Genomic DNA, 53,425 nt, shown 5'->3' with positions numbered 1-53,425 from the left:
ACGCGCCGTCCACCCGATGGGTGGACGGCGCTTCGGGAGCGTTCGGCGCGCAGCCTCAGTGAAGCACGGTCGGGGCGTGCTCGGTGGTGTTGAGGCCCTCCTCCTTCTTCTTGGGGAAGAAGAAGACGGCGATGAGGAACGTGACCGAGATGATGACGATGGCGACCCAATAGCTGGTGTGGAACGCCTTCGCCATGTCGGAGAGCACGGACGGCTGGAACGCGTCGCCGAGCTTCGCCGCCAGCTCGGTGGCCCAGGTCGGCGGCTGCTCGCCGGCGGCCTTGGCGTCCGCCAGGGCCGTCGCTGCCTTCACGGGCTCCGAGCCGTTGAGCTTGTTGGTGAGGACGACCGAGATCACCGCGACGCCGGCCGAGCTGGCGATCTGCTGGATCACGTTGATGAGCGTGGAGCCACGGGCGACGGCGTGCGCGGTCAGGGTGCGCAGCGCGGAGGTGAAGGTCGGCATCATCGTGCCGCCCATTCCGAGACCCATGACGAAGAGCCACGCGCAGATGTGCCAGACGGGCGTGTCGGGGGAGGTGCTGCTGGCGAGCCCCACCATGCCGATGATGATCCCGAGCATGCCGAAGGGCACGATCCGGCCGACGGGCAGCTTGTCGGCCAGGACACCGGCGATCGGCATCACGAGCATGGCGCCGAGACCCTGCGGGGCGACGAGCAGACCGGCCTTGAGCGTGGACTCTCCGCGCACCTGCTGGAAGTAGGTGGGCACCAGCAGCAGCGCGCCGAAGAACGCGCCCGCGAAGAGGAACATGACGATGACCGACACGGTGAACTGGCGGTCGCGGAAGAGCCGCAGGTCGAGCAGCGGGTGCTTCGGCTTGAACGACCAGAAGACGAAGCAGGCGATCAGCGCCGCGCCGATGATGCCGGGCACGAGCACCTTCGTGGCGGCGACGGTGCCGGTCGACGGGATCGAGGAGACGCCGTACAGGAAGAGCGCCAGACCCGGCGACATCAGCAGGATGCCGACGATGTCGAAGGACTCGCTCGGGTTCACGTCGTCCTTCGGCAGCGCGAGAGTGGCGTAGACGATCGTGATGATCCCCAGCGGCAGGTTGATCAGGAAGACCCAGTGCCACGAGGCAGCGTCGATCAGCCAGCCACCCAGGATCGGGCCGAGGATCGGGCCGAGCAGCATCGGCACCCCGAGGATGGCCATCAGCTTGCCCATCCGGTGCGGGCCGGCCGCCTTGGTCATGATCGTCATGCCCAGCGGCATCAGCATGCCGCCGCCCAGACCCTGGAGAACGCGGAAGCCGATGAGGCTCTCGATGTTCCAGGCGAAGGCGCAGAGCGCGGAGCCGAGGGTGAAGAGGGTGACCGCGGTCATGAACAGCTTCTTGGTGCCGAACCGGTCCGCCGCCCATCCGGCGAGCGGGATCACCGCGGCGAGCGCGAGGGTGTAGCCGGTGACGGTCCAGGCCACCGTCGAGTAGGCGATCTCCTCGCCGTTCCCCGCCAGTTCCTTCTGGAAGGTCGGCAGCGCGACATTCACGACGGTGATGTCGAGGATCGACATGATCATGCCGAGGACGACGACCCCGGCGACGACGAGGATGTCGCGAGTGATCCGGTCGTCGTCGGCTTGCTGCGGGGACTCGTCAATCAACTCGCTGGTCACCGGCCAAGCCTAAGCGGAGTGTCTGACCGTTTCCCAATCTTTTCGGTGAATGCCCGGTGACCTTCGCGGCCGGACGTGCGCCGGACGTGCGCGCGCCGGCGCTGCGATCAGCGGTCGCACGCGTCCGCGGTCTCGTCGAGCAGGTCGCGCGCTGCCGCGAGGGTGGCGCTGAGCTCCGCCGCCGTGGTGCCTGGGCCCCCGCACAACCGCTGGGCCCGTCCGGCGAAATCCTCCGGCGCGGTCGGGAGGAGACCGGCCGACGCGACGGCACCCTTCTCGTTGACGACCCAGCGCCCGGCCGCGGCGTGGAGGGCATGGGCGCACAGCAGGACGACCCGGAACAGGCAGCCGGCCACGTAGGCGCAGTCGGTGCGCTCCACCGCCTTTCCGGCGCTCGTCAGCAGGAACGATCCCTCCCGCAGTCGCCTGACGACGGCGTCCTGCAGCGCCGGTGGGTAGTGGCGCGCCTCCGCCTGGAGCGACGTCAACCGGCCCGAGGGATCGGCCAGGATGCGCGCGAGGGCGACTTCACCGGCGTACGCGAAATCCGGCACGCCCAAGGGATGACCGACCTGGGCATGGAAGCCGAAGCGCCCCTGCTGGGCGTCGTCCCAGCTGGCGCGGACGCGGTCGAGGTCGCGATAGATCCAGTCCACGGCCGTGCCGTCGATGGTCAGCCATGCGCCACCGTCGACCCACGGGCCCCACTCCCCGGGCGGCGTGACCCGGGCGTCGTGGCCGGCAACCTCGCGGGCCAGGGCGCCCAGCGCCTCGAGGTCGAGCGGAGGGCGGTAGTAGAGCCCGAGGTCCACGTCCGACTCCGGGGTGTGATCGCCCCGGGCGCGGCTGCCGCCCAGCGTCACCGCGACGATGCCGGGGACCACGACGAGCCGGTCGGCGAGCATGTGCAGCGCCTCGTCCTCGATCACGTGTTCATCGTCACGCCGGCGAGTGGCGCCCGTCCACGCGTTATCGGTACGCCGTGGGACGCGCCGCGGCCGCCCTCGGCCTCCACGATGGGTGGAGCCGAGGGCGGCGCTGTCGGTGGTGAGAGCTAGGTTGCCCGATATGAGCTTCGTCCCCGTCACCGGCCCGGCCGTGTTCCACGCGGCCGTCCCGCCGCGCGAGGGGACGATCGAGTTCGCCGACGCGCGTCGTACGGTCAGCCTGCCCGTCCGCGCGGCCATCCCGGTGCTGTCCAAGGCTTGGTCGCGTGACGATCTCCATCCCTCGGTCGCGCTGCTCGCGGCTGCGGTCCATCTCGCGCTCCGGCTGGTCGCGGCCGGCCGGCTCGAGCCGGCGGCCGATGCGGCGTCCTGGCAGGTCGCGCTCGGCGAGGGCGACGCGGACCGCGTCCGACTGCTCGCCGAGGCCCGGGCGTACGACGCCCTCGACGCCGCCGCCGCGGAGCGACTGGTGCGCGAGGTGCTGGACGCCGTGGCCGACGCGATGCCGCGGAGCTCGCCCTCGCCGGCCCGGCGGTCCACGGCGGCGTCCTCGGTGCGGCCGGCGGCCGACGCGACCGCCGACCCGGGGCGGGACGCGGCGCGAGCCGCCGCCTTCCGCGAGCGCCTCCAGGCTCGGCTGGCGCGCCACGTCACCGAGTCGCTGCCGGCGAGCGCCGAGCTGCCGTCGCTGGTCTCGGTCTCGCTGCGCGTCGAGGCCGACGAGGAGGAGCTGACCGCGGGCACGGTGCGGGTGGTCCCGCAGGTCCACGACGACGCGGACCCGCTCCACGTGGTCGACGCGGCGCGGCTGTGGACCGAGGACGACAGCGACCACGGCTTCGGTCCCCGCGCACGGACCCACGCGCTGGTCGCGTTGCGCGGAGCGGCCGAGGCCTGGCCGGTGCTCGACCGGCTGCTCGACCTCCCCGTCCCGACCGACGTCACCCTCGACGGTGCCGAGATCACGGATCTTCTGGAGGACGGCGTCGCAGACCTGAAGGAGCGCGGGGTCGACGTGCTGTGGCCGCGATCCCTGGGACGCGAGCTGACCGCCTCGGCGGTTCTGGAGGGCCGGTCGTCGTCCGCAGGCGCGCGCGAGGACCTCCTCCACGACGGTCTCTTCGCGAGCCAGGACCTCTGCGCGTTCCGGTGGCAGGTGGCGCTCGGGGGCGAGCCGCTGACGGAGGAGGAGATGGATCGGCTGGCGTCGGCGGCGGCGCCGGTGCTCAAGCTCCGCGGCGCATGGACCGTCGTCCATCCCAGCATCGCCAAGAAGGCCCGCAAGCGCCTTCTCGCGCGTCTCTCGGGTGGTGAGGCGCTCGCGGTCGCGCTCACGGGCCGGGCGCCGGCGCAGGTCGAGGAGCAGGCCGACCAGGTCGTGGTCGGCGCCTCGATCGGTCGGCTGCGCGACGCGGTGACGACCGCCGCGGAGCGGGAGGTCCCCGTGCCGACCCGGCTGAAGGCCACGTTGCGCGACTACCAACGCACGGGCCTGTCCTGGCTCGCCGGGATCACCGGCCTGGGGCTGGGCTGCTGTCTCGCCGACGACATGGGGCTCGGCAAGACCGTCACGCTCATCGCGCTCCATCTCCATCGCGAGGAGCACGGCCCGGGCGGTCCGACGCTCGTCGTCTGCCCGACCAGCCTGCTCGGCAACTGGGAGGACGAGCTGGCGCGGTTCGCCCCCGACGTCCGCGTCACGCGCTTTCACGGCGCGTCCCGCGAGCTCGGCGGCGACGACGGCGTTGTGCTGACCACCTACGCGACGATGCGCCGCAGTGCCGAGACGCTCGCCGAGGTGCGCTGGGGGCTCGTCGTCGCCGACGAGGCCCAGCACGTCAAGAACGCCGCCTCCGCGACGGCCCGCGCCCTGCGGCGCCTGCCGGCCGGTGCGCGGGTGGCGCTCACCGGCACCCCGGTGGAGAACGACCTCACCGAGCTCTGGTCGATCCTCGACTGGTGCGTCCCCGGCCTGCTCGGCAGCCGGCTGGCGTTCCGCCGCGCGTGGGCGAGCCAGATCGAGGCGGGCGTCGACCGCGGGAAGGCGCGCCAGTTCGCCGACCTGGTCTCGCCCTTCCTGCTCCGCCGGCGCAAGTCCGACCCCGGGATCGCCCCCGAACTGCCGGCCAAGACCGAGACCGACCATCCGCTCACGCTGACGCGCGAGCAGACGGTGCTCTACGAGGCCTACGTCCGCGACACCATGGAGCGCATCGAGCGGCTCGACGGCGACGACCCCGCGCGCCGGGGACTCGTGCTCATGCTCCTCACCGGGCTCAAGCAGATCTGCAACCACCCCGCCCAGTTCCTCAAGCAGTCCACCGGTCGCATCACCGGCCGCTCGGAGAAGATCGAGCTCCTCGACGAGCTGCTCGAGACGGTGATCTCCGAGGACGGCGCGGTCCTCGTCTTCACGCAGTACGTCGCCATGGCGCGTCTCCTCGAGAGCCACTGGACACGCACGGGCGTGCCCCACCAGTTCCTGCACGGCGCCACCCCGGTCCGCGAGCGGGAGAGAATGGTGGCGGCGTTCCAGGGCGCCCCGGGCCAGCAGAGCGTGCCGGTCTTCCTGCTGTCCCTCAAGGCGGGCGGCACGGGACTTAACCTCACCCGCGCGGACCACGTCGTCCATGTCGACCGTTGGTGGAACCCCGCGGTCGAGGACCAGGCCACCGACCGCGCCTACCGGATCGGCCAGACCAAGCCGGTCCAGGTCCACCGGCTCGTCACCCGCGGCACCATCGAGGAGCGGGTCGCCGAGCTCCTGACGCGCAAACGGGCGCTCGCCGACGCCGTCCTCAGTCGCGGCGAGGCGGCGCTCACCGAGCTCGACAACCAGGAGCTCCGTGCGCTCGTGACGCTGACCGCGTCAGGCTCATCAGGCTCGGCGCGGCGGCGCTGATGACCGCGGTCACCCACCAGCGCCAGCCGGTCCGTCGCAGCGCGCCCCGGCCGGAGTCCTGGTGGGGACGCGCATTCCTGCGGGCGATCGAGGAGGCGGCGTACGACGACGGCCAGCTCGCCGCCGCGCGGGCGCTGGCCCGCTCGGGCCGGATCGCCGGGCTCGTCGTCGACGCGGGGAGCGTCGCTGCGGCGGTCGACGCCGACGGCGGCCTGTGGACCGTCACCGTGGCCCTGCCGGTCCTCGACGACGCGTCGGCGGCGGCGTTCCTCGAGGTGCTCTCGACCGACCACCACCGCCTCGACGCCGTCCTGGCCGGCGGGCTGCCGCACGACCTCGTCGAGCATGCCGAGGAGGCCGGCGTCGAGTTGGTTCCCTATGGCGGCGAGCTCGGCGCTGCCTGCACATGCCGCCACTGGCACGACGTCTGCGTCCACGCGTTGGCCGTCCTCCACCAGCTGGCCTGGCTCGTCGACCGCGACGCCCAGGTCCTCCTCCACCTCCGCGGCGTGCCGCGCGACGAGCTGTTGGCTCGCCTCCGCCGGGTCGCCGTCCCCGCCGCCGACCTGCTCGGCTCCTACCCCGACTCTCGCGACGCCGCCGCAGGCAGCGAGGTCGACGAGGTCGAGATCGCCTTCGACGCCGCCCTGCGCGCCCGACGCCTCCTCGCGGACGGTTGAGTCCCGGGCTCTGGCGCGACTCGACGCGCCCGAGGCCACGAGTCGACCCGCCACAGGGCGGGACTCAACGGGCGAGCGCGGCGAGGGCCATCGAGGTGAGCACGGCGCGGGTCTCGCGGTCGGGGAGGACGCGGTTGTGTGGCGTGGAGTTGATCAGCCCGAAGGCGGCATGGGCCATGGCGCGGGCGGTGGGGCGGGAGAGGCCCGGGTGACGGAGGCGGAGCTGGTCGGCCCAGAGGTCGACGTACTCGCGCTGCAGGACCCGCACGCGGTCGCGCGCCTCCGCGGGGAGGGACTGCCAGTCGCGGTCCTGGACGACGATGAGGGCGCGGTCGCGCAGCGCGAAGTCGACGTGCCAGTCGACCAGGGCGGCGATCGCGGCGTCGGTCGAGTCGGCCGCGTCGACCCGGTGGCGACCCTCACTGAGCAGCGTCTCCGAGATGGAGACCAGCATCTCGGCGAGAATCGCCTCCTTGGAGGAGAAGTGCTTGTAGAGCGCCGGCCCGGAGATGCCGCAGGCAGCGCCCAGCTCCGCGACCGAGACGCCGTGGAAGCCGCGCGCCGCGAACAGCTCGGCGGCCGTGGCCAGGATCTGCTCGCGACGGGTGGGTGCCGGCGCGGTGGTCATAGCAGGAGGTTAACGGCCGCTCACCGCGCCGTGTGCGGCGACGGGTGGAAGAACATCTGGCCGGGGCAGGGATGGATCCGCGGTGCCGCGGTGTTGGGGCAGGTCGTGACCCACCCCGCGAGCGACCCCGCGACCGATCCGCGCACCGGCCCCGCCGCCCGCTCGGCCGCGTCGACGCGGACCCTGGCACTGGTCATGGCGGTGGCGTGCGGACTGACCGTCGCCAACCTCTACTACGGCCAGCCGCTGCTCGACCTGGTCGCCGACGCGTTCGACGTCGGCCAGGGGACGGCATCGCTCGTGGTGACCCTCACGCAGGTCGGGTACGCCGCCGGCCTGCTGTTCCTCGTCCCGCTCGGTGACCTGCTCGAGAACCGCCGCCTCGTCACCCGCCTGCTGCTCGGCACCGCGGTCTCGCTCGCGGTCGCGGCCGCGTCCCCGGTCTTCCCGCTCTTCCTGGCGCTCTCCGTGCTCATCGGGATCACCTCGGTGATCGTCCAGATCCTCGTCCCGATGGCGGCCCATCTCGCGCCGGAGGGACGCCAGGGCGAGTACGTCGGCACGGTCATGAGCGGCCTGCTGCTCGGCATCCTCCTCGCCCGGACGGTCTCGTCGGCGCTCGCCGAGGTGCTCGGGTGGCGGGCGATCTATGTGGTCTCGGCAGTGCTGATGGTGGTGCTCAGCCTCGTCCTGCGGCGGATGCTCCCGGTCTGGCGGCCCGATCATTCGTCGTCGTACGCCGGGATGCTCGCCTCCGTCTGGCGGCTGGTGCGCACGGAGCCGGTCTTGCGGCAGCGGGCGTTCGCGCAGGCGATGATGTTCGGCGCGTTCACGGCGTACTGGACGGCGATCGCCTACGAGCTCATCGACGAGCACGGCTTCAGCCAGGGCGAGATCGCGCTCTTCGCGCTCGTGGGTGCCGGTGGCGCCGCGGCCGCGCCGCTCGCCGGCCGGATCGCCGACCGCGGGCACGGCGACTGGGCGAGCGGTCTCGCCCTCGTGGTGGCCTCCGCGACGTTCGTCCTCTCCCTGGTCGGGCAGGGCAGCTGGGTGCTGCTCGGCGTGGCCGCGGTGGTCCTCGACTTCGCGGTGCAGTCGCACCAGGTCATGGGGCAGCACGTCATCTACTCGCTGCGCCCCGAGGCCCGCGCGCGGATCAACACCGCCTACATGACCACCATCTTCGTCGGTGGCTCGATCGCGTCGCTGTTCACCGGCTGGCTGCACGGCCACGGCGGCTGGCCGTCGGTCTGCGTGCTCGGCATCGTGCTACCGCTCCTCGGCCTCGCCTCCTGGCTGGCGCTGCGGGTCCGGACCCGCGCCCGGGCCGTCGAGGGGATGTGACGTCCTCGGCGACGACGCGCCTGCGACGTCGAGCACCATGACCAGCACGTCCGGTCCCTCGTCGCCGGCGACCTCGGTGAGCCAGCCCGGCCGTTGACGCAGGACGGGCCGCCAGCCCGACGACTCATAGAGCGACAGCGCCGCCGGGTGCACCGCCAGGACCTCCAGGCACGGATGCAGCCCGTGGGCGGCGATGTCGGCGACCACGGTGTCGAGCAACCGGCGCCCGAGGCCGTGGCCGCGGGCGTCCTGGCCCACGAAGAGCGTCGACACCCAGGAGAGTTCCGCGACGGCGCAGCCATGCGCCTCGGCGCAGGCCGCGTTCATCTCCTCCGCGCCCGGGAAGCCCGACAGCGGCCCGGTGCGGCAGACGTGGCCGACCGGAGCGCCGTCGAGCTCGGCGACCCAGGCCGCCTGCGCGTCCTCGGCGTGCAGGAACGCATCGACGGGGATCGGGAGCGGGTCCCGGAACGGGTACCTGCTCGTCGCCTGCTGCGCGAGGAGCACGTCGGCCAGCGCCGGCAGGTCGGTCCTACGCCGCGGCCGGATCGTCGTCGTCACGACCGGATCCTCGCAGAGCCCGGCCGCTTGCCAGCGAGGTTAACGATCGTTAACCTCGCAGCATGCCCACTCTCCGTGAGCTCACCGACGAGCTGCGCGACCGACTCGCCCGGGTCCGCCAAGGCGGGAACGAGCGCTCCCGCCAACGTCACACCGAGCGCGGCAAGCTCCTCGTCCGCGACCGCGTCGACGGCCTCCTGGACCCCGGCAGTCCGTTCCTGGAGCTGAGCCCGCTGGCGGCGTACGGCATGTACGGCGACGGCGCCGACCCCTGGACCGTCCCGTCCGCGGGCATCGTGACCGGCATCGGCCGGATCAGCGGCCGCCCGTGCATGGTCGTCGCCAACGACGCGACGGTGAAGGGTGGGACCTACTATCCGATCACCGTCAAGAAGCACCTCCGCGCGCAGGCGATCGCGGCGGAGAACCGGCTGCCGTGCGTCTATCTCGTCGACTCCGGCGGCGCGTTCCTGCCGATGCAGGACGAGGTCTTCCCCGACCGGGACCACTTCGGCCGGATCTTCTTCAACCAGGCCAACCTCTCGCGCGCGGGCATCCCTCAGATCGCCAGCGTCATGGGCTCCTGCACCGCGGGTGGCGCCTACGTCCCCGCGATGTCGGACGAGACCGTCATCGTGCGCAACGAGGGGACGATCTTCCTCGGCGGACCGCCGCTGGTGAAGGCCGCGACCGGTGAGCTCGTCACCGCGGAGGAGCTCGGCGGCGGCGACGTGCACGCCCGCCGGTCCGGCGTCGTCGACCACCTCGCCGACGACGACAAGCACGCGCTCGAGATCGTGCGCGGGATCGTCGCCACCACGACAGTCCGGGACTCGACGCGCCACCACCCGGGGCTCGACGACTGGGAGGAGCCGCTCGAGGACCCCGCGACCCTGGTGGACGTGGTCCCGAGCGACAGCCGGACGCCGTACGACGTGCGCGAGGTGATCCGCCGGATCGTCGACGGGTCCCGGCTGCAGGAGTTCAAGCAGCTCTACGGCGAGACGCTGGTCTGCGGGTTCGCCCACATCGAGGGTCATCCGGTCGGGATCGTGGCCAACAACGGCATCCTGTTCAGCGAGTCCGCGCTCAAGGGCGCCCACTTCGTCGAGCTCTGCAACCAGCGCGGCATCCCGCTGCTGTTCCTGCAGAACATCTCCGGCTTCATGGTCGGCAAGGAGTACGAGAACCGCGGCATCGCCCGCGACGGGGCGAAGCTCGTCACGGCCGTCGCCTGCTCGGTCGTCCCGAAGCTCACCCTCGTCATCGGCGGCAGCTTCGGTGCCGGCAACTACGGCATGTGCGGCCGGGCCTACGACCCGCGGTTCCTGTGGATGTGGCCCAACGCGAAGATCTCGGTGATGGGCGGCGAGCAGGCGGCCTCCGTCCTCGCGACGGTCCGCAGCGACCTCGAGACGCCCGAGCAGGAGGAGGCGTTCAAGGCGCCGATCCGGGAGCAGTACGACACCCAGGGCAACGCCTACTACGCCACGGCGCGGCTGTGGGACGACGGTCTCATCGACCCCGCCGACACCCGCCGCGTGCTCGCGATGGCCCTCGCCGTCACCACCACCGAGCCGACCCGCCGACCGACCCAGTCGCCGTCGTACGGCGTCTTCAGGATGTGAGACCCCGCCACGGCCCGAAAGGACCTGAATGCGTTCCCTCTTGATCGCCAACCGTGGCGAGATCGCCCTCCGCGTCATCCGCACCGCGCGCCGGATGGGGTTGCGCACGGTGGCGCTCCACACCGACCTGGACGTGTCCGCCCCCCACGCCCGGGCGGCCGACGCCGCCGTACGTGTCCCGTCCTACCTCGACATCGACGCGGTCGTCGCCGCCGCGCTGGAGAGCGGCGCCGAGGCGATCCATCCCGGCTACGGCTTCCTCTCGGAACGGGCGGCGTTCGCCCGCGCGGTCGAGAAGGCGGGCCTCACGCTCGTCGGCCCGTCCGCCGACGTCATGGACCTGATGGGCCGCAAGGACGCCGCCCGCGAGGTCGCGGTCGCCGCGGGCGTGCCGGTGGTGCCGTCCTTCGACGCAGACTCGGTCGGTCCTGACTCGACCGACGACCTCTTCCCGGTCCTGGTCAAGGCCGCCGCCGGCGGTGGCGGCAAGGGCATGCGCGTGGTGCGTGATCCGGCCGACCTGGAGGAGGCGAAGGCCGCGGCGGCGCGGGAGGCGCGCAGCGCGTTCGGCGACGACACGCTCCTGATCGAGAAGTACGTCGAGCGCGGTCGCCACATCGAGGTGCAGGTGCTCGGCGACGCCCACGGCCACGTGGTCCACCTCTTCGAGCGGGACTGCTCGACCCAGCGCCGCCACCAGAAGGTCCTCGAGGAGGCGCCGGCGCCGACCATCACGCCCGAGGTCCGCGAGCTCGTGACGAGCTCGGCGGTGGCGCTGGCCCGGCACGTCGGCTACGAGAACGCCGGCACCGTCGAGTTCCTCCTCGACGACCGGACCGGCGAGGCCTACTTCCTCGAGATGAACACCCGCCTCCAGGTCGAGCACCCCGTCACCGAGGCGGTCGTGCGGGTCGAGGGGGCGGAGCTCGACCTCGTCGAGCTGCAGCTCCGGGTGGCTGCCGGGGAGCGGCTGCCCTTCGACCAGGCCGATGTGACGGTGTCGGGCCACGCGATCGAAGCGCGGGTCTACGCCGAGGACTCCTTCCACGGCTTCCTGCCCCAGGCCGGCACCGCGACGCAGGTGCGGTGGCCGAGCGCGGACGCGTTTGTGCGGGTGGACCACGCGCTGGAGAGCGGCCAGGTGGTGAGCACGGCGTACGACCCGATGCTCGGCAAGGTGATCGCCCGCGGTGCCGACCGGGAGAGCGCGCGCCGGTCGCTCGTCCGCGCGCTCGACGCGACCGTGATCGTGGGGCTGACCACCAACACCGGCTTCCTGCGCGCCCTCGCCGCCTCCGACGAGTTCCGCGACGCCGCGATCGACACCGCCTGGCTCGACCGCCACGAGGTTCCGGCACCCGACCCGGAGCTCCCGCGTCGCATCGCCGCCTGGGCGGTCGCCGAGCGGAACAGGTACGCCGACGGCGGCCCGTTCCGGGCCGACGGCTTCCGCCTCGGGGGACCGCCGGCGCCCGTGGTCGTCGAGCTCGACGAGCCGGTGACCGTGACGCCGCTCCCGCCCGGGGTGGCCGAGCGGGCGACCGTGGTGATCCACCCGAGCCCCGGCCAGGAGAGCGTCGAGGTCGTCCATGAGGGCCAGCGGTTCGTCTTCACGCCGCCCGACCGGGTCGCCGGAGCGCACGCGCACGAGGGTGACGGCACGGTCCTCGCGCCGATGCCGGGCACGGTCCTCGAGGTGCGCGTCGCCGACGGCGACGATGTCACCGAGGGACAGGTGCTCGGCGTCATGGAGGCGATGAAGATGGAGGTGGCGCTCACCGCGCCGTTCGCCGGCCGGGTCGTGCTCGGCGCGGCCGCCGCCGGAGCGCAGGTCGCGCTGGGCGCCGAGCTGTTCCGGGTCGACCGGCCCGAGGAAGGAGACGCGTGATGGGACCCCTGCCCGCCGTCGTACCTGTGGAGGGGCTGCCGTCCCGGGTCACGATCTATGAGGTCGGACCGCGCGACGGCCTGCAGAACGAGAAGACCGCGATCCCGACCGCGACGAAGGCCGAGCTGATCGCCCGGCTGCTCGACGCGGGGCTCTCGCCGGTCGAGGCGACCAGCTTCGTCCATCCCCGCTGGGTGCCCCAGCTCGCCGACGCGGCCGACCTGGAGACGCTGCTCGCCGAGCGGCTCGGCGACGTGGCCCGTGACCTACCGGTGCTGGTGCCCAACGAGCGCGGACTCGACCGCGCGCTCGACCTCGGCCTGGCCCACGTCGCGGTCTTCGGCAGCGCCACCGAGACCTTCGCCCAGCGCAACCTCAACCGCAGCTATGACGAGCAGTTCGCGATGTTCGAGCCCGTCGTGACGCGGGCGAAGGACGCCGGCGCGACCGTCCGGGCCTATGTCTCGATGTGCTTCGGCGATCCGTGGGAGGGGCGGGTGCCGATCGAGCAGGTCGTGACCGCCGGCCGCCGCCTGCTCGACCTCGGCGCCGACCAGCTCAGCCTCGGCGACACCATCGGCGTCGGCACGGCCGGTCACGTCACCGCGCTCGTCGCCGCCTTCGTCGAGGCCGGGGTCGACGTGGACCGCTTGGCGCTGCACTTCCACGACACCTACGGCCAGGCGCTCGCCAACACCCTCGCGGGGCTGCACGCCGGCGTGACGACGTACGACGCCAGCGCCGGCGGGCTCGGCGGCTGTCCGTACGCGCAGAGCGCGACCGGCAACCTCGCGACCGAGGACCTTCTCTGGATGCTCGACGGTCTCGGCATCGAGCACGGCGTCGACCTGGCCAAGGTCGTCGCGACCAGCGTCTGGCTGAGCGGTGAGATCGGGAAGGAGAGCCCGAGCGCCGTCGTCCGCGCGCTCGGGGCGGGCACGGCCGCAGCGGGGGCGTGAGGTGGCCCCGACCGTGACTGAGTCACAATCTGGTGCATGAGTCGCAGGGTCTACGTCCACGTCGGCGCCCCGAAGACCGGCACCACCTATCTGCAGGACAGGCTGTTCCTCAACCGGGTGTCGCTGGCCGGGCACGGCATCGCCTACCCGACGGGGCTCAAGGGCGACATGTTCGAGCCCGCCCTCGACCTCATCGACCGGCCGTGGGGTGGGATGCGCGACGAGGTGCACGGCGAGTGGGACGCCCTCGTCCGGCGGGTCAAGCGCAGCAGCGGCACGGTCCTCGTGAGCCACGAGATCCTGGCCGGCGCCCGCCCGCAGCAGGTCCAGCGCGCGATGCGCGACCTGCGCGACTTCGAGGTCCACGTCATCTACACCGCCCGTGACATCGCCCGCCAGCTGCCCGCGGAGTGGCAGGAGCAGGTGAAGCACAACGGGCGCAACGGCTTCCGGCGCTATCTCCGTCAGGTCCGCAAGGCGCAGCAGAACCATCCCAACCGGTGGTTCTGGCGGGTCCAGGGGCTCCCCGACGTGCTGACCCGGTGGGGCTGCAACCTCCCGCCGGAGCGGGTGCACCTCATCACCGTGCCGCAGCCCGGTGCGCCGAAGGAGACGCTCTGGCTGCGCTTCTGCGAGGTGGTCGGCATCGACCCGGCGTGGGCGCCCGAGGAGGCCGAGCGTCACAACCCGTCGCTCGGGGGCGCCGAGACCACGCTGCTGCGGCGGCTCAACGCCGTGCTCCTCGACGAGGACTTCGGCGGCGACGACTACCGCACCATCGTTCGGGAGGTCATCGCCCATCGGACCCTCGCGCAGCGCACGGACATGACGCGGGTGACCCTGCCGCCGGGCGAGTACGACTGGGTCGAGCAGGTCGCCGAGAGCTGGATCGAGTGGGCCCAGGGCGCCAAGGTCCACGTCGTCGGCGACCTCGACGAGCTCCGGCCGCGCCGTCCCGCGGCCGACGAGCCGTGGGTCAACCCCGACAAGCCGCGCCCGCGCGACGTCGCCGATGCCGCGCTCGATGCCCTCGTCGCCGTCGTCCTGGAGGCGGGCCGCCGGCCCAACCCCGACGACCAGCTGCGTGCGAAGGTCGCCAAGGCCGTCCGCCGCGCCCGGGGCGGCCGGTGACAGGCCCGACGGCCGGCGCCTCGAGCAGCCTCACGAGCACCCGCGGCCATGGCTGGGCGGCCCACCTCCGCGAGGGCGGGACCACGCCCTGGGCGGCGTGGACCGGCGAGGCGTACGCCGACGGCCCGCTCCCCGGAGCGGAGCAGCTCGAGCTGCTCCGTCGGCTCAACGAGACCGGCGAGGTCGGTCCCGACCTGGCCGACCGGGTCCAGACGACCAGCGCACCGGGCCGCGGTCGTCGGGGCCTCCCGCTGCGCGGCGACGGTCCGCCGCCGGCGTACGGCGTCGCGCCGGTCGACCCCGCCGACCTCCCCGCCGAGGAGCTGATGCGCACGGCCGGGCTCCTGCTGGCCGAGGACCTCGTCGCGGGGCTGTGCGACCCCGAGCCGCGCTACCGCTGGCGTCGCCGCCTGCGCACCCGCTATCGCCTCGTCGGCGACCGGTGGATCACCGGTCCGCTCCGTGACGAGCTGGTCCGGAAGGGCCGGCCACAGGGCGGCCGCGGCATGACGGTGTACGTCGTCGGCGCGCCGCTCGACGAGCTGCTCACCCACGTGTGGACCGCCCGCTGCTTCGGCCAGGGGGCGATCGCCTTCGCGCCGTGGCTCGCGCGCGCCCGCCGGGAGGATGAGCTCGGCCCGCGCGGCGACCTGCGGCGCATCGCCGGCTGGTGGGCCGACCGGGTCGGGCGCGAGCGGGTGGAGATCGTGCTCGACCCCAGCGAGCTGCCGACGCTGCTCGGCGTCGGGGGCCGCATGCCCGGACCGCCGCGCCTGGCCGCCGACGCCGTCGAGGTGGCGCGCCGGGTCGGGCCGCTGCTCGGCCTGCTCGTGGAGCCCGAGGAGAAGGCCCGGCTGCTCCGGCGCGCGCTGCTGCCGCGGCTGCGCCGGGCCGCCGCTCCGGGCGCCGCCGGCCCCGCGCTCGCCGTCCCCGCCGACGACCTCGACTGGGTCACCGAGCGGGCGCTGACCCTCCGCGACGGCCTGCTGGCCGATGGCTACGCTGTCCACGGCGACCCCGACCTGCTGCTGCCGCGGGAGCGGTCCGGGGCCGCTCCGGCAGCGACTCCCGATCCCGGCGGGGCGTTGGCGCTGATGCTGCGGCTGCTGGTGGACGGACCGAGGAGGAGCCTGTCGTGACCAAGCGGGTGCTGCTGCACGTGGGCACGCCGAAGACCGGGACCACCTATCTCCAAGACGTCCTCTTCCGCAACCGCGAGCGGCTCGTGGGCCACGGCATCTGTTATCCGGCCGACCGGTTCGACGCGCACTTCCTCGCCGCGCTCGACCTGATGAAGCTGCCGTGGGGCGGTCTCGAGGCCGAGTCGCTCGGCGCCTGGGAGCGGCTCGCCGCCGCCGTACGCGACGCGCCGGACGGCAGCACCGTCATCGTGAGCCACGAGATCCTCGCCCATGCGTCCCGGCAGCAGGCCGACGCGGCGCTGGCCTCGTTCGGCGAGGGCTGCGAGGTCCACCTGCTGCTCTCCGTGCGCGACCTGGCGCGGCAGATCCCGGCCGAGTGGCAGGAGAACGTCAAGCACCGCAGCACCCTCACCTACGCCCGCTTCCTGGCGCGGATCCAGGACCCGGCGCGCGACTCCCAGGTGGGCTCGTGGTTCTGGGCCGTGCAGGAGTTGCCGGACATCCTGGACCGGTGGGGTCACCGGCTCCCGCCGGAGCAGATCCACCTCATCACCGTGCCGCCCGCCGGCAGCGACCGCACGCTGCTGTGGAAGCGGTTCAGCAACGCCTTCGGCCTCGACGGTCTCGAGCTCGACCTGCGGGGCGAGCGGGCCAACCCGTCGCTCGGCGTCCCGGAGACCGCGCTGCTGCGCCGGATCAACCTCAAGGCGAACGGCGTCGTCGCGCCGGCGGACTACCGCCCCCTGGTCCGCGAGCTGCTCGCCCACCGGGTGCTCTCCCAACGGCGGGGGTCGCCGCGCCTGGCGCTGCCGCCCGACGTCGCGCCGTGGGTCGAGCAGCTGTCCCGCCGGTGGGTCGAGGAGCTCCGCTCCCGCAGGTACGACGTCGTCGGCTCGCTCGACGAGCTCGTCGGCGTCACGGGCGACCCGACGGCGTACGCCGACCCCGACCGCCCGCGACCGCGACAGGTCGCCGCGGCGTCGGTCGACGTCATCGAGGCGCTGCTGGTCGAGAACGCCCGGGCGCGCCACGAGGAGCGCCGGCTGCACGGCGAACTGGCCGAGCTCCGGGACGCCTACCACCGGCTGGAGGAGAGCCGCCTGCAGCGGCGGATCTACCTCCGGCTCGAGCGCAGCCTCGCCGGGCGGGTGCTGCTGAGGGTCTACCGCGTGGTGCGGGGCAGGAGCTCGCGGGCGGCGTAGCGGCCGATCTGGAACGTCGTCCACGCGTCCGACCCGGCCCCGACGACGCCGCCGATGACCGGGATCCGCTTCCCGACCGTGGCGGCGAGCCGCTTGCCCGCGACCCTGCTCAGCATCTCGGCGGCCACCTCCGAGGCGACCAGCTTGTCGAGCGTCGCGTCGTAGGTCGGCGCCGTGGCGATCGCCATCGGCGGAGCCGGGAGCTTCTTCCGCTTGACCTGACGGGTGACACGGTCCTCGCCGAGCAGGCAGACGAGGATCGCGTTGCGGGTGCGCGGGTCGTCGAGGTCGTAGCCGCGCAGGTGGGCGATGCCCGCCACCATCCGACACTGGATGATGGCGAGGCCGCTGACGTTGGTCGGGATCAGCACCGCCGCGGTCACGAGACCGCCGAGGTTGGTCGCGAACCCGCCGGCTGAGGCCAGCGCCACGTGGTTCTCGATGACCTCGCGGACGGCCTTGTCGACGTCGCCCTTCTGCTCCTTGAGCTGCTTCTCGGCGGCCTTCAGCGCGCCCGGCAGCGGGCCGACGCCGACGATCGCACGGTGGAGCGCCTGGCGGATGAACCCGGAGGTGAAGCCGGGCGCGAGCTCGACCAGCTTCGGCGCCAGCGCTCCGGCGGCCGTCGTCAGGGCCTTCTTGCGGTTGACCATGGGCAGATCCTACGGACGAGTAGGAAGCGGTTCGCGACCAGCGGCGACCGGCCACTCCCTCCGGCCCGGCGACGAGCCGCTACCGTCCCCCTGTGCCTCGCGAGCCCGAACCGACCCGATGGGTCTTCGCCGACCTGCGCGACCCGCAGGCCGACGGGCTCCTCGACGACCTCGTCGCGATGGGCGCCGACCTCGAGCCGGGGACGCTCCTGGCGGCCTACCGCCACGGGCTCTTCCCCATGCCCGGGGAGTCGCCGCACGACCCGATGCTGTGGTTCTCCCCGGTCGAGCGGGGTGTCCTCCCGCTCGACGGCCTCAAGGTCTCCCGCTCGCTGCGCCGCTCCGCGCGCGACTTCGAGATCCGGATCGACACCGCCTTCGAGGACGTCGTCGCCGGCTGCGCGGACCCGCGCCGGCCGCAGGGCTGGATCGACCCGAGGATCACGGCGGCGTACGTCGCCCTCCATCGTCTCGGGTGGGCCCACTCGGTCGAGGCCTGGCGGGACGGGCGGCTCGCCGGTGGCCTGTACGGCGTCGCCATCGGCGGGCTCTTCGCCGGGGAGTCGATGTTCCACCGCGAGCGGGACGCGTCGAAGGTCGCGCTCCTCGGGCTTGTCGAGGTGCTCCGCGAGGGTGATCCCGACGTCGTCGGCCGGCGTCTCCTCGACGTGCAGTGGCAGACGCCCCACCTCGCCTCCCTCGGCGTCGTGGAGGTCCCGCGGGCCGGCTACCTCGACCGGCTCGAGCGTGCGCTCTCGCTCCCACTTCCCGCAGCCTTCGACGGTTAGCCTCGCGTCCGGCGGGGCAGAGTGGGGATGCGCCCGCGCGCACGCTGGGAGGCCGGCCCGACACAGGCTCCGCCTCCGGCCGCGCACTCGGGCGGCGTACACCCCACCTCGAGAGGAATCAGTGATGAGCCAGACGCCGGCAGGCTGGTACGTCGACGCGCAGGGCACCACCCGATGGTGGGACGGGACCCAGTGGACCGAGCACACCCAGCCCGCGGCCGTGCCGCCCGCCCCGCCCGCTGCTCCGACGGTCGCGCCTCCGGCCGCCTCGCCTGCGCCGGCCGACGATCTCGACGACCGGACGCGGGTGCGGCCCGCCACCGATCCCACCGCGCAGGCGGCGGCCTCGGCATCGGACATGTTCGCCAAGCCGGCTGCTCCGACCGCGCCGCCGGGGGCGCCCACCACCCCGCCGCCGCCGGCACCGCCGGCCGCACCTCCCTCGGCGTGGGCCGCCTCCGGTGCACCGGCCTGGCAGCCGGGCGCCGTGCCTGGGCAGCCGGGCCAGCCGGGCCAGCCGGGCGTGCCGGACCGGCTGGGCGGGGTCGGGCAGCCGGGCGCGCCGAGGTCGGGCGGGATCAAGCCGTGGATGGTGATCGTCGCCGGCGCGGTCGTCGTCGTCGCGATCGTCGCCGTCATCGTGGTGATCCTGAGCGCCGGCGGCTCGTCCGACCATGCCTCGAAGGCGGACTTCTGCACCTCGATGAACGGCTCGGTCGACACCAACGACGACCTGACCGCGATGCAGGACAGGATGCGCGACACCGGCACACCGGCCGACATGCCCTCGGACGTCCACGACGCGTGGGAGGCGTTCCTCAACCTCGACGACGTCGACGACTTCGGGCAGATCAAGGACCAGGTGGAGAAGCTGTCGGCGTACTACGCCGACACCTGCGACTGAGACCGGCGGCAGCCGCGCCGGCGGGGATCCGCGACCTCAGAGGACGTAGGGATCCTCGCCGGTCTCGCTGACCATGGGCCGTCCTGCGGCCTCCCAGTCGAGCATGCCTCCGGCGAGGTTGACGACGTCGTACCCCTGCTGGGCGAGGTACATCACCGCACGCGCGCTGCGGCCGCCGGCCTTGCAGACGACGAGGGTCTGCCCCTCGGGCACGTCGCCGAGACGGGCCGGCAGCTCGCTGAGCGGGACGTGGACGGCGCCGGCGATGTGACCGGCGGCCCACTCGTCGTCCTCGCGCACGTCCAGGACGGGGACCGGCAGCGGCTCCGGGACGTTGCCCAGCTCGATCGTGGGGATAGTCACGGCGCAGAGGCTACTTCAGCAGCTTGGACATCCGCCGGTCGGCGAGCGGCTTGCCGCCGGTCTGACAGGTGGGGCAGTACTGCAGGGAGGAGTCGGCGAAGCTCACCTCGCGGACGGTGTCGCCGCAGCGCGGGCAGGCCTGGCCGGCCCGGCCGTGGACCGCGAGGTTCGACTTCTTCTCACCCTTCAGCTCGCTGGCCGCGAGCCCGCGCGACCGCTCGACGGCGGACTCGAGGGTGGAGCGGAGGGCGTCGTAGAGGATCTGTGACTCCTCGTCGCTGAGCTCGGCCGGCTTGAACGGCGACATCCTCGCCGCCCACAGGATCTCGTCGGAGTAGGCGTTGCCGATCCCGGCGATCGTGCCCTGGTGGCGGAGGACGCCCTTGAGCTGCTTGCGCCCCTCCTTCGCGAGGATCTCCCGGAACCGCGTGAGGGTGAAGTCGTCGGTGAGGGGGTCCGGACCGAGCGTCGCGATCCCGGGTACGTCGGCGGGCCGCTCGACCACGTAGAGCGCGAGACTCTTCTTCGTGCCGGCCTCGGTGACGTCGAGACCCGAGTCGTCGTCGAGGACCACCCGCGCCGCGAGGGTCGACTTCGGGGAGGGCTTCGGCGGGATGGTCGGCACCTCGTCGCGCCAGCGGACCCAGCCGGCGCGGGCGAGGTGGAGCACGAGATGGAGGCCGGAGGCCTCGATGTCGAGGAACTTGCCGTGCCGGGTGACGTTGTCGACGAGCGTGCCCTCGAGCGCCTGCAGCGGCGGCTGGTAGGTCTTCAGCGCGCTGAACTGGGCCAGGTGGACCTTCGCGATGGCGCGGTCCTGGAGCCGTCCGCGCAGGTCGAGGGCGAGGGCTTCGACCTCCGGGAGCTCGGGCATGCGGCCCAGTCTAGGGAGGCGTCGGGCCGCGTCCACGAGCGAAATCGCCCCGTCCGGGGCGGTAAGGTCACGCCCAACGGTTACGTCGAGGGGCGGCCACGGCGCCGCGGGGCGAACGGGAGGACCCGATGCGCAGCGTGTTCCGTCGCCTGTCAGCCGTGATCGCGCTGACGCTGGCACTCGTGGGTGTGCTCGTGCCGATGCAGGTCGACATCGCCCAGGCGGCGAACACCCAGGACTTCACATCGAAGTTCTCCACCAATGCCAACGGCGCCATCATCACCGTGGGCAACAACCTGCTGACCTGTCAGGCCTCGAGCAGCTGCACCAGCGCCAAGAACGGCGCGGCCGTCGACGACAACTCGTTCACCATGGTCAACCTCGACGCGGACGATGACGCGTCGACGTTCAACTCCTCGTCCTCGACGCTCAGCCTCCCCGCCGGTGCCACGGTGCTGTGGGCCGGCCTCTACTGGGGCGCCCGCCTCGACCGCGGCACCGGAGGTAGCGCCGGCACCGGCAGCTACAACCAGATGCAGTTCCGCACGCCGGGCGGCGACTACCAGACGATCACCGCGAGCACGGCCACCCACGACCAGTTCGGCCCCAACACCAGCAGCAGCAACGCCTACCAGCGGTACGCCGACGTCACCTCGCTCGTCTCGGCGGCCGGCAACGGTGCCTACTGGGGCGCGAACGTGGTGGCCGGGACCGGTGCGGACAGGTACGCCGGCTGGGCGATGACCGTCGTCTACTCCGCGCCCGGCCTGCCGCTGCGCAACCTGACCGTCTTCGACGGGTTCAACGCGGTCGGCGCGGGCGCACCGCAGAACATCACCGTCAACGGGTTCACGGCGCCGCCGTACGGCACCGTGGACGCGCAGTTGACGATGGTGGCCTACGAGGGTGACCTGGCCCAGACCGGCGACTACACCCGGCTCAACAACACCCAGCTCGCCACCGGCATCTCGCCCGGATCGAACTTCTTCGACTCCACCAACGATGTCAACGGCTCCTCGGTCTCGTCGCGAACTCCGGCCGATCGCAACATGCTCGGGTTCGACATCAAGAACCTGGGCGCGTCGGGAGCGATCCCCAACGACGCGACGTCGGCGACGTTCACGTTCAGCAGCAACGGCGACGTCTACTACCCGGGCGTGGTGGGCCTGGCGATCAACCTGTATGCCCCCGACTACACCGCCTCGTCGAAGACGGTGGTCGACCTCAACGGCAACAACCCGGCCCGACCGGGCGACACGCTGCAATACACGCTCAACTACGTCAACACCGGCCAGGACCCGGCGGTCGGCGTGGTCTCGCGCGACCCGCTCCCGGCGAACACGACCTACGTCCCAGACTCCCTCGCGCTCGTCGATCCCGCGACCGGGACGACGACGTCACTCACCGATGACGCCGGTGACGATCGCGGGGAGGTGAGCGATGACACCGTGACCGTCCGGCTCGGATCGGGGGCCAACGCCACGACGGGCGGGCGGATGGCCTGCTCGGGCACCGGCTGCACCGACGACGGCACCTCGCGCCAGACCTACACCTTCAAGGTCACCCTGGACGCCGAGGCCGGTGGCACCACCGTCACCAACCTCGCGAACCTCGACTACGCCACCGAGACGACGGGGACGTCGGCGACCTACACGACCAACCCGGCGAGCGTCGACGTCACCCGGCGTGCGGACCTGTCGATCACGAAGGACATCAACCCCGACCCGGCCTCGGTCGGCGGCGACATCCGCTCAGTGATCACCGTGACCAACAAGGGCCCGAACGACGCTCAGGACGTGGTGATGAAGGACCCGGTCGTGGCGGGGTCGACCATCGACAACGTCGAGCCGCCCGACGGCGGCAGCTGTCAGGTCGCCGACGGGGTCATCACCTGCACGATGGGGGACCTGCCCAACGGCGAGTCACGGCAGATCGTCATCCACGGCCACATCCCCTCGAGCTCCACGCAGACGACCTTCACCAACGTCGCGAGCGTGAGCACGTCGTCCTACGACCCGGACCAGACCAACAACGTCGCCACCGACACCGCCACCCTGCGGCGCACGTCGGACATGAAGATCACCAAGTCCGTCACGCCGGCGAGCGCTGCACCGGGCGCCCAGGTGACCTACACGCTGGAGGTCTCCAACAACGGGCCGTCCGACACGTCGAACGTGGTCCTCACCGACCAGGTCGCCAATGCCGCCCAGCTCACGCTGGGCAGCGTCACGGGCACCACGGGCGGGGCGACCTGCGACACAGCCCAGTCCGGCAGCCTGCGCTGCACCGTCGCCTCACTCGCGGCGGGCGCCACCGCGAGCGTGACGCTGACCGGCACGCTCTCCTCCTCGCTCGGCGCGGGTGTGAACGTCGACAACACCGCCACGGTCACCTCGGGCAACGCCGACCCGGACGCCACCAACAACAGCGCGACCGCGCGGGTCACCACGACGGCGCCCTCGGCCGACGTACAGCTCACCAAGAAGGCCCCGGCGACGGTGTACGGCGGCGGTCCGATCACCTACACGATCCAGGCGCAGAACACCGGCCCCTCGGACGCGACGAACGTGGTGGTCACCGACACCGTCCCGGACACGGTCACGAACTTCACCGCCACCACGGACCGCGGCTCCTGCGTCGTCAACGGTCAGCAAGTGACCTGCACGATCGCCACGCTGACGGCAGGAGCGGCCGCGCAGATCCAGATCGCGGGCACCGTCGTGGCCAGTGCGCCGGCGAGCGGCACCATCGCCAACACCGCTACGGTCACCTCGGGCAGCACCGATCCGAACACGTCCAACGACGCCGCGACCGCGACCTCGAACCTGTCGGCGCACTACGACCTCTCGGTCGAGAAGACCGCCAACCGGGCCTCGCTGCCGGGCGCGGCACCGAGGGCCATCGACTACACGATCACGGTCCGCAACGCCGGCCCGTCCACCGCCCGTGGTGTCACACTGAGCGACCTGGTGCCGACCGGGCGGGGGATCGTCTTCGACTCCTACGACGGGGACGCCACCTGTGACACCAGCAAGGTCGCCGACACCTCCGCCGGCGACGCCGACCACGGTCTGCTGACCTGTTCGCTGGACGGACCGGTGGCGCCGGGCGGGACGGCCGTGGTCCACGTGCACCTGACCGCGACCGAGACGCTGGAGGGCACCGGCGACGTGACCGAGACGGTGACCGTGGCCGGCGCCGACGACACCGACTCCGGCAACAACCAGGCCACCTGGACACTCTCCGGCGATCCGTACAGCGACCTGTCGCTCAGCAAGACCGCGCCCCGGACCGTGCGCGCCGGCACCCAGATGGACTACACGTTCGTGGTCACCAACACCCCGCCGGATCCTGACGAGGAGCAGCTGGTCGCGCTCGCCCCGACGATCGCCGACACGCTGCCCGCCGGCGTCTCGTTCGTCTCCGCCCGCGTGGTCGACGCGGACGGGAACACCATCGGTGAGCCGGTCTGCACCACCTCGGGGCAGGACGTGAGCTGTGTGCTGCCGAACGACATCCAGCCGAACGCCACCGAGACCATGGTGATGACGGTCGCGGTCGCCGCCGACGCGGCCGACGGGTCGAACCTCCTCAACACCGCTGAGGTGATCCCCCAAGCGTCCAACCCCGACCCGACGACCCAGAACAACCGCTCCACCGCCACCACCACGGTGCAGGCCGTCGACGACCTCCAGGTCCACGACATGTCGGTGACCATGCGCACCGGCGATCCGGCGTACGACGGACCCGGCTCATGGCGGACGGCGACGTTCACCATCACCAACGACGGCCCGTCGCTCGCGCGCAGCGTCACCTTCCGGATGGACGTCTCGGCCGACGTGGGCGTGCGGCTGGTCGGCGACCTGGCCGACCGCTGCACGCTGGTCAACCAGGAGCTGGTCTGCACCATCGACGGCACCGACCTCGCCCCCGGTCAGTCCGTGACCGAGAGCGTCGACCTGGTGGTCGTCTCCTACGAGGACCCGGGCGACTACACCGCGAGCGTGACCGCCTCCACGACCACCCCGGAGACGACACTCGCCAACAACACCGCCCAGGCGCCGTTCACCGTCGGGGAGGCGCGGACCGACCTGCAGATCACCAAGGACTCCGTCGACCGCGTCGTCAACCCTGCCGACGGGCACGACGCCGAGGTCGCCGGGACGACGTACGGCTACACGATCACGCTCTCCACGCCCGACACGGCGCCGGACCGCTACGACGCCGACGCGCAGGACGTCGTGCTCGACGACCCGATGCCGGCAGGCTTCACCGCGACGCTGGTCTCGACCACCCAGGGCACCTGCTCGGTGGCCGACGACGGCGCCTCGGTCCACTGCGACATCGGCACCGTCGCCGGCTACTACCCGGCCCAGGCTCCGGATGTGACGGTGACGGTCTACGGCATCATCGACCCCGGCACCGAGGGCGAGCAGATCCCCAACACCGCCACCGCGACCTCGACGACACCGGCGATGGACGGGACACCGACGAAGGTCTCGGCCACCAAGCGGCTCGACATCATCGAGCAGGCCGACCTGCAGGTCGTGAAGACGCCCGACGCGCAGACGTCGTACGCCGGCGGCTCGGCCGGCTTCACCCTGACCGCGATCAACGCCGGACCCTCCGACGTCGAGGACGCGATCCTGACCGACACCCTGCCGGCCGGGATGACCCTCGACCCCGCCAACTCGCCAGGCTGTGCGGTCACCGGCACGACCGACGACGGCCGCGAGATCGTGACCTGTGACGACGCCGACCACGGTGGTGGCGGCTACCTGGTCGAAGCGGGCGCGTCCGTCAATGTGCGGGTCGTGGCGAAGACCTCGTCCGACGACACCGCACGCGAGGTCACCAACACGGCGCATGTCGCGTCGCCCACCGCTGAAGACCCGGACACCGGCAACAACACCACGACGGTCACGACGCACCTCGACGTGCTGGCCGACGTGGCGATCTCCGCGGCGGTGAGCACGGCCACGCCGGCGGCCGGGCAGGACATCACCTACACCGGCTACACGATCAACAACGGGCCCTCGGCGGCGCAGCACGTCACCGGCGACGTGACCTTCCCGCCGGGTTTCGTCCCGGTGAGCTATGACGTGCCGAACAACGACTGCACCTGGTCGCCGGAGGCCCCGGCCGATCCCGACTCGGTGGCATGGTCGGACACCTCCTACACGCTGCACTGCGAGCCGCAGGACCCCTCGACCCCCTTCGAGCCGGGCATCGCCGCGACCTCGGTCGTCGTCATGCACATCCCGGGCGACACCCCGGCGGGCACCTACACCGGACCGTCGAAGATCGCCACCGACACCCCGGAGTCGACCTACGCCAACAACACCGCCGAGGCGCCGGTCTACGTCCAGCACGTCTCCGACACCTCGATCACCAAGACGCTGGTCGAGCCGAATCCGATGGTCGCCGGCCAGCCGGCGACCTGGCGGCTGACTGTGCACAACAACGGCCCGTCGGACGCCAACAACGTGGTCATCGCCGACCAGGTGCCCGCCAAGATGTCGTTCGTGTCGGCGACCGACGAGTCGGGCAGCGCCTGCCCGGCGCCGGAGATCCACGACACCGAGACGATCGTGAAGTGCCCGATGGGCACGCTGAAGGCCGGTGCCTCCACCTCCGCGACGGTGACGTTCCAGATCGCCGCTGATGCCGGTGACGACGAGTTGTGCAACAGCGCGCTCGTCGGCTCCGGGTCGCTCGACCCGATCGCGGTCGACGACCCTGACGACGATGTCTACAGCGACAACGAGGACGAGGCCTGCGGCACCGTCAAGGTGCCTCCGACCCCGCCGGCGACCGACGTCGGGGTGAGGGTGACGACGCCGCAGAAGGTGCACCATCCGGGCGACACGGCGCGGTTCACCGCCGTCGTACGCAATCGGGGGCCGGAGCAGGCGACGGACGTCGTCGTACGCTTCCCGGTGCCGTCCGGGCTCACCAAGGTCAGCGGCCTCGTGCTCCGCTCCTCCGACGGTACGTCGCCCGAGGCGCACTGCACGATCGTCATGGGCCGTACGGCGCTGGTCGGTCGGCCGGCCCAGCCGGCGCGGTCGCTGGTCTGCACGGTGGGTGACCTGGCGCCCGGCCAGCAGGTGACCTACCGGATCACCGGGACGGTGTGGGGCAGCGCCGGCCGGAGGATCGCGCTGAGCGGCGTCGTGAGCCACGGCGAACGTGACACCGACCCCGCCAACGACCGCTCGGCCGCGGCCGTCCGGCTCGTCGCCCGCCACGCCGGTGGCGGCAACGGCGGCACGACCGGCGGCGGGAACGGCCACGGTGGTACGCCGACGTCGCCGGCCACCTCCGCAACCTCCGGCACGTCGGGTGGATCGGCAGGCGGTTCGTCGGGCGGACTGCCCGACACCGGTGGCCCGGAGCGCGGCTACCTCGTCGGCGGCGTGGCCGCCGTCCTCGTGGGGCTCGTGTTGCTCGTGGTCGGCCGCCGACGTCGTACCCGCTGATCGCCTGTGGAAATCGCCGGATCACTGGTGCGCCGCCGTTCGCGGGGGCACGATGGCTCCATGTGCTCGCTGCGGCCGACGCCGGCCGTGGGCTCGGTCTTCCTCGACGCCCGCGGCGACGGCCGCGCGCTCCGGGTGAGCTGGCACTCCGAGGCCGGCGTCGTCGTCCTCAGCGTGTGGCGGGACAACGTGTGTACGGCGACCGTCCGGCTGCCGCCCGAGGACGTCGTCGGCCTCATCGAGACCCTCGCCGCCGGCCTCGCGCGCGGCACCGACCCCGGCCTGGCCACCGCCTGACCCTGGATGCGACTCGCTAGCGAAATCTAAGGGATCGGCTAGAGACCTCGATACGGTCCGATCATGGACCCGATCCGCAACCCGTACGCCCCGGGAGCCGGGCAGCGCCCACCCGAGCTGGCCGGCCGCGACGAGCAGTTGCGCGCCTTCGATGTCGTGCTCGAGCGGGTCGCGAAGGGGCGGCCGGAGCGCAGCCTGGTCCTCACCGGACTGCGCGGCGTCGGCAAGACGGTGCTGCTCAACGCGCTGCGCAGCGCGGCGGTGCGCAAGGGGTGGGGGACCGGCAAGTTCGAGGCGCGCCCCGACCAGTCGCTGCGCCGGCCGCTCTCGAGCGCGCTCCACCAGGCGGTGCGCGAGCTCGGCCACCCCGAGGAGGACCCGGTCGACCATGTCCTCGGCGTGATCCGCAGCTTCGCGCAGCGCGAGGCCGGGCCCAACGCCAAGCTGCGTGAGCAGTGGTCGCCGGGCATCGAGGTGCCCGCCGTACGCGGCCGGGCGGACTCCGGCGATGTCGAGATCGATCTCGTCGAGCTGCTCACCGACGTCGGTGGCCTCGCCGCGGATGTCGGCAAGGGCGTCGGCATCTTCATCGACGAGATGCAGGACCTCGGCCCGGACGACGTCTCGGCGCTGTGCGCCGCCTGCCACGAGATCAGCCAGTCGGGCCTGCCGGTGATCGTCGTCGGCGCGGGCCTGCCCCATCTCCCGGCGGTGCTCTCGGCGAGCAAGTCCTACTCCGAGCGGCTCTTCTCCTACCAGCGCATCGACCGGCTCACCCGCGAGGCCGCCGACCGCGCGCTCCAGGCACCGGCCGCCGAGGAGGACGCGGAGTTCGACGAGACGGCGCTGAAGGAGATGTACGCCGCGACCGGAGGCTACCCCTACTTCATCCAGGCGTACGGCAAGGTCGTGTGGGACCTCGCCCCGCGTACGCCGATCACGGCCGCCGACGTCGAGGTCGCCGCTCCGGAGGCCGAGCGGGAGCTGGCGGTCGGGTTCTTCGGCTCCCGCTATGAGCGGGCCACCCCCGCCGAGCGGGACTACCTCAAGGCGATGGCCGATGTCGCCGTCCAGATGACCGAGACCGGTCAGGGTCGCATCGACGACATCGGCTCGGTCGCGACCGCCGACGTCGCCGTCATGCTCGGCAAGAAGCCGCAGTCACTCTCGCCGGCGCGCGACGCGCTGCTCAAGAAGGGCCTGATCTATTCGAGCGAGCGCGGCCTCATCGCCTTCACCGTCCCGCACTTCGGGCGCTACCTGCGGCAGCAGGGCTGAGCCGTGTCCGCCGACGGAACGGGAGGCTGAGGTGATCACCGTCCGCGGCCACGTCATCCCGGACGCCGACCTGACCTGGCGCTTCTCCCGCTCCTCAGGTCCGGGCGGCCAGCACGTCAACACCGCCGACACCCGGGTGCAGCTCTCGTTCGACCTCGCCGGCTCCGACGCGTTCCCCGACGCGCTGAAGCAGCGGCTGCTCGCCCGTCTCGGCGACCGGGTCGTGATCGACGCGTCGGAGCACCGCTCCCAACTGCGCAACCGTCGCGCAGCCGAGGACCGCCTCGTCGCTGTGCTTCAAGAGGCGATGAGACCGCCGGCCGCTCCACGGATCCCGACCAAGCCGTCGAAGGGGTCGCGACAGCGTCGCATCCATCAGAAGAAGAGGCACGGCGAGATCAAGCGCCTGCGCGGGCGACCGGAGGGCTGATCCGGCTGCCGGCGACCTGCGCGGTTTGTCGCCACCTCCATCGGGCACCGCATCGGGATGAGGGCGAAGCAGGTCTATGAGAACGACGGTCTACGAACCTTCGTGGTGGTGATGGACAAGGACGACGAGGCGTTCGGGCAGCTGACCGCCTTCGCCGGGGAACACCGGGTCACTGCCGCCGGACTGACCGCCGTGGGCGCGGCACGGGCGGTGACTCTGGGCTATTTCGACCTGAGCATCTGCGACTACCGCAGCACCGAGTTCACCGAGCAGCTCGAGGTGCTCTCGCTGGTCGGTGACATCGCACTCAAGGACGGCGAGCCCGCTGTCCATGCCCACATCACGCTGGGTCGCAAGGACAGCTCGACGATCGGCGGCCACCTGCAGAGCTTGACCGTGTGGCCGACGCTTGAGGTCGTGGTCAACGAGACGCCCGCCCAGCTCGCCAAGAAGGTCGACCCCGAGACCGGCCTGGCGCTCATCGACCTCTCCGGCTGAGACGTCGGGAGGCACGTTGGCATGCCGGTAGGGGTACCGCGTCGGCATTCGTCGCTCACCCCAGGGAGGGATCGTGACCGAGAACCAGTCGTCGGACCAGGGGTTCGACCCGCACCGCGCGCTCGTCTCGATGTTGCTCGAGAAAGTCCAGCAGGACCCGTATCCGTCGTCGACGATGATGGACTTCGTCGAGGCGCTGCTCCGGCCGGAGGAGATACCGGCGTACGCCGCCGTACTCCTCGACAAGATCCGGAACGACACGTTCCCGAGCCTGGACCTGATGGTGCGGGTGCGCGATCTGGCCTGATCCGCCACGACGTCGTACGCCGCAGAGCAAGTCGCGCCCTCGAGCGCGCGGCCGTGACGGCGGGGTGCTCGCGCGAGCGGTTGACTCCCTGGCAGCCGCTGCGGCCTCAGGCCGTCGCGACCTCGAGGTCGACGACCTCATAGTCGACGCCCAGGGCGTCGTAGGTCGCGCGGGCTCGCCGGTCGGCGGTCAGCAGCCGGTGCTCGTGATGCTGAGCGGTGGCGGCGATCAAGGCGTCGTACGTCGCTCCACCGCCGACTCCGCATGGCATCGACGCGACCATCGCGTGCACCATCTGCTCCTTCTTCCCGGCGGCCGGTGGGTCGGTCGCGATGTCCTAGCCTCGGCCCCATGGACGGGGGACAGGAGGGGGCCCGGGAGGGCCGGTTGGCGCAGATCCGCGCGGCGATCGTCGCCGACCCGGAGAACGCCTGGGCCACGGAGATGGGCTATGAGCCGTTGTACGTCGCCCACCCGGCCGCGCGCATCGTCGTCATCGGCCAGGCGCCGGGTCGCAAGGCGCAGGAGTCGCAGCTGGCGTGGAACGACGTCAGCGGTCGCACGCTGCTCACCTGGCTCGACGTGGACGAGGCGACGTTCCGGCGACCGGACCTGTTCGCGATCCTGCCCATGGACTTCTACTACCCCGGCAAGGCCGCGCACGGCGACCTCCCGCCGCGGAAGGGCTTCGCCGAGCGCTGGCATCCGCCGCTGCTCGCCGAGATGCCCGGCATCCGACTCACCCTGGTCGTCGGTGCCCACGCGCAGCGGTACTACCTCGGCCGCACGGGCAGCCTGACGGAGAACGTCCGCGCCTTCCGGAGTCATCTGCCCGGCGTCGTACCCCTGGTGCATCCTTCGCCGCTCAACTTCCGCTGGCAGACGCGCAACCCGTGGTTCGCCAGCGAGCTGCTGCCGGTGCTGCGGCGGCGGGTGAGCGAGGTGCTGGAGCGCGACTGAGGACGTCCGGACGGCGGACCGCGGTCAGCCGCGTCGGTGGTCGACGATGCGCCGCATCTTGCCGACCGAGCGTTCGATGCTCTCGGGGTCGACGACCTCGACGCCGATGGTGACGCCGACGAGCCGCTTGACGAGCTGGCCGACTCGCTCTCCCGCGGCCGTGGCGGCGTGCGGTGTGACGTCGGCACGCCGCTCGATCCGGACGAGGAGGGTGTCGAGGTTGCCCGCGCGCTCGAGGTGGCACTGGAAGTGCGGCGTGAGCTCCGGGGTCCGCAGGACGATCTCCTCGATCTGGGTGGGATAGACGTTGACGCCGCGGACGATCATCAGGTCGTCGGTGCGGCCGGTGATCTTCTCGATCCGCCGCATCGACGGCCGTGCCGTCCCGGGGAGCAGCCGGGTGAGGTCGCGGGTGCGGTAGCGGATCACCGGCATCGCCTCCTTGGTCAGCGAGGTGAGCACGAGCTCGCCCTCGTCGCCCTCGGGCAGCACCTCGCCGGTCAGCGGGTCGATGACCTCGGGATAGAAGTGGTCCTCCCACACGTGCAGGCCGTCCTTGGTCTCGACGCACTCCTGCGCCACGCCCGGCCCGATGATCTCCGAGAGGCCGTAGATGTCGACCGCGTCGAGCCCCAGCCGCTCCTCGAGCGTGGCGCGCAGCTCGTTGGTCCACGGCTCGGCGCCGAAGAGTCCGACCCGCAGCGACGAGGCCCGCGGGTCGAGTCCCTGACGCTCCATCTCGTCGGCGATGTTGAGCATGTACGACGGCGTGACCATGATCAGGTCCGGCCGGAAGTCCCGGATCAGCTGGACCTGCCGCTCGGTCATCCCGCCGGAGACCGGCACGACCGTGCAGCCCAGCTTCTCCGCACCGCCGTGGGCGCCGAGTCCGCCGGTGAAGAGCCCGTAGCCGTAGGCGATGTGGGCGATGTCGCCCGGCCTGCCGCCCGCCGCGCGGATGCTCCGTGCCACCACCGTTGCCCACACGTCCAGGTCGCCGCGGGTGTAGCCGACGACGGTCGGCCGACCGGTCGTCCCCGACGAGGCGTGGATCCGCACCACCTGTTCCCGCGGCACCGCGAACATCGTGAACGGGTAGTTGTCCCGCAGGTCCGCCTTCGTCGTGAACGGGAACCGCGCCAGGTCGGCGAGGTCGCGCAGGTCGTCAGGGTGCAGTCCGGCGGCGTCGTACGCCTGGCGGTAGTGGGGCACGTGGTCGTAGGCGAGCCGGACCGAGCGGCGCAGCCGGTCGAGCTGGAGTGCACGCAGCTCGTCGATCGAGGCGCGCTCGATCGGCTCAAGGTCGGGGGCGTCGGTCATCGCGTCACCGGCCGGTGAAGACCGGCTTCTCCTTCGCGAGGAACGCCTTCACCGCGCCGACGTGGTCCTCGGTCGCACCGAGCCGGATCTGGGCGTCGCCCTCGGCGGCCATCGTCTCGGCGAGCCCGCGGGACCAGCTCGCGGCCAGGAGCGCCTTCGACTCGGCGTACGCCGCCGTCGGCCCGGCCGCGAGGCGGCTCGCGAGCGCGGTGGCGTCGGTGAGCGCCTCGCCGGGTTCGGCGAGGCGGGTGGCCAGCCCCCAGGCCAGCGCCTGCTCGGCGGTGAACGGCTCGGCGAGCAGGACGAGCTCGCGCGCCCGGGCGTCGCCGACGGCGCGGGGGAGGGTGTGGGCGAGGCCGGAGTCGGTGGTGAGCCCGATGGCCGTGAACGCGGTGGCGAGCGTCGCCCGCGACGAGACCACCCGCAGGTCGCACGCCAGGGCGAGCGCGAGGCCGGCGCCGACGCAGTTGCCCTCGACGGCGGCGACCACCGGCTTCGGCATCGTCGCGAGCGCCGTCACCACCGGCACGTAGTCGTCGGCGACGGTGTCGAGCGCATGCACACCGTGCTCCTCGAGGGAGCGCGCATGCTCCTTGAGGTCCTGGCCGGCGCAGAAGTGACCGCCGGTCCCGGTCAGGACCACCGCCCGCACGCTGTCGTCCTCCGCGGCCGCGGTGAGCGCGTCGCGGAGCGCCGGCTTCACCGCGGAGTCGAGCGCGTTGCGCGCCTCGGGACGGTTGAGACTGACGGTGACGAGCGCGTCCCGACGGTCGATGAGCACAGGTTCCACAGGGCCTCCTTGCCGATGATTCCTGACCTGTCGGTCAGGATGTCACCATGACCGGTGCACGACCAGCCCCACGCCGCGGCCGGCCGGGGCACGACCAGACCGCCGTCCTGCGGGCGGCGATCGAGCTGTTCAACCGGCAGGGGTACGACGCCACCAGCATGGGGGACCTCGCCGCCGAGCTCGGGCTGACCAAGTCGGCGATCTACCACCACGTCCCCAGCAAGGCCCATCTGCTCCAGGAGGCGCTCGACGAGGCGCTCGGCCACCTCAGCGCCGTGCTCGACGAGGCGCGGAGGGACACCGGCCGGACGGCGTACGAGCGGCTGCGGAGCGCCGTCGAGGGCAGCGTCCGTGTCCTCGTCGACCATCTCCCGGCGGTCACGCTCCTGCTCCGGGTGCGGGGCAACAGCGACGCCGAGCTCGAGGCGCTGCGCCGGCGGCGCCGCATCGACGACGAGCTCGCGGAGCTGGTCGCGGCGGCCGTCGCCGAGGGCGCGCTCCGCGACGACCTGCCGCCCGACCTGATCAGCCGGCTCCTCTTCGGCACCGTCAACTCCCTCGCCGAATGGGTGCGCCCGCAGGGCCGGTACGACGCCGGCGAGCTCGCGAGCGCCATCACCGCCATGGCGTTCGACGGCCTCGCTCGGCGTTGAGCCGGAGCTCGGGGCTCAACCCAGCGTTCGGCTGCGGCCGCGGAACTCGGCGATGGCGGTCTGGTCGCGGCGGACCGTGACGTCGTAGATCCCCGACCGCCCGCGCCGGGTGCGCTCGACCGCAATGGCGACGAGGGTGTCGCCGAGACGGGCGGGCTCGAGGAAATCGACGTCGAACCCGGCGGCGACGGTCACCGGCCCGTGGCTGTTGCAGGCGAGCGCGAACGTGCTGTCGGCGAGGGTGGCGATCAGCCCGCCGTGGCAGAGGCCGTGGCCGTTGACCATGTCCTCACGGACGATCATCGTCACCTCGGCGCGGCCCTCGCCGACGGCGACGGCGGTCATGCCGAGCGCCTTGCTGGCGGTGTCCTCGGCCCACATCCGCTCCCACGGCTCAGGCATCGAAGTCCACCGTCAGGGCTTCGCTCCGCGGATAGCTCTGGCAGGTGAGCACGAATCCGGCCTCCACCTCGGCGGGCTCGAGCGCGTAGTTGCGGACCAGGTCGACCTCACCCCTGACGAGCCGTGCCCGGCAGGTCCCGCAGACGCCGCCCTTGCACGCGAACGGCAGGTCGCCGCGGTGTTCCTGGACGGCATCGAGCAGCGGCCGGTCGCGGGGTATGACGTGGGTGGTCCGGCGCCCGTCGAGCACGACCTCGACCTCGCTCCTGACGCCCGTGATCGCCGCGGCGCGGTGGTGGAGCTCGGGGGGCGGCTCGTCGACGAAGAAGAGCTCACGGTGGATCCGCGGCGCCGGGACGCCGAGCTCGAGGAGCAGGTCGCGCGCGGCGGTGGTCATCGCGAACGGCCCGCAGAGCCAGACCTGGTCGACGTCCTCGAGCGGCACCAGCAGGCCGAGCAGGAGCCGCAGCTGCTCCGGGTCGAGCCGCCCGGAGAAGAGCTCGACGTCGCGCGGCTCCCGGGACAGCACGTGGACGAGGTCGAACCGGGCCGGGTGGGCGTTCTTGAGGTCGGCGAGCTCCTCGGCGAACATCACCGACGCGGTCGTGCGGTTGCCGTAGAGCAGTGTCACCTCGCCGCCGGCCGCCAGCGCCGACGCCGCGATCGAGAGCATCGGGGTGATCCCCGAGCCGGCGGCGATGCAGAGGTGGCGCGCGCGGGCGTGCAGGAGCGTGGCGTCGGCGCGGAACGACCCGCTCGGCGGCTGCACCTCCACCACGTCCCCGGGCCGCATCTCGTGCACGAGCCAGCGGGAGAAGAGCCCGTCGGGCACCTCGCGTACGCCGATGCGCGGCCGGCTCCCGACGGCGGCACAGATCGAGTAGGTACGACGCTGCTCGACCCCGTCCACCATCCGCCGCAGCGTCAGCGACTGACCGGCGTCGAACGCGAACGTCGCTCGCAGCTCCTCGGGGACGTCGAACGTGACCGCGACCGCGTCGTCGGTGAGTGGCTCGACGGCCGCGACCGTGAGCGGATGGAAAGCGGTGCCGGCCCGGGCGGGTGCGGCCGCGGCGGTCGCTGCTGGGGGCATCAGTGCTCCTTCACGTGGTCGAACGGCTCCAGGCACGCGCGACAGCGGTAGAGCGCCTCGCACGCCGTCGAGCCGAACTCCGAGGTCAGCGCCACGTCGGTCGAGCCGCACCGCGGGCACCGCAGTCGCCGGCGTACGGGCGCGAGCGTCAGCGGCACCGGACCTGTCGACTCGCGCGGCGCGGGCCCGGGCGCGGAGATCCCGGCCTCGCGCAAGGCGGCGCGGCCCTGCGCGGTGATGTCGTCGCTCGACCAGGGCGGGTCGAGCTCGACCCGCAGGCGTACGTCACCGAACCCCTCCTCGCCCAGCCGCCGCACCAGGTCGTCGCACATCGTGGCCAGGGCGGGACAGCCGGAGTAGGTCGGCGTGATCGCCACCTCCACCGACCCGTCGGGCCGCGCCTCGACCCGGCGCAGCACCCCGAGGTCGGCGAGCGTCAACATCGGCAGCTCCGGGTCGACGACCGCCGCCGCGGCCTCCCACGCGCGGCTCGCGGATAGTCCGGGACCTTTCGGTCGCTCTACCGGCGAGTAATCGGCAGGAACGTCCCGGACTATCTCGCTTGCTCGCGGTCCGGTCACCATCACCACCTCCCCAGCGGGTGCGCCCGCGCGACCGACTGCATCTCGGCGAGCATCCGGGAGAGCGCCTCGGTGTGGACGCCGTCGCGCCCGGTGCGGGGCTGCCCGTCGACGCGTACGCCGGCCCGCGGCCGCACCTGCGGGCGCTCGACACCGCTCGTGGCGAGCAGGTGGTCGAGCACCAGGTCGGCCTCGGCGCGGACCGTCGCCGGGTCGACCCCCACCCCTGCGGCCGCGGCCTCGGCCTCGACCGGATGCGTGGTGAAGAGCTCGTCCCACCAGGGCATCAGCCCGGCCAGTGCGGCGACCAGCCGTCGGTGGGACTCCTCGGTGCCCTGGGCCAAGGTGAGGAACCACCGGCCGGCGAAGTCGCGGTGGTAGGTCACCTCCTTGACCCCTTTCGCGGCGACCGCGGCGAGGACGGCGTCGCGGCTCCGGGACAGTCGTTGGAGCACCGCCAGCCGCTGGACCGAGAGCAGCAGCACCCGGGTGACGGTCTCGGCGAAGTCACCGTTCGGCAGCTCGGCCATCCGGACGTTGCGGAGCTCCCGGTCGCCGCGGAAGAACGCCAGCGCGTCCTCCGCCGGCACCGGTGAGCCGGTGGGCAGCGCCGGCACGAGCGTCGGATCTGCGGCCGCCGCCCGAGCGAGCAGGAGCCGCGCCTGCCCCAGCAGGTCGAGCGCGATGTTGGCGAGCGCGATGTCCTCCTCCAGGTCGGGCGCGCGGCTGCACCACTCGCTGAGCCGGTGGGAGAGGACGAGGGCGTCGTCGCCGAGCATGAGCGAGTACGCCGCCAGCGTGCCGGGGTCGACCCCGTCCGGGACCGTGGTGTCGACCCCGGCCAGCGGGTCCTCGAAGGACGTGCCGAACGCCCAGTGCGCGTCGTTGCCGAGCAGCCCGACGTCGTACGCCGACTCGTGCTCGCCCTCGTGGTGGGTGTGGATGCTCATCGCCGATCACAGGTGGGGGACGTCGTCGGGAATGTCATAGAACGTCGGGTGGCGATAGACCTTGTCGCCGCTCGGCGCGAAGAGCGGGTCCTTCTCGTCCGGGCTGGACGCGGTGATCGCGTCGGAGCGCACCACCCAGATCGAGACGCCCTCGTTGCGCCGGGTGTAGACGTCGCGTGCGTGCCGCAGCGCCATCGCGTCGTCGGGCGCGTGCAGCGATCCGACGTGGACGTGGTTGAGCCCCCGCTTGCTCCGCACGAAGACCTCGTAGAGCGGCCACTCCGCCTTCACGCCCATCACCCCTCGTCTCCGGCCTTCTCGGCGAAGGCGAGGGCCGCCTCCCGGACCCAGGCGCCGTCGTCGTACGCCTGCTGCCGGTGGGCGAGGCGCTGGGCGTTGCACGGGCCGTCGCCCTTGACGACGGCCCAGAACTCGTCCCAGTCCGGCTCGCCGAAGTCGTACGACGCCCGCTCGGCGTTCCAGGCGAGGGCGGGATCGGGGAGCGTGACGCCGAGGGCCTCGGCCTGCGGGACGGTCATGTCCACGAACCACCGCCGCAGCTCGTCGTTGGTGTGGCGCTTGATGCCCCACGCCATCGACTGTGCGGTGTGCGGGCTGTCGCCGTCGGGCGGGCCGAACATCATCAGGCTGGGCCACCAGAACCGGTCGACCGACTCCTGCACCATCGCGCGCTGCTCGTCGGTGCCGCGCATCATCGTGGCGAGCAGCTCATAGCCCTGCCGCTGGTGGAAGGACTCCTCCTTGCAGATCCGGATCATCGCCCGCCCGTAGGGGCCATAGGAGGTGCGGCACAGCGGCACCTGGTTGCAGATCGCGGCGCCGTCGACGAGCCAGCCGATGGTGCCGACGTCGGCGTAGGAGAGGGTGGGGTAGTTGAAGATCGAGGAGTACTTCTGCGCACCGGTCAGTAGGTTGCGGGTGAGCTCCTCGCGGGAGACGCCGAGCGTCTCGGCGGCGGAGTAGAGGTAGAGCCCGTGGCCGGCCTCGTCCTGGACCTTCGCGAGCAGGATCGCCTTGCGCCGCAGGCTGGGCGCGCGGGTGATCCAGTTGCCCTCCGGCTGCATGCCGATGATCTCGGAGTGCGCGTGCTGGGCGATCTGACGGATGAGCGTGTGGCGGTAGTCGTCCGGCATCGCGTCGCGCGGCTCGATCCGGTCGTGGCGCGCGATCGTCTCCTCGAACGTCCGGTCGGCGACGTCCGACATGGGCACCTCCAGCGGCGAATTACTGACCGATCGGTCTGTAAGCCAGCGTGGCACGGGTCACAGGCGCACGCAAGGCCGGGGCGCGACGGTCACGGGGGATCAGAACGCGGACCAGCCCGACCAGCGCTCGACGTCGACGAGGACGACCGGCCCGGTCGGCGCATGGCCGGCGTACTGCGGGTATTTGGCGAGGAGCGGGGTGAGGTCGAAGGACTCGAGCACGCGCGCCCGACCGTCCGCGCGGGCCCACCACAGCTGCGTCCAGTCGTCGTCGTACGCGTCGACGAGGAGCGTCACCTGAGGGTGGGCGGCGATGTCGTCGAGCCGCCGCAGCCGGGTCGTCGACTTGGGCTTGTGGTCCACCGCGCTGACCAGCTGGTCGTCCACGAGGGCGAAGACGATCGGCACCAGCCGCGGCACGCCCGCGGCGGAGACCGTCGCGAGCCGCGCCACCCGCGCCTCGGCGAACCGACCACGGGCCCAGCCCTCGTCGTGCCGCATGTCGGGCACTCTACTGTGACGCCCATGAGCCTGACCCTCGTCACCGGCGGCACCCGCGGCATCGGCGCCGCGATCTCACGACGTCTCGCCGAGGAGGGGCACGACCTGGTCCTCGCCTACCGCTCCGACGAGCGGGCCGCGCAGGAGACCGCCGAGAATGTGCGGTCGCTCGGCGTCGCGTGTACGGCCGTCCGCGTCGACCTGGGCTCCGAGCTCGACACCGGCGCCGCCGTCGAGGAGCTCTTCGCCGCGGCGGCCGCGGTCGGCCCGCTGACCGGCGTCGTCAACAACGCCGGCGCCACCTACCTCTTCGCTCCGCTCGCGGAGACGCCGGTCGACGTCATCCGGCGCACCATCGACGTCAACCTCACCGCCGCGGTCCTGGTCGCGCGGGCCGCGGTCCGCGCGATGAGCACGTCGTACGGCGGCCGCGGCGGCGTCCTCGTCAACATCTCCTCCGGGGCCGCAACGCTGGGCTCACCGGGGGAATACGTCCACTACGCCGCTGCGAAGGCGGGGCTCGACGCGCTGACCCACGGGCTCGGCCTCGAGGTCGCCCGGGACGGGATCCGCGTCGTCGGCGTCGCGCCGGGACTCACCGAGACCGACCTGCACGCCACCACCGGCGACCCCGGTCGGATCGAGCGGATGGCGCCGGGCGTGCCGCTCGGCCGGGCCGGCACGCCCCGCGAGGTCGCGGAGGCGGTCGCCTGGCTGATGAGCCCGGCGGCGTCGTACATCACCGGCACGACGCTGCGGGTCGCCGGCGGCCGCTGAGCCGGCCGGGAGGACCCCAGGCGGTGAGGTGCCGAACTGTGTGCGCCCGAGTGTGACTGGAAGAATGCGGCTCGTGGAGGACGAGCAGCAGCAGGTCGTGTGGATGCCGGCGTTCCCGGTGGCGGTGGTCGTGCTGCTGCTGCACTACTACCTGCTTCCTCTGGGCGTCCTGGCCGCCGTCGTCGGCCTGGTCGGCGTGGTCGTCGGCGGCCGGAGCCGGCCCTGGCGGCTGCGCACGTGGCTGGCGCTGGGCGCCGTGATCGGGGCGGTCCTCTTCTGGGTCTACCTGGGCCTCGTCACCGTCTTCTGACCCCAGGTGACACTCAGCGTGCGCCGGAGCGCATGGTGGGTGTCCCAGCAGCGCCCGCGCCGAACGGTGAGCCCGTCGCGCGGATCGCGGGTGCATGGCGCAGACTTGATGCTCATGAGGCCCGAGGTCGTCGCGCATCGCGGCGCCAGTCACGACAACGCCGAGCACACCCTGGGGGCGTACGTCGCGGCGCTCGACGCCGGCGCGGAGGGACTCGAGTGCGACGTACGCCTGACCGCCGACGGCCACCTCGTCTGCGTCCACGATCGCGACCTACGCCGGATGGGTGCGCAGGGTCTGGTCTCCGCGATGGAGCTCGCCGACCTCGCCGAGATCGACATGGCGTCGTGGAAGAAGGGCTGGTGGGACGGCGAGGAGGAGGCCCCCGACAGGGACGACCGCGACCCGCGTCTCGACCGGGTGCTGACGCTGCGGACGCTGCTCGAGACCGTGCGCGACTACGACCGGCGGGTGGAGGTCGCGATCGAGACCAAGCACCCGACGCGCTACGGCGGCCTCGTCGAGAAGCGTCTCGCCGAGATGCTGCGCCAGTTCGGCTGGCACACCAAGGGCGCCCCGGTGCGGGTGATGAGCTTCTCGTTCACCGCGCTGCAGCGGATGGAGCGGCTCGCCCCCGACGTCCAGCTCGTGCAGCTCATCGAGCGGGCGCGCAACTGGCCGATGCTGAGCCGGGCGATGGGCGAGGACTGGATCCTGGGCCCGGGCGTGGAGATGCTGCGTGAGCATCCCCGGCTGCTGCGACGCATCCGCGAGTCGGGGCGGGACGTCCATGTCTGGGTGGTCAACACGGCCGAGGACCTCGACCTCTGCCTCGAGCTCGGGGTCGGTGCGGTGATCACCGACCGGCCCGCGTACGTCTTCGACCTGCTCGCCCAGCGGGGTCTCCCGGCCTCCTCGCCGAAGAAGCCGCGGGGCATGCCCGACGGGCGCTGACCCGCTCTGGCATAGGCTGCTGCGTCGTGGCCAAGAAGTCCCGTGTGAAGTCCCGTCAGTCCGCCCAGTCCTCAGCCGTCGCCGAGGGTGGGATCAGCCCTCGCGCGGCCTGCCCGTGCGGCTCCGGCAAGCGATACAAGGCCTGCCACGGGGCACCCGGCGGCGGCGCCGTCTTCGTGGCCCGTCCGTTCGAGGGGTTGCCGGGCGAGTGCGACCTCGTCGCGCTCCGCGAGCTGGTCCCGTCGGCCACGGTGCCGCTCACGATCAAGGGGTACGACGACGTCCCGGTGCTCCTCGGCTCGCTGCTGCCGCTCGCGGCGCCGGCGATGGCGCGCGACTCCGGCCAGGTGTGGGCGGGGCTGCAGGTGCAACACAACTACGGCGACGTCTCGCGTGAGGTGGCCGCCGTGCTGCTCGACGCGCTCGCGAAGGTCAAGGCCGGCGAGTCCGGCATCGTCGGCCTCACCGCCGCTCCCGGGGATGGTCCGCGCCTGCAGGACCTCGTCACCGACGACGCACTCACCATCACCGTCCACGAGGGCTTCGACTGGTGGATCGGCGACGTCGAGGACAAGTCCGGGATGGAGCACGCGCTCGAGCACGCCAACGAGGCGGCGATGCCGACCGCGCGACTCAGCTCGGTCGAGGCGGCCTACTGGACCGACACCGGCACGAAGGAGCACCTGCGCTGGGTCATGCCCGAGGCGGAGGAGGACCTGCTGACCGCACTCGCCCGGCTGCACGTCTCGGGCGCCGACGTGATCGTGCCGGGTGCGCGGTTCGTCGGCATGTTCCGTGCCCACGGTCTGCTCGCCCCGGTCTGGGACCTCCCGGTCGGCACCGGCGCCGAGGCGCTCGAGGAGCCGGCAGTCGCCTTCAAGGCGGCCCTCGACGAGGCGCTCGCCGACACCTCCGACCTCACGGCCGAGGTGCGCTCCGCGCGCGCCGGCCTCGCGAACCGTCAGGTCACCATCCGCTGACTCGAGTGACCTGGAGGGCCTCGGTGGAGATCGTCGGGATGGAGGCCGGCCACTGGCCGGGCGTCGCGGCGGTCTACGCCGAGGGCATCGCCACGGGCCACGCGACCTTCGAGGCGGAGGTGCCGTCCTGGGCGGCGTTCGACGCGAGCCGCTCGTCCGCGCACCGCTGGGTCGCGCTGAGGGACGGGGCGGTCGTCGGCTGGGCGGCGGTCTCGCCGACGTCGACCCGGGCGGTCTACGCCGGCGTGGTGGAGCATTCCGTCTATGTCGCCGCCTCTGCCCGCGGCCATGGCGTCGGCCGAGCGCTGCTCGACGCGCTCGTCACATCCACCGAGGCGGCCGGCATCTGGACGATCCAGTCCGGCATCTTCCCCGAGAACGTCGCCTCCCTGGCGCTGCACCGCAGCGTCGGCTTCCGGGTGATCGGCACGCGTGAGCGGGTCGGTCGGATGACCCATGGCCCGCTCGCAGGGCAGTGGCGTGACGTACGACTGCTGGAGCGGCGCAGCCCGGTCGTCGGATGACCCATGGTCCGCTCGCGGGGCAGTGGCGTGACGTACGACTGCTGGAGCGGCGCAGCCCGGTCGTCGGATGACCCGGCCGACGTCGGGTGGCCACGGTCGGGGGCCGGCTACTCAGTCGCTGCGTCGCAGCCGGTAGGGCTGCAGCCGGGCATAGCCCTTGACCGACGTACGCCGCATCCTGTGCAGCTCGAGGCCGGTGACGTCCTCGAGCTCGGCCGCGGCGCCCTCGTCGACGAGCACGGTCGAGGGCCGGGCGATCGAGGTCAGCCGGGAGGCGATGTTGACCGTCGGTCCGAAGACGTCGCCGAGGCGCTCGACCACGTCGCCGTACGCGACCCCGGCCCGGACGTCGGGAAACGGCTCGTCGGGGTCCTCGGCGAGCTCGAGCAGCTCCAGGGCGACGCGGGCGGCGTCCTCGATGCGGTCGCAGGTGAAGAGCACCGCGTCGCCGAGGTTCTTGATGACCCGGCCGTGGTGCTCGATGACGACGTCGGCGCAGGCGTCCTCGAACTCCTCGACGAGGTCGACGAGCTCCGCCTCCGTCAGCGTCTTGCTGCGGGCGGTGTAGCCGACGATGTCGACGAAGCCGACCGCCATCGGGACGGCGCTCGCGCCGGCGACGGTCAGGATCCGGCTCGCGGCGCTGGCGAGATGACGTCGCCAGACATAGGTCTGCAGCTCCTCGACCAGGGGGAGCACCTCCACGGCGACCGTCAACAGGTCGTCGACGTCGTCCCCGCCACGCTCTCGGGTGACGTCGGCGAGCAGCGAGGTCTGCCAGTCGGCGAGCCGCGCGAACGACCGGCCCCACGTCCGGACGAGTGCGGCCTGGCGGTCGGGGCTCAGGATGCCGAGCTGCATGAGGCCGGCCGTGTGGCGCAGCGCGTCGACGTCGGCCGAGGTGAACGCCGGCTGCCCCTCCTCGGCGTGCGGGAACCCGAGCAGGCGCCACAGCTCCATCGCCACCTCGAGGGGTACGCCGGCTTCGGCCGCGACCTCCTCGCGAGCCAGGCTCGGGGCCTCTCCCAGGAGGAAGCCCTCGACGACCTGCAGCGCCTCGGCGAGCTCGACGCCGGGATGCTCGGCCTGCTCGGGCGTCTCGGGCGGCCCCGCGGAGTCGGGCTCGGTCAGGACCCGCTCCCGAAGCGCTCCTGGGCGACCTGGTCGAGGGCGGCGTGGAAGGACGGCATCTCCACCGAGAGCCGCTGCAGCGCCTCCGCGCTGAGGTGGATCAGCTCCAGCGGCGTGAGGGCGACGATGGAGGCGGTCCGCAGCGAGCGGTTGAGGATCGCGGCCTCGCCGACGATGTCACCTGCGCCGAGCTGCGCGATCTCCTGGCCGTCCCTGCGGACCGAGACGGTGCCGTTCAGGATGATGTAGGCCTTGTCGGCGGGCGTGTCCTCCCAGATCGGCGACCAGCCCTCGGGGAGGTTGACCCGGGTCCCCGACGCGCTGATCGCGGCGATCTCCCGCGGGGTGAACATCGAGAAGAACGATTCGGTCACGAGGGTCCCTTCGCTGTGACGGCTGTTACTCGCTAGAACGATCCGCGGGGCTCGGGGATACGCGAAGCGGTTCCCGCGCCACGGGGCAGCTCATACAGCGCGGCCCACCCCGCCCCGAGCCCAGCTCGGAGCCGGCGATCGCGATGACCTCGATGCCGGCGGCCTCGAGGGCGGCGTTGGTCTGCAGGTTGCGCTCGTAGCCGACGACCACGCCGGGGGCGACGGCGAGCGTGTTGTTGCCGTCGTCCCACTGCTCCCGCTCGGCGGTCACCGGGTCGAGCCCGGTGTCGACGTGCTGGAGGCGGTCGATGCCCATCGCCTCCGCCGCGGCGGCCAGGAAGGGCCGGGGCTCGGCGACGGAGAGCACGGCGCGGCCGGCGTCGTCGCGCGCGCCGGAGTCGGTGACGGCGTACGCCTGCAGGGAGTCGATGACGTTGGGGTAGACCACGAGCTTGTCGGTGTCGACGAGGGTGCAGACCGTGTCGAGGTGCATGGTCGCCCGCTCCTGCGCGATGGGGACGGCGAGCACGGTGTGGGCGAGCGCCTGCCCGGAGTCGGGGGAGGGCGCGAGGACCTGACGGGCGAGGCGCTCGGCGCCGGCGGGGGTCGTGCGCTCGCCGACGCCGACGGCGATGACCCCGGGCGCGAGGAGGAGGACGTCGCCGCCCTCGACGTGCTCGAGGTGGGAGCCGAGGATCCGCGGGCTGGTGGCGAAGCGCGGGTGGCAGGCATAGATCAGCTCGGTCAGCTCGGTCTCGCGCTTGCGGGCGGGCATGGCGAGCGAGGTGATGGCCGCGCGGTCGCGGATCCACACCGAGGAGTCGCGGGTGAAGAGCAGGTTGGGCAGCGGGTCGATGAGGAAGTCGTCGTGGGCGAGGAGCGAGGTGACGAGGCCGAAGCCACCGCGCACCTCGTCGTTGCGGATGCCGGCGGTGAGGTGGTCGGTGAGATCCTCGGGCGCGGCCTCGCGGAGGAACCCCTCGAGATAGCCGCGCATCGTGTCGCCCAGGTCGAGCCCGCCGAGCACCGTCGTGACCGCCCGCTCCCGCGCGGCCGGGTCGGCGAGCGCCTCGGTGAGCAGCTCGGTCAGGTAGAGCACCTCGGCGCCGCGGTCGCGCAGCGCCTGGGCGAACGCGTCGTGCTCCTCCTGCGCCCGCCGCACCCAGGGGATGCCGTCGAAGAGCAGCTTGTCGTTGTTGCGCGGCGTCAGGCGCGTCAGCTCACGGCCGGGCCGGTGCAGCAGCACCGTACGCAGCCGGCCGACCTCGCTGTCCGCTCCCAGGGACGTCATGCCACCGGAGACTAGCGGGGCGGGGTGGTGGGGCGAGTCAGGCGAACACCTCCACGAGCGTGAGGATCCCGAGGACGAGGCAGACCAGCGCGCCGACGAAGTGGAGGACGTGCAGCTTCACGAAGCGGAGCAGCTGCCTGCCGAGGATGACGGCGAGCCCGCTGACGACCAGGAGGGCGCCGAGAGCACCCAGGAAGACCGAGACGGCCTCCTTGTAGCGCGCGACCAGCGAGATCGTCAGCAGCTGCGAGAGGTCGCCCCATTCGGCGGCGAAGAGCACCATGAACGACGCGAAGACCTGCTTCAAGCCGTGCGCCGGCTTCGCCTTCTCCGCGAACTCCTCCTCGTCGTCGGCCTCCTGATGGCTGCGCCCCTCCTTGAACAGGAGCACCGCCCCACCGAGGAAGAGCAGGGCCGCGGCGATATGGATGACGTCCTTCGGCAGCAGCGTCGCGACCCCGCCGACGACGACCGCGAGCAGGGTCTGGATCGCGAACGCCAGGCCGACGCCGATCCAGACGAAGAGCGGACGGTATTTCGTGGCGAGCACGAGCGTCGCTAGGAACGTCTTGTCCGGCAGCTCGACGACGAAGATCGCGGCGAAGGCAAGGGCGATGATGCCGATGTCCATGGAGGAGCTGGTCCTAGGGTCGGAGGGCGTGCGCGGCGGCCCGAGCCGCGGCGAGTACGTCGTGGGCCGGCCGCCCCAGTGCGGTGGCGGCGCGGGCCACATCGTCCCACTCCGGTTGAAGATTCACGATCTTGCCGTCGAGGCGGGCCACCTTCACCGCGACCCTCTCTCCGTCGACCTCGACCGGGACGACCTCGCGGGGGAGCGCACGCTTGACCACGGCGTGCTCCCGTACGCCGATCGTCGAGGTCTCCGCGAAGATCGTCCGCCGCACCTCGGCCACGGCCTGGGGCGGCACGAGGGCGTGCAGGGTGTGGGCGGGACGGCCCTTCTTCATCGTGATGGGACTCAGCCAGGCGTCGCGGGCACCGGCCGCGAGCAGCGCCTCGATCACCCCCGGCCACAGGCGCGGGTCGAGGTCGTCGACGTTGGCCTCGATCACGACCTCCTCGGTGGTTGCGACACCGGTCAGGTCGTGTCCGGGCGCGGCCGTCGAGGCGGCGTGGCCGACGAGCAGCCGCAGGACGTTGGCATGGCCCGCGGGGTCGCGGCCGCCGGCACCGACGCCGACCGCGGTGGTCACCATCGATGGCTGGGGCCCGGAGGCGGTCGCGAGCGTCGTCAGGAGGGCGGCACCCGTCGGCGTGCACAGCTCCATCTCCGGGGCGCCCGGCGGTCCGGCGTACGACGGAAAGCCCTGCAGCAGCCGCGCGACCGCCGGGGGTGGGACCGGCATCGCGCCGTGGGCGCCGTGGACCGTGCCCGAGCCGACCGCGACAGGGGAGACGACGACCGTGCTGCCGGGGAGGTCGGCGTGGAGGTGGACGACGCCGGCGCAGACCCCGACGACGTCGGCGATCGCGTCCAGAGCGCCGACCTCGTGGAAGTGGACGTCGTCGGGCGTCGTGCCGTGGACCGCGGCCTCGGCCTCCGCCAGGCGCGTGAACACGGCGGTCGCGAGGTCGCGGACGCGGGCCGCGAGGGGCGCGCTCGCGAGCAGCGAGCGGATCTCGGCCCAGGTGCGGTGGTGGACCGAGTCGGCGACGTGGACCTGGCAGAGCGTGGCGGCGAAGCCGTGCCGGGTCACCCGCTCGGGCGCGAGCGTGACCGGCTCCGGGGCGATCGCGTCGACGGCGTCGCTGAGGACCGCGAGCGGGACGCCGGCGTCGAGCAGGGCGCCGAGCAGCATGTCGCCGGACGCGCCGCTGGACGCGTCGATCCACAGCGTCGTCATGCGTCGTCCCGCGGGCGTGCGCGCCGCGCGATCCGGGCGGCGGCGACGCCGGCGCCGTAGCCGTTGTCGATGTTGACGACGGTGACCCCCGGGGCGCAGGAGTTGAGCATGCCGAGCAGCGCGGCCAGTCCGCCGAACGAGGCGCCGTAGCCGACGGAGGTCGGCACGGCGATGAGGGGTACGCCGACGAGCCCGCCGACCACGGACGGCAGGGCGCCCTCCATGCCGGCGACCACGACGACGCAGTCTGCATCCGTGAGCCGGTCACGGACCGCGAGCAGGCGGTGGACGCCCGCGACGCCGACGTCGGTGATCCGGTCGACGGCCGCGCCGTGGACCCGGACCGACAGCGCGGCCTCGGCGGCGACCGCGCCGTCGGACGTGCCGGCCGCCACGACGGCGACCCTGCCCCGCGGTGCGGGCAGCGGACCGAGGGTGACGGCGCGGGCCTCGGCGTGGACCGTGACGCCGGGGAGCTCGGCCGCGACGAGCGCCTCGGCCTCCGGCGTCAGTCGGGTGGCGAGGACGGCGCGCTCGGGGTGCTGCGCGTGGAGCCGGGCGAGGATCGCGACGACCTGCTCGGGCGTCTTGCCGGCGGCGTACACCACCTCGGGGTCGCCGGTCCGTGCCGCGCGGTCGAGGTCGACCCGGGCGAAGCCGAGGTCGGCCACGCGCCGGTCAGGGTCGGTCTCGTCGGTCACGGACCGAACTTACCTGTCCTTCGACCCTCCGAGATTGTCGGTGGTCGGGTGTTCGCTGGTCCCAGGGTCGAGCAGTCGAGTCAATTCATCCGTCGAGGAGGCATCGATGCCGAGATTCGAGTCCTACGCGCAGGGCACGCCCTGCTATGTCGAGCTGATCACCCATGACCTGGCCCGGGCCAAGGAGTTCTACGCCGGCCTGTTCGGCTGGGCCTACGACGCCCCGCCGGGTCACGAGGACGCCTATGCGAGCGCGCGTCTGGCGGGCGACCGGGTCGCCGGCCTGAGCGCGCCCTACGCCGAGGATGCCAAGGTCCCCCACTGGGGTGTCTTCCTCGCGGTCGACGACATCGACGCCGCGGTCGCGAAGGTCGAGCCGGCCGGCGGCACGGTCCTGGCCGCGCCGTCTGACGTCATGACCCTGGGCCGGATGGCGACGATCGCGGACCCGACCGGATGCCGGGTCCATCTGTGGCAGGCCGGCGACATCCCGGGTGCGGAGCGGGCGACCGAGCCGGGTGCGCTGATCTGGAACGAGCTGGTCACCTCCGACGTGCGTGCGGCGACGGCGTTCTACACCGCCGTCCTCGGCGTCGGGTGGGAGGAGTCCGAGATGGGTGACGGCGCGCCCTACACCCTGCTCAAGGTCGCTGACCGGCCCGTCGGCGGCGCGATGACGCCGATGTCGCCCGATCAGCCGACCGGGTGGAACCTCTACTTCAACGTCGAGGACGTCGACACCGCGTTGGCGAAGGCGCAGGAGCTCGGGGCGACGGTGGTCGCGCCGGCCATGGACCTCCCCGACGGCATGGGCCGGCTCGGCTTCCTCGCCGACCCCGAGGGTGCGATGTTGTCGCTCATGGCCGGCTGAGCGATGGCCGTCGTCAGAAGCGGGACGGATCCGCCGGATAGACGCCGAGCAGCTTCACGTCGGTGGTGAAGAACGCCAGCTCCTCGAGCGCGCGCTTGAGCCCGGGCTCGTCGGGGTGACCGTCGACCTCGGCGAGGAACTGCGTCGCGGCGAAGCGTCCGTCGACCATGTAGGACTCCAGCTTGGTCATGTTGACGCCGTTGGTCGCGAAGCCGCCGAGTGCCTTGTAGAGCGCGGACGGGATGTTGCGGACGTTGAAGATGAACGACGTGACGACCGGGCCGTTGCCGGCCGGCGCCTGCACGAACTCGGGGGAGAGGACCACGAAGCGGGTCGTGTTGTGGTCCTCGTCCTCGACGTCGGTGGCAAGCACCTCGAGGCCGTAGATCTCGGCCGCCATCGGCGGGCTGATCGCCGCCTGGGTCGGGTCGCCGGCCTCGGCGACCTCGCGGGCGGCCCCCGCGGTGTCGCCCGCGATGATCGGCACGAGCCCGTGCTCGCGGATGATCTTGCGGCACTGACCGAGCGCGTGGACGTGGCTGTGCACGGTCCGGACCTGGTCCAGGGTCGCCCCCGGGACGGCCATGAGGTGGAACCGGATGCGCAGGAAGTGCTCCGCGATGATGTGGAGCGTCGAGGTCGGCAGGAAGTGGTGGATATCGGCCACCCGGCCGGCGAGCGAGTTGTCGATCGGGATCATCGCCAGGTCCGCCTCACCCGCCTCGACGGCGGCGAACACATCCTCGAACGACGCGCACGGCACCGCCTCCAGCTCGGGGTAGTGCTGCTGGCAGACCATATGGGAGTTCGACCCCGGCTCGCCTTGATAGGCGATCCTCGTCGCGGCGCTTCGCGGTTCCGTCACCGGGTCAGTCTAGATTCGACCGCGTGCTCGCTCTCGCGCTTCTCAGTCTGCTGACAGCCGTCGTCGCCCTCGTCCTCGCCGCGCTTGCCTGGAGGAGCGGCCGCCGCCCGTCGTACGACGGCGACGAGCCGCTCCCCGAGGACGTGCTGGGCCTGCGCCAGGAGGTCGCCGCGCTGCGCGCGGAGGGACGCGACGCCCTGCGCCACCTCGCGGTGGTGAGGTATGACGCGTTCGGGGACATGGGCGGCCAGCTGAGCTGGACGCTGGCGCTCCTCGACGACGGCGGCGACGGCGTCCTGCTGACCTCGATCCACGGCCGCTCGGACGCGCGGTCCTATGCCAAGAGCGTCGCCGGCTGGCGCTGCGAGCAGCAGCTCTCCCCGGAGGAGGAAGAGGCGATCGAGCGGGCCCGCCCCGGGCGCGAGGCCCGTTAGCGCGGGACGCGCACGAGCAGCCGGCCGTGGATGCAGGTCATCCGCAGCTCGCGACCGGGCTCGATGGTGTCGCCGTCGAGCTCGCGCGGCGTGTCGTGGCTGGCGCGGACGACGATGCTGCGGCCGGTCATCCGGTTGACGAGCTCGTCGGTGCGTGACCGCTTCCCGAGGATGCGGACGGCCAGCGGGAGCCAGGAGAGGAACCTCCGCGGGTTGAGCAGCACCACGTCGAGGAGACCGTCGTCGATCCGGGCGTCGGGAAGCAGCGGCATGCCGGCCTGGAGGTAACCGACGTTGCCGACGACGACGGTGCGTGCGCGGTGCTTGGTGAACTCTCCGTCGTCGACGGAGATCTCGAGCCGCATGGTCGGGAACATCAGGCTCTTGAGCGCGGAGAGGACGTAGGCGAGCCAGCCGATCCGCTTCTTGATGTCCTCGTTGACGTTGCCCATGATCGCCGCGTCGAAGCCCATCCCGGCCATCACCATGAAGTGGGTGTCGGGCATGTTGTCGCCGCTGACCTCGACGAGGTCGACGGCGCGGTCCTGGCCGGTGAGCGCCACGTCGATGGCTGCGCGGATGTAGAGCGGCACCGACAGGTTGCGGGCGAGCAGGTTGCCCGTGCCCGCCGGCACGATGCCGACCGGGATGCCGCTGCCGGCGAGGGCGGCGCAGACCTCGCGAACGGTGCCGTCCCCGCCGCAGACGAGGACGAGCTCGGCGCCCTCGGCCTGGGCGGCGCGCGCCATGCCGGTGCCGGGGTCGTCCACGGTGGTGAGGTGCCAGGTGGGCTCGTCCCAGCCGGCCTCGCTCGCCATCTGGCTCACGATCGCCTGGAACTGCCCGACCGACTCCACCTTCACGGGGTTGAGGACGACGGCCAGCCTCGTCCCGCGCGGCCCGAGCTCGAGGAGCGGCTCGGCCTTGATGGCGTGGCTCCTCGGCAGCGGCGAGTAGACGACCAGCCCGAGCAGCACCAGCCCGAGCGCGAGGAGGACGCCGCCCACGACGTCGGTGGGGTAGTGGCGGCCCAGGAAGACCCGGTCGAGGCCGACGCCCACGACGACCACCCCGATGAGCGTGTACGCCGCCCGCCGGACGCCCCGGCGGCGTACGAGCAGTCCGACGACGACCGCGATAACGCCACCCAGCGCCGCCGTCGTCGCGGCGTGGCCGGAGGGGAAGGAGTTGCTGTCGAGGACCGCGTGGTGGACCTGCCACGGTGGCCGACGTCGGTCGAACGCCCAGACCAGCAGCCACCGGACCACGACGGTGGTCAGGACGACCCCCGCGGAGTAGACCGCCGGTCGCGGGTGCTTGCGCGCCAGGAGCGCGACCAGCACCACGGTCATCGCGAGGATGCCGTAGAACCCGAAGACGATCTCGACGGATCGCAGCAGGTGGCGGAGCCCGGTGTGGTGGACGGTGACGTGCGCCGCGTCGCGGCCGACCGAGTCGAGATCGGGCAGCGGAGCCCAGCCGTGGGTGGCGGCGACGCCGAGCAGGACGAAGAGCGCGAGGCAGACGGCGGCCCAGGCCAGCAGGGAGCGGCGTGCGCGATCGAGCAAGTCGGTCCTCGTCCTTCTTCGGGGCTCGGTGGTCGCCGGGCGACGGTCGCGCGCCAGTATGCCTGTGTATTGATGTGATCCCGCGATCCGCGCACGGCTAGCCTGTGGGCATGATCGACCCGCGCATCCTCCGTGAAGACCCCGACCGCGTCCGTGCCTCGCAGGCCAAGCGCGGTCTCTCCGGGGATCCGGTGGACCGGGCGCTCTCCGCCGACGAGGCCCGTCGCCAGACGATCATGGCCTTCGAGGCGAGGCGCGCGGAGCAGAAGTCGATGGGCAAGCAGGTCGCGCAGGCCAAGGGCGAGGAGAAGGCCGCGCTGCTCGCGCAGACGAAGGCGCTCGCGGCCGAGGTGAAGACGCTCGAAGCGGCCCAGGACGCCGCCGAGGCCGAGTGGACCGCGGCTCTGAAGGGGATCCCCAACGTGACCGCCGAGGAGACCCCGGCCGGCGGCGAGGACGACTTCGTCGTCCTCGAGACGGTCCGCGAGCCGCGGGACTTCGCCGCCGAGGGCTTCGAGCCGCGCGACCACATCGAGCTGGGCCGCATGCTCGGCGCGATCGACCTCGACCGGGGTGCCAAGGTGTCGGGCTCGCGCTTCTACTTCCTCACCGGCGTCGGCGCCGAGCTCGAGCTCGCCCTGGTCAACCTCGCCATGGAGCAGGCCCGCGAGGTCGGCTTCACCCAGGTGATCGCCCCCTCGCTGGTCCGTCCCCAGGCGATGGAGGGCACCGGCTTCCTCGACCAGGCGGCCGACGACGTCTACCGCATCGACGGCGAGGACCTCTACCTCGTCGGCACCAGCGAGGTGCCGATGGCGGCCTACCACTCCGACGAGATCCTCGACGCCGACACCCTCCCGCGGCGCTACGCCGCCTTCAGCCCCTGCTTCCGCAAGGAGGCCGGCTCGCACGGCAAGGACACCCGCGGCATCATCCGCGTGCACTGGTTCGACAAGGTGGAGATGTTCGTCTACACCACGGTCGAGGAGTCGTACGCCGAGCACCAGCGGCTGCTGGAGTGGGAGAAGCTCTTCCTCGACAAGCTCGAGCTGGCCTACCGCGTCATCGACGTGGCCGCGGGCGACCTCGGCCCGAGCGCCATCCGGAAGTTCGACTGCGAGGCCTGGATCCCGACCCAGGGGAAGTACCGCGAGCTGACCTCGACCTCCAACTGCACCGACTTCCAGGCCCGCCGGCTCGACATCCGCGGCCGCTTCCCCGACGGCACCAAGCAGGTCGCCACGCTCAACGGCACGCTGTGCGCCATGACGCGCACCATCGTGGCGATCCTCGAGACCCACCAGCAGGCCGACGGCTCCGTCCGGGTCCCGCAGGCGCTGCAGAGGTTCCTCGGTCGTGAGGTGCTGGAGCCGGTCGCGAAGTGACCTCGGCGGGCTGGGCCGGTGCGACCGGCGTGAACGGCGACGGGTGGCGGCCGCAGGTGGTCGCGCTCGACATCGACGGCACGCTGCTCAAGTGGGTCGAAGGGTCGGGCGCGGCTCACGAGGAGGTCGCGCCGGCGGTGCGCGACGCCGTACGCCGGGCGTATGCCGCCGGTGCCCACGTCGTGCTCGCCTCCGGCCGCTCGCCGCACGGCATGACGAAGGTCGCCGACCTGCTCGGCCTGCCCGACGCCGAGCTGCGCGACGGCGACCGGCTCTGGATCGTGGCGTCCAACGGCGCCGTGATCCTGCGCTACCCGCCGGTCGACGTCGTCCACGAGGAGACGTTCGACGCGCGCGAGGCGGTGCAGCAGATCCTCGAGCGGCGGCCGTCGGTGCTGGTCGCGGTCGAGGAGCGCGGGATCGGCTATCGCATCAACGACCACTTCCCGCCGGGCGAGCTCTCCGGCGACATGGTCGTCACCCCGGTCGAGGAGCTGGTCGCCCACCCGGTGTCGCGTGTGATCATCCGGGACCCGGAGGCGACGGCGGAGGAGTTCGTCGAGCTCGGCCGCTCCCTCGGCCTCCACGGGATCTCCTACGTCGTCGGCTGGACCGCCTGGCTCGACCTGACGCCGGTGGGCGTCTCGAAGGCGTCCGGGCTCTCCTACGTGTGCGACCAGCTCGACCTGGAGCCCTCGGACGTGCTCGCCATCGGCGACGGCCGCAACGACATCGAGATGCTCACCTGGGCCGGTCGGGGCGTGGCGATGGGCCAGGCGATCCCGGAGGTGGTCGAGGTCGCCGACGACGTGACCGCCACCGTGGACGACGACGGCGCGGCCGCGGAGCTCGCGCGCTGGTTCCCGACGGCGGAGCAGGTGGAGGTGTGACCCTGCCTGCGGAGGTCGTCACCGCGCGGCTCCGGCTCCCACTCTGGACCCGGCGCGAGGTCGAGGCGATGCGCGCCGGGGAGCGGCTCCCGGGCTGGCACCCCGACTTTCCGCGCCAGGACGACCTCGACGCCGCGAGCCTGTGGGCCGAGGGCGACCCGTGGGGTCCGCGCTCCATCGTCCGCGGCGTCACCACCCTCGGCTCGATCGGCTTCTTCGGCGCTCCGGAGCGCCACGACGACCGGGTCCTCGGACCGGCGCCGGAGACCGAGGTGGGCTACGGCCTGGTGGCGCAGGCCTGGGGCTGGGGGTTCGCCACCGAGGCACTCACCGCGCTCCTGGCCCTCGCCGACGGCGAGGGCGTCCGCGTCCGCGCCTCCGTCGAGCCGACCAACGCGCGCAGCCTGCGGGTGCTCGCGAAGTGTGGCTTCACCAGGCTCCGCGGCCCCGACGAGGACGGCAACCTCGTGCTGGCGCGCCCGTTGCCGGCCGGGGGGC

At 72.4% G+C, this 53,425-nt stretch carries 54 protein-coding genes (1 of these 54 running past the window's edge); 29 read left to right on the top strand and 25 right to left on the bottom strand.

Annotated features, from left to right (window positions below):
* Positions 1–55: 55 nt before the first annotated feature.
* Positions 56–1,645: a DHA2 family efflux MFS transporter permease subunit gene (locus AB3X52_RS09655; protein WP_367993686.1), complete on the bottom strand. Its 1,590-nt coding sequence runs from the start codon at positions 1,643–1,645 to the stop codon at positions 56–58.
* A 107-nt stretch (positions 1,646–1,752) separates the two neighbouring features.
* A complete protein-coding gene (locus AB3X52_RS09650) occupies positions 1,753–2,574 on the bottom strand; it encodes a nucleotidyltransferase family protein (protein ID WP_367993684.1) in 822 nt (273 codons plus the stop codon).
* A 139-nt stretch (positions 2,575–2,713) separates the two neighbouring features.
* Here AB3X52_RS09650 and AB3X52_RS09645 point away from each other — a divergent pair, with 139 nt between their 5' ends.
* On the top strand, positions 2,714–5,494 hold the full coding sequence (locus AB3X52_RS09645) for a DEAD/DEAH box helicase (protein ID WP_367993682.1): 2,781 nt from the start codon (positions 2,714–2,716) through the stop codon (positions 5,492–5,494).
* Positions 5,494–6,174 carry an SWIM zinc finger family protein gene (locus AB3X52_RS09640; protein WP_367993680.1) on the top strand — a complete coding sequence of 227 codons (681 nt, stop codon included), beginning with the start codon at positions 5,494–5,496 and terminating at the stop codon, positions 6,172–6,174. The genes AB3X52_RS09645 and AB3X52_RS09640 overlap by 1 nt, the downstream gene beginning before the upstream one ends.
* A gap of 64 nt (positions 6,175–6,238) precedes the next feature.
* On the opposite strand, the gene AB3X52_RS09635 is transcribed toward AB3X52_RS09640, so the two are convergent.
* A complete protein-coding gene (locus AB3X52_RS09635; protein WP_367993678.1) occupies positions 6,239–6,802 on the bottom strand; it encodes an SACE_7040 family transcriptional regulator in 564 nt (187 codons plus the stop codon).
* 105 nt (positions 6,803–6,907) lie between these two features.
* Between AB3X52_RS09635 and AB3X52_RS09630 the strand changes: the two genes are divergently transcribed.
* Complete coding sequence (locus tag AB3X52_RS09630) at positions 6,908–8,146, top strand: MFS transporter (protein WP_367993676.1); 1,239 nt, start codon at positions 6,908–6,910, stop codon at positions 8,144–8,146.
* Here the strand turns inward: AB3X52_RS09630 and AB3X52_RS09625 are convergent.
* Entirely contained in the window at positions 8,072–8,707 is a 636-nt protein-coding gene (locus tag AB3X52_RS09625; RefSeq protein ID WP_367993674.1) for a GNAT family N-acetyltransferase, read from the bottom strand. The genes AB3X52_RS09630 and AB3X52_RS09625 overlap by 75 nt on opposite strands.
* Before the next feature lie 62 nt (positions 8,708–8,769).
* Between AB3X52_RS09625 and AB3X52_RS09620 the strand changes: the two genes are divergently transcribed.
* The 6 genes from AB3X52_RS09620 to AB3X52_RS09595 are packed head-to-tail and all read left to right on the top strand — an operon-like array spanning position 8,770 to position 16,657.
* The gene (locus AB3X52_RS09620) at positions 8,770–10,335 is read left to right on the top strand and encodes a carboxyl transferase domain-containing protein (RefSeq protein WP_367993672.1); all 1,566 of its coding nucleotides are present in this window, start codon (positions 8,770–8,772) and stop codon (positions 10,333–10,335) included.
* 28 nt (positions 10,336–10,363) lie between these two features.
* Entirely contained in the window at positions 10,364–12,223 is a 1,860-nt protein-coding gene (locus AB3X52_RS09615; protein ID WP_367993670.1) for an ATP-binding protein, read from the top strand.
* Complete coding sequence (locus AB3X52_RS09610; protein ID WP_367993668.1) at positions 12,223–13,182, top strand: hydroxymethylglutaryl-CoA lyase; 960 nt, start codon at positions 12,223–12,225, stop codon at positions 13,180–13,182. The genes AB3X52_RS09615 and AB3X52_RS09610 overlap by 1 nt, the downstream gene beginning before the upstream one ends.
* 36 nt (positions 13,183–13,218) lie before the next feature.
* Positions 13,219–14,313, top strand: a complete 1,095-nt coding sequence (locus tag AB3X52_RS09605; protein WP_367993666.1) for a hypothetical protein — start codon at positions 13,219–13,221, stop codon at positions 14,311–14,313.
* Positions 14,310–15,452 (top strand): hypothetical protein, encoded by a 1,143-nt coding sequence (locus AB3X52_RS09600; protein WP_367993664.1) that lies wholly within the window; start codon positions 14,310–14,312, stop codon positions 15,450–15,452. The genes AB3X52_RS09605 and AB3X52_RS09600 overlap by 4 nt, the downstream gene beginning before the upstream one ends.
* Positions 15,449–16,657: a hypothetical protein gene (locus tag AB3X52_RS09595; protein ID WP_367993662.1), complete on the top strand. Its 1,209-nt coding sequence runs from the start codon at positions 15,449–15,451 to the stop codon at positions 16,655–16,657. The genes AB3X52_RS09600 and AB3X52_RS09595 overlap by 4 nt, the downstream gene beginning before the upstream one ends.
* On the opposite strand, the gene AB3X52_RS09590 is transcribed toward AB3X52_RS09595, so the two are convergent.
* A complete protein-coding gene (locus AB3X52_RS09590; RefSeq protein WP_367993661.1) occupies positions 16,618–17,310 on the bottom strand; it encodes an EcsC family protein in 693 nt (230 codons plus the stop codon). The genes AB3X52_RS09595 and AB3X52_RS09590 overlap by 40 nt on opposite strands.
* A gap of 92 nt (positions 17,311–17,402) precedes the next feature.
* Here AB3X52_RS09590 and aat point away from each other — a divergent pair, with 92 nt between their 5' ends.
* Positions 17,403–18,098, top strand: a complete 696-nt coding sequence (gene aat / locus AB3X52_RS09585) for a leucyl/phenylalanyl-tRNA--protein transferase (RefSeq protein ID WP_367993659.1) — start codon at positions 17,403–17,405, stop codon at positions 18,096–18,098.
* A gap of 124 nt (positions 18,099–18,222) precedes the next feature.
* On the top strand, positions 18,223–19,002 hold the full coding sequence (locus AB3X52_RS09580; RefSeq protein ID WP_367993657.1) for a DUF2510 domain-containing protein: 780 nt from the start codon (positions 18,223–18,225) through the stop codon (positions 19,000–19,002).
* A 36-nt stretch (positions 19,003–19,038) separates the two neighbouring features.
* Here AB3X52_RS09580 and AB3X52_RS09575 read toward each other — a convergent pair whose 3' ends face one another.
* Both AB3X52_RS09575 and AB3X52_RS09570 read right to left on the bottom strand, forming a co-directional pair.
* Entirely contained in the window at positions 19,039–19,365 is a 327-nt protein-coding gene (locus AB3X52_RS09575) for a rhodanese-like domain-containing protein (RefSeq protein ID WP_367993656.1), read from the bottom strand.
* A 10-nt stretch (positions 19,366–19,375) separates the two neighbouring features.
* Positions 19,376–20,239, bottom strand: a complete 864-nt coding sequence (locus tag AB3X52_RS09570) for an Fpg/Nei family DNA glycosylase (RefSeq protein WP_367993654.1) — start codon at positions 20,237–20,239, stop codon at positions 19,376–19,378.
* Positions 20,240–20,367: 128 nt separating this feature from the next.
* On the opposite strand from AB3X52_RS09570, the gene AB3X52_RS09565 reads away from it, so the two are divergent.
* From AB3X52_RS09565 to AB3X52_RS09540, 6 genes are all read left to right on the top strand, one after another.
* Positions 20,368–26,721 carry a hypothetical protein gene (locus AB3X52_RS09565; RefSeq protein WP_367993652.1) on the top strand — a complete coding sequence of 2,118 codons (6,354 nt, stop codon included), beginning with the start codon at positions 20,368–20,370 and terminating at the stop codon, positions 26,719–26,721.
* 60 nt (positions 26,722–26,781) lie between these two features.
* A complete protein-coding gene (locus tag AB3X52_RS09560; RefSeq protein ID WP_367993650.1) occupies positions 26,782–27,018 on the top strand; it encodes a hypothetical protein in 237 nt (78 codons plus the stop codon).
* A gap of 63 nt (positions 27,019–27,081) precedes the next feature.
* Positions 27,082–28,296: a DUF8462 domain-containing protein gene (locus tag AB3X52_RS09555; RefSeq protein WP_367993648.1), complete on the top strand. Its 1,215-nt coding sequence runs from the start codon at positions 27,082–27,084 to the stop codon at positions 28,294–28,296.
* Positions 28,297–28,327: 31 nt separating this feature from the next.
* Positions 28,328–28,726 (top strand): alternative ribosome rescue aminoacyl-tRNA hydrolase ArfB, encoded by a 399-nt coding sequence (arfB, locus tag AB3X52_RS09550; protein WP_367993646.1) that lies wholly within the window; start codon positions 28,328–28,330, stop codon positions 28,724–28,726.
* A 57-nt stretch (positions 28,727–28,783) separates the two neighbouring features.
* Positions 28,784–29,224: a PPC domain-containing DNA-binding protein gene (locus tag AB3X52_RS09545; RefSeq protein WP_367993644.1), complete on the top strand. Its 441-nt coding sequence runs from the start codon at positions 28,784–28,786 to the stop codon at positions 29,222–29,224.
* A 73-nt stretch (positions 29,225–29,297) separates the two neighbouring features.
* Complete coding sequence (locus tag AB3X52_RS09540) at positions 29,298–29,531, top strand: hypothetical protein (protein ID WP_367993642.1); 234 nt, start codon at positions 29,298–29,300, stop codon at positions 29,529–29,531.
* A 106-nt stretch (positions 29,532–29,637) separates the two neighbouring features.
* Here AB3X52_RS09540 and AB3X52_RS09535 read toward each other — a convergent pair whose 3' ends face one another.
* Positions 29,638–29,826 carry a PIN domain-containing protein gene (locus AB3X52_RS09535; protein ID WP_367993640.1) on the bottom strand — a complete coding sequence of 63 codons (189 nt, stop codon included), beginning with the start codon at positions 29,824–29,826 and terminating at the stop codon, positions 29,638–29,640.
* A 56-nt stretch (positions 29,827–29,882) separates the two neighbouring features.
* On the opposite strand from AB3X52_RS09535, the gene AB3X52_RS09530 reads away from it, so the two are divergent.
* Entirely contained in the window at positions 29,883–30,491 is a 609-nt protein-coding gene (locus tag AB3X52_RS09530; RefSeq protein WP_367993638.1) for a uracil-DNA glycosylase family protein, read from the top strand.
* Between the two features lie 24 nt (positions 30,492–30,515).
* On the opposite strand, the gene paaK is transcribed toward AB3X52_RS09530, so the two are convergent.
* Both paaK and AB3X52_RS09520 read right to left on the bottom strand, forming a co-directional pair.
* Positions 30,516–31,811: a phenylacetate--CoA ligase PaaK gene (paaK, locus tag AB3X52_RS09525; RefSeq protein WP_367993636.1), complete on the bottom strand. Its 1,296-nt coding sequence runs from the start codon at positions 31,809–31,811 to the stop codon at positions 30,516–30,518.
* A gap of 4 nt (positions 31,812–31,815) precedes the next feature.
* Positions 31,816–32,601, bottom strand: a complete 786-nt coding sequence (locus tag AB3X52_RS09520) for an enoyl-CoA hydratase/isomerase family protein (RefSeq protein ID WP_367993634.1) — start codon at positions 32,599–32,601, stop codon at positions 31,816–31,818.
* A gap of 47 nt (positions 32,602–32,648) precedes the next feature.
* On the opposite strand from AB3X52_RS09520, the gene AB3X52_RS09515 reads away from it, so the two are divergent.
* Positions 32,649–33,254 carry a TetR/AcrR family transcriptional regulator gene (locus AB3X52_RS09515; RefSeq protein ID WP_367993632.1) on the top strand — a complete coding sequence of 202 codons (606 nt, stop codon included), beginning with the start codon at positions 32,649–32,651 and terminating at the stop codon, positions 33,252–33,254.
* Between the two features lie 15 nt (positions 33,255–33,269).
* Here AB3X52_RS09515 and paaI read toward each other — a convergent pair whose 3' ends face one another.
* The 7 genes from paaI to AB3X52_RS09480 all read right to left on the bottom strand — a co-directional run bounded on the left by paaI (position 33,270) and on the right by AB3X52_RS09480 (position 38,007).
* On the bottom strand, positions 33,270–33,656 hold the full coding sequence (gene paaI, locus AB3X52_RS09510) for a hydroxyphenylacetyl-CoA thioesterase PaaI (protein ID WP_367993630.1): 387 nt from the start codon (positions 33,654–33,656) through the stop codon (positions 33,270–33,272).
* Positions 33,649–34,749, bottom strand: coding sequence for a 1,2-phenylacetyl-CoA epoxidase subunit PaaE (gene paaE, locus AB3X52_RS09505; protein WP_367993628.1), 1,101 nt, complete (start codon positions 34,747–34,749; stop codon positions 33,649–33,651). Before paaE ends, paaI begins: the two co-directional genes overlap by 8 nt.
* A complete protein-coding gene (paaD, locus tag AB3X52_RS09500; protein ID WP_367993690.1) occupies positions 34,749–35,306 on the bottom strand; it encodes a 1,2-phenylacetyl-CoA epoxidase subunit PaaD in 558 nt (185 codons plus the stop codon). The genes paaE and paaD overlap by 1 nt, the downstream gene beginning before the upstream one ends.
* A gap of 26 nt (positions 35,307–35,332) precedes the next feature.
* Complete coding sequence (gene paaC, locus AB3X52_RS09495; protein WP_367993626.1) at positions 35,333–36,280, bottom strand: 1,2-phenylacetyl-CoA epoxidase subunit PaaC; 948 nt, start codon at positions 36,278–36,280, stop codon at positions 35,333–35,335.
* A 6-nt stretch (positions 36,281–36,286) separates the two neighbouring features.
* A complete protein-coding gene (gene paaB / locus AB3X52_RS09490) occupies positions 36,287–36,571 on the bottom strand; it encodes a 1,2-phenylacetyl-CoA epoxidase subunit PaaB (protein ID WP_437440543.1) in 285 nt (94 codons plus the stop codon).
* A gap of 5 nt (positions 36,572–36,576) precedes the next feature.
* A complete protein-coding gene (paaA, locus tag AB3X52_RS09485) occupies positions 36,577–37,506 on the bottom strand; it encodes a 1,2-phenylacetyl-CoA epoxidase subunit PaaA (RefSeq protein WP_367993623.1) in 930 nt (309 codons plus the stop codon).
* Positions 37,507–37,605: 99 nt separating this feature from the next.
* On the bottom strand, positions 37,606–38,007 hold the full coding sequence (locus AB3X52_RS09480) for a TIGR03668 family PPOX class F420-dependent oxidoreductase (RefSeq protein WP_367993621.1): 402 nt from the start codon (positions 38,005–38,007) through the stop codon (positions 37,606–37,608).
* Between the two features lie 24 nt (positions 38,008–38,031).
* On the opposite strand from AB3X52_RS09480, the gene AB3X52_RS09475 reads away from it, so the two are divergent.
* The 5 genes from AB3X52_RS09475 (at position 38,032) to AB3X52_RS09455 (ending at position 41,552) form a co-directional block, all read left to right on the top strand.
* Positions 38,032–38,784: an SDR family NAD(P)-dependent oxidoreductase gene (locus tag AB3X52_RS09475; RefSeq protein WP_367993619.1), complete on the top strand. Its 753-nt coding sequence runs from the start codon at positions 38,032–38,034 to the stop codon at positions 38,782–38,784.
* Positions 38,785–38,857: 73 nt separating this feature from the next.
* On the top strand, positions 38,858–39,094 hold the full coding sequence (locus AB3X52_RS09470; RefSeq protein WP_367993618.1) for a hypothetical protein: 237 nt from the start codon (positions 38,858–38,860) through the stop codon (positions 39,092–39,094).
* A gap of 114 nt (positions 39,095–39,208) precedes the next feature.
* Positions 39,209–40,048, top strand: a complete 840-nt coding sequence (locus AB3X52_RS09465) for a glycerophosphodiester phosphodiesterase (protein ID WP_367993616.1) — start codon at positions 39,209–39,211, stop codon at positions 40,046–40,048.
* Between the two features lie 26 nt (positions 40,049–40,074).
* Positions 40,075–41,028 (top strand): DUF5926 family protein, encoded by a 954-nt coding sequence (locus tag AB3X52_RS09460; protein WP_367993615.1) that lies wholly within the window; start codon positions 40,075–40,077, stop codon positions 41,026–41,028.
* A gap of 5 nt (positions 41,029–41,033) precedes the next feature.
* Positions 41,034–41,552, top strand: coding sequence for a GNAT family N-acetyltransferase (locus AB3X52_RS09455; protein ID WP_367993613.1), 519 nt, complete (start codon positions 41,034–41,036; stop codon positions 41,550–41,552).
* Between the two features lie 111 nt (positions 41,553–41,663).
* On the opposite strand, the gene AB3X52_RS09450 is transcribed toward AB3X52_RS09455, so the two are convergent.
* From AB3X52_RS09450 to larB, 6 genes are all read right to left on the bottom strand, one after another.
* A complete protein-coding gene (locus tag AB3X52_RS09450; protein WP_367993612.1) occupies positions 41,664–42,512 on the bottom strand; it encodes an adenylate/guanylate cyclase domain-containing protein in 849 nt (282 codons plus the stop codon).
* Between the two features lie 167 nt (positions 42,513–42,679).
* A complete protein-coding gene (locus AB3X52_RS09445) occupies positions 42,680–43,057 on the bottom strand; it encodes a cyclic nucleotide-binding domain-containing protein (RefSeq protein ID WP_367993610.1) in 378 nt (125 codons plus the stop codon).
* Between the two features lie 25 nt (positions 43,058–43,082).
* Complete coding sequence (locus AB3X52_RS09440; RefSeq protein ID WP_367993609.1) at positions 43,083–44,348, bottom strand: arginine deiminase; 1,266 nt, start codon at positions 44,346–44,348, stop codon at positions 43,083–43,085.
* Between the two features lie 37 nt (positions 44,349–44,385).
* Positions 44,386–44,979 (bottom strand): TMEM165/GDT1 family protein, encoded by a 594-nt coding sequence (locus tag AB3X52_RS09435; RefSeq protein ID WP_367993607.1) that lies wholly within the window; start codon positions 44,977–44,979, stop codon positions 44,386–44,388.
* Positions 44,980–44,992: 13 nt separating this feature from the next.
* Positions 44,993–46,213 carry a nickel pincer cofactor biosynthesis protein LarC gene (gene larC, locus AB3X52_RS09430; protein WP_367993606.1) on the bottom strand — a complete coding sequence of 407 codons (1,221 nt, stop codon included), beginning with the start codon at positions 46,211–46,213 and terminating at the stop codon, positions 44,993–44,995.
* Positions 46,210–46,914: a nickel pincer cofactor biosynthesis protein LarB gene (larB, locus tag AB3X52_RS09425; protein WP_367993603.1), complete on the bottom strand. Its 705-nt coding sequence runs from the start codon at positions 46,912–46,914 to the stop codon at positions 46,210–46,212. Before larB ends, larC begins: the two co-directional genes overlap by 4 nt.
* Positions 46,915–47,020: 106 nt before the next feature.
* Between larB and AB3X52_RS09420 the strand changes: the two genes are divergently transcribed.
* Positions 47,021–47,785: a VOC family protein gene (locus tag AB3X52_RS09420; protein WP_367993601.1), complete on the top strand. Its 765-nt coding sequence runs from the start codon at positions 47,021–47,023 to the stop codon at positions 47,783–47,785.
* Between the two features lie 13 nt (positions 47,786–47,798).
* On the opposite strand, the gene AB3X52_RS09415 is transcribed toward AB3X52_RS09420, so the two are convergent.
* Complete coding sequence (locus tag AB3X52_RS09415; protein ID WP_367993599.1) at positions 47,799–48,650, bottom strand: prephenate dehydratase; 852 nt, start codon at positions 48,648–48,650, stop codon at positions 47,799–47,801.
* A gap of 23 nt (positions 48,651–48,673) precedes the next feature.
* Here AB3X52_RS09415 and AB3X52_RS09410 point away from each other — a divergent pair, with 23 nt between their 5' ends.
* Positions 48,674–49,084: a DUF4446 family protein gene (locus AB3X52_RS09410; protein WP_367993597.1), complete on the top strand. Its 411-nt coding sequence runs from the start codon at positions 48,674–48,676 to the stop codon at positions 49,082–49,084.
* Here the strand turns inward: AB3X52_RS09410 and AB3X52_RS09405 are convergent.
* Entirely contained in the window at positions 49,081–50,652 is a 1,572-nt protein-coding gene (locus AB3X52_RS09405; protein WP_367993595.1) for a bifunctional phosphatase PAP2/diacylglycerol kinase family protein, read from the bottom strand. The genes AB3X52_RS09410 and AB3X52_RS09405 overlap by 4 nt on opposite strands.
* A gap of 110 nt (positions 50,653–50,762) precedes the next feature.
* On the opposite strand from AB3X52_RS09405, the gene serS reads away from it, so the two are divergent.
* The 3 genes in view from serS to AB3X52_RS09390 are tightly spaced (each overlapping or abutting the next) and all read left to right on the top strand, a layout consistent with a single transcriptional unit that may run on beyond the window.
* The gene (gene serS, locus AB3X52_RS09400) at positions 50,763–52,037 is read left to right on the top strand and encodes a serine--tRNA ligase (protein WP_367993593.1); all 1,275 of its coding nucleotides are present in this window, start codon (positions 50,763–50,765) and stop codon (positions 52,035–52,037) included.
* Positions 52,034–52,927 (top strand): HAD family hydrolase, encoded by an 894-nt coding sequence (locus AB3X52_RS09395; protein ID WP_367993591.1) that lies wholly within the window; start codon positions 52,034–52,036, stop codon positions 52,925–52,927. The genes serS and AB3X52_RS09395 overlap by 4 nt, the downstream gene beginning before the upstream one ends.
* Positions 52,924–53,425 carry the 5' portion of a GNAT family N-acetyltransferase gene (locus AB3X52_RS09390; protein WP_367993589.1) on the top strand. It continues 65 nt past the right edge of the window, so the window shows 502 of its 567 coding nt (coding positions 1–502); its start codon is at positions 52,924–52,926; its stop codon lies off the right edge, out of view. Before AB3X52_RS09395 ends, AB3X52_RS09390 begins: the two co-directional genes overlap by 4 nt.

Origin of the sequence: Nocardioides eburneus (genome assembly GCF_040838215.1) — a bacterium.
Taxonomy (GTDB): Bacteria; Actinomycetota; Actinomycetes; order Propionibacteriales; family Nocardioidaceae; genus Nocardioides; species Nocardioides eburneus.
The sequence above is the reverse complement of the archived record's forward strand: the minus strand, read 5'-3'. Positions and strand labels throughout refer to the sequence as shown.

Bases quoted from the DNA above. Each gene is read 5' to 3' on its own strand.
- AB3X52_RS09515 (WP_367993632.1), top strand. From the start codon at position 32,649: ATGACCGGTGCACGACCAGCCCCACGCCGCGGCCGGCCGGGGCACGAC.
- AB3X52_RS09555 (WP_367993648.1), top strand. From the start codon at position 27,082: ATGGACCCGATCCGCAACCCGTACGCCCCGGGAGCCGGGCAGCGCCCA.
- AB3X52_RS09435 (WP_367993607.1), bottom strand. From the start codon at position 44,979: ATGGACATCGGCATCATCGCCCTTGCCTTCGCCGCGATCTTCGTCGTC.
- serS (WP_367993593.1), top strand. From the start codon at position 50,763: ATGATCGACCCGCGCATCCTCCGTGAAGACCCCGACCGCGTCCGTGCC.
- AB3X52_RS09645 (WP_367993682.1), top strand. From the start codon at position 2,714: ATGAGCTTCGTCCCCGTCACCGGCCCGGCCGTGTTCCACGCGGCCGTC.
- AB3X52_RS09615 (WP_367993670.1), top strand. From the start codon at position 10,364: ATGCGTTCCCTCTTGATCGCCAACCGTGGCGAGATCGCCCTCCGCGTC.
- AB3X52_RS09420 (WP_367993601.1), top strand. From the start codon at position 47,021: ATGCCGAGATTCGAGTCCTACGCGCAGGGCACGCCCTGCTATGTCGAG.
- AB3X52_RS09475 (WP_367993619.1), top strand. From the start codon at position 38,032: ATGAGCCTGACCCTCGTCACCGGCGGCACCCGCGGCATCGGCGCCGCG.
- AB3X52_RS09545 (WP_367993644.1), top strand. From the start codon at position 28,784: ATGAGGGCGAAGCAGGTCTATGAGAACGACGGTCTACGAACCTTCGTG.
- paaE (WP_367993628.1), bottom strand. From the start codon at position 34,749: ATGCCCCCAGCAGCGACCGCCGCGGCCGCACCCGCCCGGGCCGGCACC.
- AB3X52_RS09580 (WP_367993657.1), top strand. From the start codon at position 18,223: ATGAGCCAGACGCCGGCAGGCTGGTACGTCGACGCGCAGGGCACCACC.
- larC (WP_367993606.1), bottom strand. From the start codon at position 46,213: ATGACGACGCTGTGGATCGACGCGTCCAGCGGCGCGTCCGGCGACATG.
- paaC (WP_367993626.1), bottom strand. From the start codon at position 36,280: ATGAGCATCCACACCCACCACGAGGGCGAGCACGAGTCGGCGTACGAC.
- AB3X52_RS09640 (WP_367993680.1), top strand. From the start codon at position 5,494: ATGACCGCGGTCACCCACCAGCGCCAGCCGGTCCGTCGCAGCGCGCCC.
- AB3X52_RS09565 (WP_367993652.1), top strand. From the start codon at position 20,368: ATGCGCAGCGTGTTCCGTCGCCTGTCAGCCGTGATCGCGCTGACGCTG.
- AB3X52_RS09560 (WP_367993650.1), top strand. From the start codon at position 26,782: ATGTGCTCGCTGCGGCCGACGCCGGCCGTGGGCTCGGTCTTCCTCGAC.
- paaA (WP_367993623.1), bottom strand. From the start codon at position 37,506: ATGTCGGACGTCGCCGACCGGACGTTCGAGGAGACGATCGCGCGCCAC.
- AB3X52_RS09570 (WP_367993654.1), bottom strand. From the start codon at position 20,239: ATGCCCGAGCTCCCGGAGGTCGAAGCCCTCGCCCTCGACCTGCGCGGA.
- AB3X52_RS09535 (WP_367993640.1), bottom strand. From the start codon at position 29,826: ATGGTGCACGCGATGGTCGCGTCGATGCCATGCGGAGTCGGCGGTGGA.
- AB3X52_RS09440 (WP_367993609.1), bottom strand. From the start codon at position 44,348: ATGACGTCCCTGGGAGCGGACAGCGAGGTCGGCCGGCTGCGTACGGTG.
- paaI (WP_367993630.1), bottom strand. From the start codon at position 33,656: ATGCCTGAGCCGTGGGAGCGGATGTGGGCCGAGGACACCGCCAGCAAG.
- AB3X52_RS09605 (WP_367993666.1), top strand. From the start codon at position 13,219: ATGAGTCGCAGGGTCTACGTCCACGTCGGCGCCCCGAAGACCGGCACC.
- AB3X52_RS09620 (WP_367993672.1), top strand. From the start codon at position 8,770: ATGCCCACTCTCCGTGAGCTCACCGACGAGCTGCGCGACCGACTCGCC.
- paaK (WP_367993636.1), bottom strand. From the start codon at position 31,811: ATGACCGACGCCCCCGACCTTGAGCCGATCGAGCGCGCCTCGATCGAC.
- AB3X52_RS09480 (WP_367993621.1), bottom strand. From the start codon at position 38,007: ATGCGGCACGACGAGGGCTGGGCCCGTGGTCGGTTCGCCGAGGCGCGG.
- AB3X52_RS09590 (WP_367993661.1), bottom strand. From the start codon at position 17,310: ATGGTCAACCGCAAGAAGGCCCTGACGACGGCCGCCGGAGCGCTGGCG.
- AB3X52_RS09635 (WP_367993678.1), bottom strand. From the start codon at position 6,802: ATGACCACCGCGCCGGCACCCACCCGTCGCGAGCAGATCCTGGCCACG.
- AB3X52_RS09450 (WP_367993612.1), bottom strand. From the start codon at position 42,512: ATGGAGCTGTGGCGCCTGCTCGGGTTCCCGCACGCCGAGGAGGGGCAG.
- AB3X52_RS09610 (WP_367993668.1), top strand. From the start codon at position 12,223: ATGGGACCCCTGCCCGCCGTCGTACCTGTGGAGGGGCTGCCGTCCCGG.
- AB3X52_RS09465 (WP_367993616.1), top strand. From the start codon at position 39,209: ATGAGGCCCGAGGTCGTCGCGCATCGCGGCGCCAGTCACGACAACGCC.
- AB3X52_RS09530 (WP_367993638.1), top strand. From the start codon at position 29,883: ATGGACGGGGGACAGGAGGGGGCCCGGGAGGGCCGGTTGGCGCAGATC.